A 56,399-nucleotide genomic window follows, 5' to 3' on the forward strand; every position below is an offset into this window, starting at 1 on the left:
GTCAGCGTCAGGGTCTGGCCGGAGGCGGTGGCCGACGCCACGTTGTCCGGGAAGTACTTGGCGCCGATCGCCGGGTTCGGCGGGGTGTAGTAGCCGCTGTTGGAGGTCTCGGCCTTGGCCATGTTGATCCAGAACAGCACGTCCTGGGCGGTGACGTCCTCGCCGTTGGACCACTTCCACGGCTTGACCTGGATGGTGACGGTCGTCCCGTCCGGGCTCCAGGTGGGCATCTCCCCGACGGAGACGTCCTGGTCCAGGGCGACCTTGTCGTTCAGGCCCCAGTAGTACAGCGGGCGGTAGAACAGGTCCTGGAACTGGCTGGTGTTCACCGTGGTGACCTGGGCCGCGGTGTCGAACGGCCAGATGGCGTCCGGGAAGGTGGAGGGCGGCTCCGCGACCCGCACCACCCCGCCCTGGACCGGCGCTCCGGTCGGGCCGGGGCTGCTGCCGTTCGTGCCGCCCCCGCTGCTTCCGCCGCTGCAGGCCGTGGCGGCCGCCAGCAGCGTGACCAGTGCCACGGGCCGGGCGAGTCTGCGTGCTCTTACGGGCTTCGTCATCCTGGGCATGCCCCTCTCACCTCACGCGAGTACCAGTGAGTACGTTCCTTGCGCGATCCGACGGTTCACCGAAAGCGGGCACGGTGGTGCCGCGTTCGGGCATGGGGTGGCTCTCCCGACGTGGGAAGGCGCCGGTGTGTCCGGGCCTCGGCCGCGCGTTGCCGGCCGGGCCCCGTCGGGTGCTAACAGTTACACCGATTTCTCGGGCGGAGAGAAGAGTACGGTCGCTCACGGTTCGTCAAGTTTTTTTCAAGGAACGGATCTTGAGGCGGCTGAAGGCTCCTGACCTCGGACGGGGCCGAAGGGGCGGAGCGGGTGTGAGGAAACCCCCATCCTGTTCTCAGCCCGTTCAAAGCCGCGTTCCCTAGCGTCGGTGGACATGACGAAGCGAAGCGTCCTCCGGACGGGGCTGCTGGCACCCGTCGGCGTCCTCGCGGCCGCGGGGATCATCACCGGGGTGCTGCACGGGCATTCCGGCGCGGCTCCGAGCCGGCCGCGGATGGCCGTCGTGGCCGCCGCCGTCCCGGCGCCGGGGCCCGCCGTGCCGACACCGACGGCGTCCACCGCGGCTCCTGTGCCGACACCGACTCCCACGCCCACGCCGACTCCTACGCCCACGCCGACTCCCACGCCCGCCCCCGCCCCCGTCGCCGACGAGGCGCTGCGCACGGCGGCCGCCCGGGCGGGCGGCGCCCTCTCGGTGTCGGTCACCGACCTGACGACCGGGCAGTCGCTCGACTACGGCGCGCCCGGCCACGCGTTCGCCACCGCCAGCATCGTCAAGGTCGACATCCTGGCCACCCTGCTGCTCCAGTCCCAGGACAGCGGCAGCGCGCTGACCGCCGCGCAGCAGGACCTCGCCACCGCCATGATCGAGAACAGCGACAACGACTCGGCGACGGCCCTGTGGAACGCGATCGGCCAGGACGGCGGTCTGAACGCCGCGGACCGGCGCTTCGGACTGACCGCCACCACGGGCGGCACGGACGGCTACTGGGGCCTGACCACCACGACCGCCGCCGACCAGGCGCAGCTGCTGCGCCAGGTGTTCACCGGCGACTCGATCCTCTCCCCGGCCTCGCGCGGCTACCTCCAGCAGTTGCTGGACCAGGTGGAGAGCGACCAGCGCTGGGGGGTGAGCGCGGCGGCGACCGGCGGCACGTCCGCGGTCAAGGACGGCTGGCTGCCGCGCGACGCGGACGGCCTGTGGGTGATCAACAGCATCGGGACGGTCGAGCACGACGGGCACCAGCTGCTGATCGCGGTGGTCTCGGACGGCAACGCCGACGAGTCCGACGGCATCGCCCTGGTGCAGTCGGTGGCCCAGGCGGCCGCCGGCTCGCTGAACGGGGGGTGATCGTTCCTTCGTCCCCCGTCCCTCCGTCCCCCTGGCCGACCGGCCGCCGGGGGCCGCCCGCACCCCTGTGGCGGGCGGACCCCGGCGGCCGGTCGGTCAGCGGCCGGTCGGTCAGGCGAGGGTCCGGCACATGTTCTCCACCCGGTGCTGGGCCAGCACCTCGACCTGCTGGTCCGGGTGCACCAGCAGGACCGCGCCGCCGCTGAACACGTAGTCCCCGACCGGGTGGTAGGGGTTGCCGGGGTGGATCTTCGCGGAGATGTGCGAGGACTTCGGGACGTCCCACAGCGTGCTGCCGTCCGTCAGCCGGTACTCGGTGGCCCGGCCGCTCTGGTCGCGGTCGACCTGGGCACCGGTGTCCAGATTGGTGTAGCGCAGGGTCAGCGGCCCGCGCCAGAGGACGGTCGCGGGCGAGCCGTCGGGGTGCCGGGCGACCGTCTTGGTCTCCTCCTGGTCGAGCAGGTCGGTGATGTACAGGTGGAACGGGCAGACCGTGCCGGCGGGTGCGTCGTAGTCCTGGCCGTGGTACGGCTGCCAGCCGTCGTCGTCGGCGTGTGCGGCAGGGGCGGCCGGCAGCAGGACGGCCGCGGCCAGGACCGCGACGAGGGCGGCGGAACGGGCGAGGACGGTGGAACGGACGAGGGGCGACGGCATGCGCATGGAGGCCTCCTGGGCGTCGGGGCGGGACCGGACGGCCGACCGGTGGCCCACTGCCGCCGCGGCCGCGCACCGGTTATCGTCGGACCGCGGCGGCACCGGCGCGACGTTTTCGGTCTGGGCCGAAAGCCCGGGAGCGCCGGGAGGTGCGGAGCGTGGTGCTGCGGATCCACTTCACGGCCGAGGACCTGCTCGGCACCCGGTTCGCGGACGGTCCGGCGCCGCTGCTGGAGGTCGAACTGGCCGTCGCCATGCTGCAACGGCCCGGCGCGGACCCGGCGTTCGCCCGGCGGCAGCGGCTGCTCGGGGCGATGGCCGCGCGGTCCGTCGCGCCGCTGACCGAGCTGGTCCCGGCGACCGGCGCGGGCCCGTTCTTCCTCGATCCGCTCAGCGCCGACCTGGAGCACGGGCTGGAGCTGGTGCGCTCGTCGGCGGACACCCTGGTACGCAGCGAGCTCGGTCGGATCTGCCGCAACGGGCTGCCCGTCACCCCGTTGATGCGCGGCCTGGCCAATCAGGACCGGCAGGCCTGGCAGTACCTGGAGGCCAGCCTGCGCGCCTCCCACGCGGCGCTGATCGACGCGGTCTGGCCGCGGCTGCGCACCGGCTTCGACACCGACCTCGCCTGGCGCGGACAGGTGCAGCGCGAGCAGGGGCTGCGCGGGATGCTGGCCGGCCTCCACCCGGGCAGCCGATGGCGCGGCAGCACCCTGGAGATCGCGGTGGAACGGGAGTTGGACTTCCGGCTGGAGGGCGGCGGCGTCCTGCTGCTGCCCTCCGCGCAGTGGACCGGGGAGCCGCTGTGCGCCCCGTTGCCGGACGGATCGCTGCTGCTGGTCTACCCGGCGCTCACCCCGCTGCCCCACCTCTTCGAGGAGGCGCCCGCGCCGGGGGCGGACCCGGACGAGCCGGTGGCCGCCCTGCTCGGGCGGACCCGCTCGGCGGTCCTGCGGCTGACCCTGCGCGAACCGACCACCAGCCAACTCGCCCGGGAGCTCGGCATCTCGGCGGCCAGCGCCTCCGAGCACGCCCGGGCGCTGCGGCGGGCCGGGCTGGTCAGCACCGTGCGGGCCGGCCGGGCGGTGCGGCACAGTTGTACCCCGCTCGGGCACCGGCTGCTCGCCACCGCGGCACGCACCTCCGCGCCGCGCACCTCCGAGCCGCGCACCTCCGCGGCGCGCACCTCCGCGCCGCGTCCGGGGCGCGTCCTCGGGGCGAGGAACCCGGTCGGAAACTGATGGTTCGTCAGAAGGGTCGCGCCGGTACTGATAGAAAGGAGGCCTCGCGGCAAGCGGTCGACACAGGGGCGGAGCCGGGGAGTTGACGGAGCACGAGCCCGGCCACGGGGCCACCCACATCCGTAACGTGGTCACCGACAGCACGGTCCACTACCTGGTGCAGATCGGTGTGCTCAACGGCGACCTGCACCTCACCGTGCCGCCCCGGACGGAGGCGACGGACACGCCGCTCGGCCGCGCCGAGGAGCGGCTCGCCCGCAGCCTGCTGCACCAGTGGCGGGCCGAGGCCGACGCCTGGGAGATGGCCGACCCCGAACCGCTGGCCGTCCGCTGGGTGCACAGCCGCACCGCGCTCGCGCCGGGGACCGAGCTGCGCGGGCGCGGCGACCGGGTCGACACGATGGCCGGGGCCCTGCTGGGGCTCGACCACCGCCGACTGCTGATCCTCGGCGGGGCCGGCGCGGGCAAGACGACCCTCGCCGTGCTGCTCACCCTGGAGCTGCTCGCCCGTCGACTCACCCGGGGCGAGGACGTCCCGGTGCCCGTGCTGCTGTCGCTGGAGTCCTGGGACGCCGAGCGGGTCAACTTCCATGACTGGCTGATCGGCCGGGTCACCGAGGAGCACCCCGGTCTGCCACGGGTGGACGGGCTCCACCCGGCCCGCCGACTGGTGAGCGAGCGCCGGCTGCTGCCCGTCCTGGACAGCCTCGACGAACTGCCCGAACACCGCCGGATCGCCGTGCTCCGCGCGCTCGGCCACCAGCTGGGCGGCGAGGGCGGGGTGGTGCTGATCTGCCGGACCGAGCCCTACCGCGCACTGGTGACCACCCAGCAGGACGTGCTCCGGGTGGACTCGGCGATCGAGGCGCTGCCGCTCGACCCCACCGACGTCGCCTCCTACCTGCGCCGCGCCCGGCAGCCCTCGCGCGCCGCGCAGTGGGCGCCGTTGCTGGAGGAACTCCGCTCCGCGCCGGACAGCCCGGTGAGCCGGGCGCTGTCGACACCGCTGATGGTGTGGCTGCTGCGGCGCGGGTACGAGCGGGCGCCGGCGGAGCCGGGGGAACTGCTGGACCGCGGGCGCTTCGCGAACGCCTGGCAGGTGGAACAGCACCTGCTCGACCGGATCGTGCCCGCCTCCTTCCCGCCGCTGCCACCCTCGCCCGACCGGCTGCACCCGCCCCGGCAGTGGGAACCGCGGCGGGCACGGGTCTGGCTGTCCTTCGTCGCCCGGCTGATGAACCGCCAGCAGACCGCCGAGCTGGCCTGGTGGCGGCTGTTCGGCGCGCCGCTGCCGCGGGCGCTGACGGGGCCCGCGCTGATCGCGGTGGGGATCGTCCTGTCGGTGCTGTTCGACCAGGTGCTGGGAGCCGTCGAGGGCTCCAGGAACCCGTTCGGCTACGGCAGCTCCCTGGGCCTCGGCGTGGCCCTCGCCGGGGTGTCCCGGACGGCCGGGCAGGTGTGGTTCGGGGACGACGCCACGGCGACGCCCCGGCGGCGGGTCGATCCGCTGCGCTTCGCCGGGGCGCTCCGCTCGGCCGGCCGCAACGGGCGGCTGGGCCGGGCCTGGCGACTCACCGTGGTGATCGGCGGGCCGCCGGTGGTCCTCGCCCTGGGACTGTGGCAGCTGCTGGAACCGGGGACGGAGGGCATCGCCCTGATGGCGGCGGTGCTGCTGTCCGGCTATCTGACGATCGTGCTGGCGGCCCCCTCGGACACCGTGGACGCCGCCACCCCCGACGCGCTGCTGCGCTCGGAGCGGACCTCGGTCCTGGTCACGCTGCTCGTCCTCGCGCCGCTGCTCGCCGTGGGCGTCGGGCTGGTCGACTGGTCGGTGGCCCAGCGCTACGGCTCCCACCAGGTGGACTGGATCCACGCGGCGGCGACCTGGTGCGGGGCCGCCGCGACCTTCCTGCTGCTCAGCCCGTGGAGCCGGTGGCTGCTGGCGCGGTGCTCGCTGGCGCTGGCCGGCCGGCTGCCCTGGCCGCTGATGACCTTCCTGCGGGACGCCCACCGGGCCGGGCTGCTGCAGCGGACGGCCGGGACGTACCGCTTCCGCAACCTGCGGCTGCAGCAGCACCTGGCCGGCCGGGCCGCCGCCGGTCCGGGCGGTGTCGTCGCCCCAGGGGGCCCGGTGGTTCCGGGGGTCCCGGGGGCCCCGGTGGTCCCCGCTCCTCGGGCGACACCGAACGGTCCGGCGGTCGTGCCCGGTCCGGCGGCGGTCGCGACCGGTCCGCTCGTCGGCGTCTCCCTGCGCCCGGCCTCGGCCTGGCGCGGAATCACCGTGCGTCGGGAGCCGGGCTCGTACCTGCTCAGCGGCCGGATCCGGACGGTCATGCTCGCGCACTGGGCCCCGATCGGCGCCCTGCTCGGCCTGCACCTGGTCCGGATCACGGTGAGCGGCGCCTGGGACCAGGCGGACTCCTGGAAACCGCTGCTCGGGCTGCCCGCCCTCGGCCTGCTGGTGATGCTGATCAGCCTGCTGCGCCGGCGGCGCCTCGAACTGCACATCACCGACACCTTCATCGCCGCCGGGCAGGGCCGGTTCCGCTGCCGCTACGAGTGGGCCGACGTGGCCGAGGCGGCCCTCCGTCCGGTGCACCTGCGCGGTCGGGACACCCGGGCCCACGGCATCCACGTCCGGTTGCGGCCGGGGGCACCCGTCCCGCCGGAGCGCTTCCGGGGGCGGGACGGGTGGTACCTGGTGCAGCCGATGACCGTCTTCCGCGCTCTGCCCCCGGACCTCGTGGAGGCGCTGGAGCAGCTCTCCGGCGGGCGCTGGCGGCCGCCCGGTCCGTGACCCCGTCAGTCCTTGAGGTGCTCCGCGAGGTACCCGAGCACCGGGGACCACTCCTCGATCCGGACCCCGCCGAGCACCCTGGCCTCGTGGTACGGATCGCGGTCGAGGAGCCGCCGCAACTCGGCCTCGTCGTCCGCCCGGAAGACCAGCAGTCCTCCGGTGTCGCTGGTGAACGGCCCGGAGAGGACCAGGCTGCCCGCCAGCTGGAGCTCCGTCAGGAACGCGCGGTGCGCCGCCCGCACGGGCAGGTGGCGCTTGTCGGGGGTGAAGACGTACTCGACCGCGTAGTAGGCCATGGTGTCCGCCGTGCTCCTCGTTCGGTGGTCGATCGGGGGAGTGGATCGCCCCTCCACTCTGCCAGGCTCAGGCCCCGGGCGGTGCTGGGTCGGGTCGGCGGCTCAGGAGGTGGTCCGCGCGGTGCGGGTGCCGAGTCGGTCGCCGGGCTGGATGGCGTCGTCGCCGCGGGCGCGGGTGCGGAAGCCCGTCGGGGTCTCGCCGGTGCGGTGCCGGAAGAAGCGGGTGAACACCGGCGCGGAGCCGAAGCCGAGGCGGTCGCCGACCGCGTGCGCGGTCAGGTCGGTGTGCAGCAGCAGCCGCTTGGCCTCGGTGACCAGCCGGTCGTCGATGACGGCCTTGGCGCTGCGCCCGACGGCCGCGTTGGCGGCCCGGGTCAGGGTGCGCACGCTGTAGCCGAGCCGGGCCGCGTACTGCTCGACCCGGTGGGTGTGGCCGAAGTCCCGTTCCACCGCGTGCCGGAAGCGGTGGAAGGTCTCGTCGCCGGCGGTGCTGCGCCGGTCCCCGCCGGGGAGGTGGGACAGGCGCAGCACCAGGACGGCGAGGAGGTGGCGCACCACCTCGACGTGCACCTCCAGCGGCAGTCCGCGCAGCCGGTGGTACTCGTCCGCCAGCAGGGCCAGGGTCCGGGTGATCGGCGGCTCGGTCTCCGGGCCGGGGGCGAGCGGCAGCCGCCAGGCCCGGCGGTCCAGGTGCGCGGCGGTGACGGTGTCCCGGTCCAGGAAGCCGGGTTGGAACAGGATGGCGGTGCCGCGCGCTCCCGTTTCGTGGGGTTCGCGGAGCTGGAGGATCTGGCCGGGGCGGACCCAGAGCCACTGCCCGGCGTCGACCGTGCACTCCGTCAGGTCCACGGCGCACGGCAGTCGCCCCTCGACCACCGTGACCAGCAGGTGGAAGGCCGGTCGGACCGACGCGTCGCGGGCGATGCCGAGGGCGCGGAGGCGGTCGGCCCACCCCGGGAGGTCCGTGACCTCCACGCCCGGCGGCCCGCCCGGGGTGGTCGGGAAGGGGAGATCGGCCACGTCCACAGCTTGTCCGTTTCTGTACAGAGGGCGACCGATTTTATCCATGGTGCGGCCGAGTTCCGCCCCTAGCGTGAGCGCTCCGACCCTTCGTCCCCTCGATCCCTGGTCCCCTCGATCCCTCGATCCCTCCTTCCCGACGGCAGCAAGGACGCGACGCCATGCCCCGGTACGAGTACCCGACCACCGCCCCCGCCCTCGACTTCCGCGCCTTCCTCGGCGAACTCCTCGCCGCAGGCGACGCGGTGGCGATAGAGCGCACCGTCGACCCGCACCTCGAAGTCGGCGCGGTCACCCGCCGGGTGTACGAAACCCACGCCCCCGCACCGCTGTTCGGCTCGCTGACCGGCGCCGCCCCCGGCTTCCGGATCCTCGGTGCCCCCGCCGGACTCAGCGCCCTGCCCGGGCAGCGGTACGGCCGGATCGCCGCCCACTTCGGCCTGCCGCGCACCGCGAGCCCGCGGGACCTCCTGGAGCACCTGATCCGCGCCATGCACGCGGAGCCCGTCCCCCCGGTGGTGGTGCCGACCGGCCCGTGCCGGCAGAACGTCGCGACCGGCGAGGCCGTCGACCTGGAGCGCCTCCCCGTCCCCCTGCTGCACCAGGAGGACGGCGGACGCTACCTGGGCACGTACGGCTTCCACGTCGTCCGGAGCCCGGACGGGGAGTGGACCAGCTGGTCGGTGGCCCGGACCATGCTGCGGGACCGCACCACCCTGGTCGGACCGGCGATGCCGCAGCAGCACATCGGCATGATCCACCGAATGTGGCGGGAGCGCGGCGAGCACACCCCCTGGGCCATGGTCCTCGGTGCTCCGCCCGCCGCGCTGGCCGCGGCGGCGATGCCGCTGCCGGACGGGGTGAGCGAGGACGGCTACGTCGGCGCCCTCACCGGCCGGCCGGTCGAGGTGGTCCGCGCCCTGGCCAACGGTCTGCACGTGCCCGCGCACGCCGAGATCGTGCTGGAGGGGTACCTCAGCCGCGACGAGACCGCCCCCGAGGGCCCGATGGGGGAGTACCACGGCTACGCGTTCCCCGAGGGCAGGCCGCAGCCGGTCTTCCACGTCGAGGCGGTCAGCTGGCGCGACGACCCGGTCCTGCCGGTCTGTGTGGCCGGGCTGCCCCCGGAGGAGAACCACACCGTCTGGGGCACGATGATCTCCGCCTCGGCCCTCGACCTGCTGCGCACCGCCGGCCTGCCGGTCGACCTCGCGTGGTGCTCCTACGAGGCGGCCACCTGCTGGATGGTCCTGGCGATCGACCGGTCCCGGCGCGGCGTGCCCGGCTGGACGGACCGCCGACTGGTCGACGCCGTCGCCGAGGTGCTGTTCCCCTCCCACGTCGGCTGGCTGGTGCCCAAGGTGATCCTGGTCGACGACGACATCGACATCACCGACATCCGCCAGGTGGTCTGGGCCCTCGCCACCCGCTGCCGCCCCGGCACCGGCGAGCACGTCTTCCCGGACGCGCCCGGCATCCCGATGGTCCCCTACCTCACCCCGGAGGAGGCCCGGACCGGCACCGGCGGCAAGTCGATCACCAACTGCCTCCTCCCGGAGGGGTTCCGGGGCACGACCGCGTCCTTCCGCGGCTCCTACCCGGAGGAGCTCCAGCGGCACGTGCTGGCGAACTGGTCCCGCTACGGCTACTGAACGGCCCGGCTGCACGGTGGCCCGGCGGCACGGTGACTCGGCTACACGGTGACCTCCTGCCGCTCGGGGTCGTTCACCGCCGATGCCGGGACCCCGAAGACCCGGTCGAAGGCCCAGTTGTAGGCGTAGGTGTAGAAGGGGACGTAGATGATGAACGTCAGGTCGAGCAGGAACGCCCGGACCAGGGTGACCTCCAGCCACCACGCGATCAGCGGGACGAGGAAGCAGACCAGGGTCGCCTGGAATCCCACCGCGTGCAGGATCCGGCGCCGCACCGTGCGAGTGCGGTCGTGCCGGCGGGCCTCCCACGCCTCGAAGAGGTGGTTGTACGCCAGGTTCCAGAGAGTCGCCCCGACGCTGATCATGATCGCCAGCGGCCCGGTGGAGGAGAGCGAGTCGCCGGTCAGCAGCGTCATCACCGACGTGCCCACCGCCAGCCCGAGGGCCTCGTAGCCCCCGACGTAGACCAGCTTCCGCCGTATGCCTTGCACGGTGATTTCTCCTCTTTCCGTTGCTTTCGTCTGCCTGCGGAAGAGGACGCTAGTTCAGGTAGTCTGGCGGAAAAAGCAAGATTCTTTCAGGAAAACTGATAGATGTGGGGCAGGTGCGCATGGCGCTCTCCAGCGACGACCTCACGCTGATCCTGGCCGTGGTGGACCACGGCTCCTTCTCCGGCGCGGCCCGCGCACTGCGCCGGGTCCCGTCCGCGGTCAGCATGGGCGTCGCCAACATCGAGGCCGAGCTGGGATATCCGCTGTTCGACCGGTCCCACCGCGAGGCGGTGCCCACCGCCCAGGCCCTGGCCCTGGTGCCCCAGGCCCGCACCATCGCCAGCAGCCTGCGGCTGCTCCAGGTCCACGCCGCGCAGCTGTCCCAGGACCTGGAGAGCACGCTCACCGTCGCCGTGGCCACCGGCATCCGGGACCGGGAACTGCTGGACGCGCTGACCCGCGTCGGTGCCCGCTACCCCCTGCTGCGCGTCAACCTGCTCCACGTCCCCCAGGACCAGGTGCACACGCTGCTGCACCAGGAGCGCATCGACCTGGCGCTGATGGCCGCCCCCTCCCGCGCGGACCGCGAGGAGTCCCGGGCCGCCGTCGGCGAGGAGACCTTCGTCGCGGTGGCGTCGGCCACCGTCGACACGCCAGGCCTGCCCGCCGGCCTGCGACGGCTGGAGGACCTGAGCACCTGCCGCCAGATCGTGCTGGCCGGCCCCGACGACCCCGTCGTCGAGACCCGGCTGCTCATCTCCGACGACTGGTGGCACGTGGACACGGTGGACGCCGCACTCGACCTGGTGCGCCGCGGCGCGGGCTGGGCCAACCTGCCCGAGAGCGCGATCCGGGCGGCGGTCGCCGCAGGCGGACTGCGGGTGCTGGAGTTCGACAACATCCGCAACGGCGTCCCCCTGCCCGTGCACCTGACATGGCTGCGCAGAAGGCCGCTGCGCCGGGCCGCCGGAGAGGTCGTCGAGCTGATGCGCCGCGGCCACCGCTGAGCGTGTCGGTCTCCCCGAGTGTGTCAGTGCCCCGGACTAGCGTGTTCCGCAAGGCTGGTGACGGAGGGAGAGGGGTCATGGGAGCGAGCGGGTGGACGTACGTCACGCCGTACCGGGGGAGCGTGGAGGCGACGCTGGCGGCGCTGCACCAGGAGGTGTTCCAGGAACGGTACGGCGACGGCCGGTTGTTCGCCTCCCCGGCGGAGCTCTACGCGGACGAGGAGTTCATGGGGGAGGAGGGCACCCACTCGATCCTGGACATCCGGTACGTCGTGAGCAGTGCCGAGCCGCCCGTGACGGACGGCGACTACTTCACCCTGCGGCCGGTGCGCCCCGAGCGGGTGGTGAACCACCTGGGCACCGCCCGCCCGACGGTCGAACAGTTCCGGGCGGAGGAGGCCAGGTACCGGGAGTCGCTCAGCACCCGGCGGTTCGGGGAGCGGGAGCCGGACACGCTGTTCGACGAACCACGCCGACGCTGGAACGGCCTCCATGTCCTCCTCCACACGGACGGTGAGGTCAGCCACCTCGGGATCTTCGGCTCGTCGGGGGACTGACGGCCGCGCTGCGCCGAGGGGCGGAGCTCAGCGGTCGGGGTCGGGGTCGGGGTCGGGGTCGGGCCGACGACGGCGGGCGAGCGCGAGCAGTAGGGCGATGGCGGCCGTGGCGGCGAGCAGCAGCAGCCAGTTGCGCAGGTACGGCGAGGGCAGCAGGGTCGGGTTGCCGGTGTCCCGGCCGGACAGGGCGACGGCGGGCAGGCCGACGGCGGTCAGCGTGGCCGCGACGATCAGCCAGCCGCGCAGCACCGGTCGTCGGGCCGGACCGGCGGCGGCGAGCAGCGCACCGGTCAGGCACACCGCGGGCAGCCAGAGGCCGTCGTGCAGCACGAGTGCGCCGACCGCCCACCGGAGCACTCCGGCGGGCTCGGTGATGAACGCGTCGGAGAGCAGGCCGTACAGGCCGAAACCGGTCGTTGCCAGTCCGGCGGTCAGCGCGGCGGCGCGGAGAACGCGTGCCATCAGAGCACCTCGATCCGGGTGACCCATTTGGTCTGCAGCACCCCGGGCCGGTTCGGCGCGATGATCCGCGCCGGGAAGCCGTGGTCCGCCGTGAGCTCCCTGCCGTCCACCCGCAGGGCCAGCAGGGTGAGCGGGTCCTCCGCGTACGGGGCGGGCATCTCCATCACCCGGTACGGGCCCGCGGCTTCGAGCGAGGTGACCCGTACGGCGGAGCCGGCGGGGGCGCCGGCCCGGGCCAGCAGGTCGACCATCCGCACCCCGGCCCACCGGGCGCTCACGCTCCAGCCCTCCACGCAGGAGATCGGCAACTCCGCCTCGTGCTGCGGGAGTCGGCGTAGCTCGGCGAGGCTCAGGCGGTACGGCCGGGGGCCGTCGACCAGCAGCTGCCAGTCCGGGGGGACGGTGACCGTTCCGGCCTGGGCGGCCGTGCGGTTGACCGGAAGTCCGTCCGGACCGTCGCCGGGGCGGCGCGGAGCGAGGAGGTTCAGCGGCTGCAACCACGGCACGCTCTGCCCGGCGGTGGCGAGGGTGACCACGCCGACGGCCGCGCCCACCGAGAGCAGGAAGCCCCGCCGGCCCGCCAGTTGGGCCTGTCGTCGGCCGCGCCAGTGCCGGGCGATCAGCGGGGCCTTGACGGCCAGATGGATCAGCAGGCCGCCGACCGCCAGCCAGGCCAGCCAGAAGTGGGTCTGGCGGAAGGGGAAGGGCCAGGGGTACCACTGGAGGGTGTTGAGGAGGCCGGTGGTCAGTTCCAGCACGACGGCGGCCACCAGGACGGCGATGCCGAGGCGTTCGAGGGCGTGCAGGACGCTGCGGGCGGGCGGCCATTCGAACAGCCGGGGGTAGACCGTCCACAACTTCGCCCCGGCCAGCGGGATCGCGGCGATCCCGCTGATCACGTGGAGACCCTGGGTGACCCGGTAGCCGTTCACCGGGCGGGAGGGTAGCCACTCGGTCAGCCAGTGCGGCGGGTCCTGGAGCAGATGGCTGGTCAGGCCGGTGACGAAGCAGAGCACCAGCGCGGCGCCGAGCCACCGTCCGAGCACGACGGCGGTGCGCGGTTCGTGCAGGGCGGAGGTGAATGCGCGCTCGCGGAACGGGCCGCGCCGCAGGAACGCGGGTGGGGCGGGGAGCGGGCGGTCGAGGCGGCGGTCGAGGCGGCGCGGCGCGCCGGGGGGCTTGGAATCCACCCGTCCATCGAAGCGCCCGGGGGGCGTCGGGAGGTGCTGCGGCGTCCTTACGGATTGCGAACGGCGGGGCCGGCGGGGCCGATCGTGACCCCGTGAGGTGTGGGAAGTCGGCCCGTCCGACCTCCCAACCCTCACGTCGGTGCGCCGACACCTGAGCGCACCCGGTACACCCGACCGCCGATACTTGATCCCGGGCCGCTGCCCCCCGCAGCGGCCCGGGAGGGAGAGCGTTGTCGACGGTGCTGTTCAGCGGCGGCGAGGTACGGGACCTGCACGACGCGGTGTCCGCCGAGTTCGCCCCGCACAGGCTGCGGGTGCGTGAGGCCCCCGGACCCGGCGACGGCGGCCGGTTCGTGCGGCGCTGGCGCGGTGAGGTGTCGGTGTACGAGCTGGGCTACGGCGCGGACGTCGACGTCGTCCCCGGCGAACTGGCCGACTTCTACAGCGTGCAGATCCCGCTCACCGGATCGGGCGTGGTCACGGTGGACGGCCGTCCGCTGGCCACGCCGTTCAGCATCGCCGGGCCCGGCCAGCGCCTCGCGATGTCCTGGGACCGGGCCAGCGTGAACCAGGTCCTGCTGATCACCCGCCAGGCGGTGGACCGGGCGGTGACCGTCCGCCGGGGCGAACCCGGCCGCGAGGCCGTCCGCTTCGACCCGGCCCTGGACGGGGACCGCGCCGCCGTGGCCGAGTGGCTGGAGCTCGCCCGCTGCTACGCGCGCACCGCCGGCGGTGAGCTGTTCGCTCGCTCGCCGCTCGCCCGGCAGCACCACGAACAGCTGCTGCTGCACGGCCTGTTGGACATCCAGCAGCACAGCCTGGGCCGCGTCCCGGCCCTGGTCGCCGCCCCGGCCGCGGTACGCCGTGCGGTCACCTTCTGCGCCGAGCACGCCCACGAGCCGATCTCGGTCGCGGACCTCGCCCGGGCCGCCCGGGTCAGCCTGCCCAGCCTGCGCCGGGGCTTCCGCACCCACCTGGGCACCACGCCCCTCGCCCACCTGCGCCGGGTCCGGCTGGACCTCGCCCACCACGACCTGCTCGCCGCCGCCGGCAGCGGGCACGCCACGACCGTCACCCAGGTGGCACTGCGCTGGGGCTTCGGCCACCTCGGCCGCTTCTCCCAGGAGTACCGGGAGGCCTACGGGCGGCTGCCGTCCGAGGTCCTGGACCGCGGCCGTCCACAAAGCGCCGCCGGAAGCACCGGAACCGGATAGTCCCACCCGCCGCACCGCCGCCACACTTGGCGGTGCCACGGGCGGCCACGGGGGAGCCGCCCGACCCCGCGCCACGCCCCTGCCCGGTGCGCGCGGACGGGCACCCGGGGCGGGGCAGCCGGATCGCACCGGATGCCCCGTCCCGCTCACGTGCAGTCGCCTGTTCGCGACCGGAACGCTCAGGAGCGTTCTGCCACGCCGTGGTCGCGGAGCGGCCCGACCTGCCAGCCGTGGGCGGCGCAGTGGTCGAGGAGGTGGGGGAGGGCGCCGAGGGCGGACCGCCAGGCGGCGGGGAAGGACGTGCAGTCGGAGTCGTGCAGCAGCACGGTGCCGCCGCCGTACAGGTCGGCGGTGACGGTGCGGTGGACCGAGTCGGGGGTGGCGCGGCTGGTCCAGTCCTCGCCCCAGCTGGTCCACAGCACCGGGGTGAGGCCGAGCCGGCGGGCGGACAGGTGGGCGGCGGTGCTCATCACGCCGTACGGGGGCCGGAACCAGCGGGGTGCGGTGCCGGTCAGGTCGCCGACGGTGTCGCGGGCGCGGCGCAGGTCCTGGTGGGTGGCGCGGGGGCCGCGCAGCAGCAGCGGGCGGTGCGCCCAGCCGTGGACGGCGATCTCGTGCCCGGCGTCGGCGATCTCCCGGACCAGGGCGGGGGACCTGGCGGCCATCGAGCCGAGCAGGAAGAAGGTGGCGCGCACGTCGTGCGCGTCCAGCAGGGCGAGGAAGTTCGGCGTGGAGAACGGGTCCGGGCCGTCGTCGAAGGTGAGGGCGACGTGGTCCGGGCGGCCGGTCCCGGCGAGGCGGGGCAGCAGGCGGTTGCGCAGCGGCCCGTAGGTGGACAGCACGGGGGCGGCGTGGGCGGCGGTGACGGCGGCCGCGGCGGCGGCGCCGACGTTCAGCAGGGTGCGGGGCTTCATGGCAGGTGGCCTCAGGACAGGGTGGTGAGCGCGCCGAGGCGCGGCAGCGGGCGGGGGGCGAGCAGGCCGCGCAGGGCGGCGGTGAGGTCGGCGGCGCGGGCGCTGCCGCACTCGACCAGGACGACCTGGCCGGGCTTGACCTGCGGAGCGGTGCCGGCGGCGCAGTTGATCCGGGCGTCGGGGACCACCAGGTGCTCGTGGTGGTAGGCGGCCAGGCCGAGATCGAGGGCGTCCACGTCGCGGCTGGAGAGGTAGTACCCGGGGGTCGAGCCGGTGGCCGTGCGCAGGGCGGCGGCCCCGGCGTCCAGGGAGCCCCGGCGGGTGACCAGCCCGGTCCCGTACGGCGGGCCGTAACCGGCGTTGACCAGGGTGAGTCCGGCGGCCGCGAGGCGGCGGACCTCGCCCGGGTCGGCGCTGGCCTGGGCCGCGTCGATCGAGACGGCGGCCTTGGCGGCCCGCAGGATGCGCAGGGTGGCGTCGTCCAGGCGTTCGCCGCTCGGCGGGTGCACCACGAGGTACGTCCGGTCGGTGCGGCTGGCGTCGACGGCGTCCAGTCCGCCGTAGGCGACGGCGAGTTGGGTGCCGCCGGTGGTCAGCCAGGCGGTCGCGGTCAGCGCCGCGGCGGCGATGCCGAGTCTTCGGACCGGGCGGCGGACCGGGCGACGGACCGGGCGGCGGACCGGGCGGCGGACCGGGCGACGGACCGGGCGACGGGCGGGGTGGCCGACCGGGTGGTGCGGCGCCGGGGCGGCCGGTGTCCGGTCCTCCTCGGCGGGGTGGCGTCGTTGGGTCGGGATGAGCGGCCGCGGGGCGTCGGCGGTCCGGGTGGCGACGGCCGCGATGGCGTTCGCCGGGCCGGCCGCGTCGCGGTGCAGCGCCAGTCCGGCCGCGCGGTGACGGCGTCCGGCGGGGCCGTCGACCATGGCGGCGAGCACGGTCCCGAGTTCGGCCGGGTCCCGGATCCAGGGGGCGAGCCCGGCCTCGTCGAGGGCGGCGGCGTTGGTCAGGCCGTGCCCGGGTATGCAGCGGTAGCTGACGGCGGGCAGGCCGCAGGCGAAGGCCTCCAGCGAGGTCAGCCCGCCGGCGTTCTGCACCAGGACGTCGCAGGCGTGCATCAGTCCGGGCATGTCGTCGACCCAGCCGAAGGCGTGCTCGACGCCCTCCGCCCGCAACCGCTCCGCCAGCGCCCGGTTCCGCCCGCACACCACGACCGGCACGGCCGCCCCGGTGTCCCGCACCTCGGCGGCCACCGTCGCCACCTCGCCGACTCCCCAGGAGCCCGCCACCAGCAGTGCCAGCGGCACGTCCGGCGGCAGGCCGAACCGGGCCCGGGCCGCCCGGCGCCGGTCCGCGGTGACCGGGGTGCACCGCGGGTCGACCACCGGGCCGGTCACCTCCACCCGCTCGGCGCCGAGTCCGCGGGCCTGTTCGGCCGGGACCGGATGGGCGGCCAGGTGCAGGTCGGCGCCGGGGGCCACCCAGAGCGGGTGGACGGAGAAGTCGGTCAGGTAGACCGCGGCGGGCGTGGCGAGACGCCCCAGTCGGCGCAGCCGGCCGAGGACCTGTCCGGCGAGCGGATAGGTGGCCACCACCGCCCGGGTGTCCGCCGGGAGCGCACGCAACAGCCGCCGGTGGCTGCTGCGTTGGAGCAGTCGGATGAAGACGCCGGGACGCCCGGCGTGCTCGGTGCTGGAGTAGATCCGCTGGTAGGCGGCGGGGGCGACGGTCAGCAGCAGCCGGTAGCTGCGCGAGACCAGCTGCCCGAGCCCGGCGGGGACCAGGTCCAGGAAGTCGTGGCGGTCCACCTCGAATCCCAAACCGGCGAGGCGCAGCGCGAGTTGGGCCGCGGCTCCGTCGTGTCCGGCGCCCACGCTCGCGGAGACGATGACGACCCGCCCGGCGGCGGGTCCGGGCGGGCACGGCGGTGCCGTGCTCCGTGGTGCGGGATCGATGAGCTCGGTCACGGCACTGGTTCCGATCCTCGGCGGGGCCCGGGTGGTCCCCGGGCGGCAAGGTCAGAATGGCAGGGCCTTGCTGAAGATCGGCTTAAGTTGAAAGATGCTTGGTAATTCCGCTTCGACGACCTGCGAGGAGCCGCAACGCCCCTGGGGCGACCTGCGACGACCGGCATCCGATCACTCGACCCGCGGCCGAACGTCTGACCGGGCGTCGATCACCTGTCGACCACCCGGCGACCACGTGCCGAGCACTTGTCGATCATTGTTCGAGCGCCCTTCGACCCGCGGTCGATCAGTCCTCCAGCCGCGCGAGGCGCGCCCGGACGGCGTCGGCGTCCCGGTGCTGGAGGTCCTCCAGGATGGCGAGGCCGCGCACCCAGTCGGCCCGGGCGGCCTCCGGGTCGCCGAGGGCGAGGTGGGTGTCACCGAGGTGGGTGTGGATGTCGGCCTGGAGGAAGTAGTCGCCGATCGCCCGCCGCAGCCGCAGCGACTCCCGGTACGCGGGGAGCGCCTCCCGGTACTCGCCGAGGTGGTGGTGGATGAACCCGATGCTGTCCCAGATCGACGACTGGCCGGGCAGGTTTCCGGCCTCCCGGGCCAGGTCGAGGGCGAGCCGGCACTGCGGCAGCGCCTCCCGCAACTCGCCCTGCTGCGCCAGGTACCAGCCGATGCTGTTGAGCGCGAGCGCCTGCCCGGAGGGGTCGCCGAGGGCCCGGAACAGCTCCAGCGCCCGACGGGACTCGGCCACCGCCTCGGCGTCGGCGCGCACCTCGCCGTGCGCGATGGCCAGGTCGAGCCGGGTCCGGCCCTCCCGCGGCCGGTCGCCGAGCGCCTCGAACAGCTCCAGGGCCAGCCGCAGTTCGCGCTGGGCCGGCGGCTGGCGGTCCTGGGAGCGGTGCACCTGGCCGAGCCAGCGGTGCGCGTGCGCCTGCCGGCCGAGGTCCCCGAGGCGCTCGGCGGCGGCCAGCGCCGTCCCGCTCGCCCGCTCCCACTGCTGCCACAGCCCGGACTTGAGCAGGTACGGCACCTGCGCGCCGACCAGCTGCCAGGCGTGCACATCGGCCTCCGCCCGGAGCGCGGCGTCGACGACCCGCTCCAGCACCGGCTGCTCCTCCCGGTACCAGGCGAGCGCCTGCTGCCGGTCGGCGAGCTCCTCGGGCGCAGCCCCGGCGGTGGGCGGCGCCAGGTCGAAGGACTGCCAGGAGACGTCGTCGGCGTAGGCCAGGCAGGCCGCCCGGTGCGCGGTGTGCAGGTAGTGGTCGAGCATCCGCAGCGTGGCCGCGTCCTGCTCCGGCCGGGGTTCGAGGGCGGCCGCCTGCTCGGCGGCGTAGGCACGCAGCAGGTCGTGGAAGGTGTAGCGGCCGTGCTCCGGCGAGGTGATCAGGTGGGCGCGGTGCAGGTCCTCCAGCAGGGCGCGGGTCTCGGCGAGCGGCAGCCCGGCGAGGCTCGCGGCCGCCGCCGCGCTGAGGTGCGGGCCCGGGTGCAGGCCGAGCAGCCGGAACAGCCGGGCGGCCCGCGGGGCCAGCGCGCGGTAGGACCAGGAGAGGACGACCCGGACGTCGGCGTGGCTGTCCCCGGCCGACAGCAGGTCCAACCGGACCCGGGAGTCGCGCAGTTCGGCCGCCCAGACGGCGAGCGGGGTGCAGGGCCGGTCGGCGGCCCGGGCGGCGGCGATGTTCAGGGCGAGCGGCAGCCGGGCGCAGAGGTCGATCAACTCGTCGGCCGCGTCCTGCTGGGCGGCGACCAGGTCGGCGCCGAGGCGCCGGGCGAACAGTTCGCGCGCCTCGGCCGGGGAGAGCACGTCCAGCGGCAGCGGGACGGCGCCGTCCAGGGCGATCAGCGCGGGCAGCCGGTTGCGACTGGTGACCAGGACGAGGCAGCTGTCCGAACCCGGCAGCAGCGGCCGGACCTGCTCCGCCTCCCGGACGTTGTCGAGCACGATCAGTGTCCGGGTCCCCGCCAACCGGCTGCGTAGCAGCGCCAGTTGACCGTCCGGGTCGGCGGGCACCCGCAGCGCGGGGACGCCCAGCGCGTCCAGGAAGGCGCGGGCCACGTCGGCGGCGGCCACCGGGGCCCGGGCCGGGTCGAAGCCGCGCAGGTCGGCGAAGAGCTGTCCGTCGGGGAAGTGCTCGGCGACCCGGTGGGCGAAGTGCACGGCCAGGGTGGTCTTGCCGACGCCCGCGGTCCCGGCGATCGCCGAGATGACCACGGCGCCGCAGCCGGGGGCGCCGCCGGGCAGTAGCTCCGCCAGGGCCCGCAGCTCCCGGGTGCGCCCGGTGAAGTGCCGGATGGCCAGGGGGAGTTGCTTGGGCGGGGTGGAGGTCCGGGGCGGGCCGGCCGGGCGGTCGGGGGCGCCGCCGGGGGCCGCGGTCGGGCCGTCCGGCGCCTCGCCGGGCTGGAACTCCGGTTCCCGGGCGGCGGTCAGCCAGCGGGCGCGGGTGTCCGGATCGACGCCGAGCGCCTCGGCGAGCCGGAGTACGGAGGACATCCGCGGTCGGCGCCCGCCCTTCTCCAATGCGCTGATCGATCGGGCCGACACCCCCGAGCGGTCGGCCAGTTCGTCCTGGCTCCACCCCGCGGCCAGTCGGCACTCCCGCAGCAGCGCGGCGAAAGCAGCAGGTCCCACCCGTTCTCCCCGGATCCCTGGGAACCGTGCCGTCGCCCCGCCCGTCCGACCCGGATCGCGGATGAGCGTAGCGCCACGCGGCCCAAGTGTCAGGTCAACGTCGGGTCAACGTCATGGTCATCATCACCGTGGCGCCAGGAGGATGAACGACCGACGGACCGGCGGCGAGGCGCGGCTACGGGGGTGCCGCGGCTCGTCCGCCCCGGCCCGGCGGGGCCCGTCCGGGGCCGCCTGCCGGGTGGGTGTCCCGGGGTGGCGAAACCGATTCCGCCGCTGGTCGAACGGTGTCATGCTGAGGCCATGACAGATCACATCGAGCCCGCCCCCGCCCGTACCGGGGCTCGCTCCGGGCCGTACGAGGGGGGCCGGCGACGGGAGTTGGCGGCGGCGACGGTGGGGTCGGTGGTCGAGTCCTTCGACTGGAACATCTACGCCGTGCTCGCGCCCTACTTCGCCGCCGACCTGTTCGGCCACGGCAAGGGCGGGGTCAGCGGCGTGCTCGCCGCCTACGCCACCTTCGCGGTCGGCTTCGTGGCCCGCCCGGTCGGCTCCTACCTGATCGGCCGGCTCAGCGACACCCGGGGACGCCGCTTCGCGCTCAGCCTCGGGATGGCCGTGATCGCCGTCGCGAGCCTGGGCCTCGCCGCGCTGCCGGGGCAGCGCTCGATCGGCGTCTGGGCGGCGGTGCTGGCCGTGCTGGTGCGGGTGGTGCAGGGGCTGGCCTTCGGCGGGGAGGCGCCGAGCGTGGCCGCGTACGTGACCGAGACGGCGCCGCCGCGGCACCGCTTCGCGTTCAGCTCGGTCTCCTACGGCGGGATCATCCTCGGCTCGCTGCTCTCCTTCGGGGTGCTCACCACGCTGATCCACACCCTCGGCAAGTCCGGCCTGGAGAACGGCGGTTGGCGCTGGGGCTTCCTGGTGGCGGCGCTGCTCGGGCTGGGCGCGGTCTGGGTGCGGCGGGCCGCGCCGGAGAGCGAGGAGTTCCACCGGGCCCGGGCCGGGATGCGGCCGGGCGGGCGCCCGCCGTTCCTGCGCACGCTGCGCGAGCACCGCTGGGCGGTGCTCACCGTCTTCCTCAACACCCTGGGCGGCACGGTCGGTTACTACTTCGCGCTGACCTACCTGCCGCAGTACGCCGCCGCCTACCACGTCATCGACAAGGAGCGGGCGTCCTCCTTCATGACGATCGTGCTCGCCGTGGTGCTGGTCACCATGCTGCTCACCGGCGCGGCCGCGGACCGCTTCGGCCTGCTGCCGGTGGCCCGGATCGGCTTCGGGCTGCCGATCCCGCTGGTCGGGTTCCTGCTGGTCGGGCTGCGCGGGGGCTGGCTGCCGTTCCAGCTGGTGGCCGTGCTGCTGGGGATGATGGTGGCGACGGTGCTGGGCACGCTCAACGTCTTCACCGGGCTGCTGTTCCCGACCGAGGTGCGGGCGGTGGGCCTCGGGGTGGTCAACGCGGCCACCATCGCGGCGTTCGGCGGCACCTTCCCGCTGCTGGCCGAATGGCTGGGCGACCACAACGGCCTGGGGCTGATCCCGTTCTACGTCACGCTCTGCACGGCGGGGCCGGCGGTGGGCCTGCTGACGGCGATGCGGGTGCCCTCCTTCGTGGCCGCCGTCCGGCAGGCGGAACCCGGGATTCAGCGGACACCGGGATCCGCCTGACGAACAGTCATATGGTGTGCTTGAGTGGTCCGGACCAAAGGCCGTACGGGGAGGAGCGACACGTGGACGGCACCGGACCGGACAGTTGGCTGTTCGAGGCGGACTTCGAGGAGCCGCCGCAGGTCGACCTGCGGACCGACCGCGCGCACTCCGCGCGGGTCTACGACTACCTGCTCGGCGGCAAGACCAACTTCCCGGCCGACCGCGAGGTCGGCGACCGGGTGCTCGCCGACCTGCCCGCCGCCCGCGACGGCGCCGCGGCCGCCCGGGCCGTGATGCACCGGATGGTCCGCCGGCTGGCGGGCCGGCACGGCATCCGCCAGTTCCTGGACGTCGGCACCGGCATCCCCACCGCCCCGAACCTGCACGAGATCGTCCAGGAGGTCGACCCGGCCTGCCGGGTGGTCTACGTCGACAACGACCCGATCGTGCTGGCCCATTCGCGCGCGCTGCTCAGCAGCACCCCCGAGGGGCGCACCGCCTACGTCGAGGGCGATCTGCGCGACCCGGGGAAGTTCCTCGCCGACCCGGCGCTGGCCGCCACCCTGGACCTGTCCCGGCCGGTCGCGCTGACGCTGATCAACATCGTGCACTTCCTCTCCGACGAGGCCGCGCACCCGCCGGTCCGCGAGCTGCTGGACGCCCTGCCTCCGGGCAGCTTTCTGGCGCTGACCGCGGGCACCGCGGACAACGCGCCCGAGGCGGCCAGGATCGGTGCGCAGCGCTACCAGGAGGCCGGGATCGAGGTGCACACGCGCTCGCTCGCCGAGGTCGAACGGTTCTTCGCCGGGCTGGAGTTGGACGACCCGGGGGTGGTGCTGATCAACCGGTGGCACCCGGAGCTCGGCGAGCCGACGGTCCAGGCCGAGGCGCAGGTGTCGGTGTACGGCGGGCTGGCGCGCAAGCCGTAGCCCCTTGCCGGAGCCGTGGGCGCAGCGCTGTCGGCGGGCATTCATCCCGGAGAAAGTGACCATGAGTCACCTCTTGTACACGGTCCGCTCGGTGTGCTGACATATCCACGTCAACTCGCGCTCCTGCAGAAGGGCAAGCCCATGCTGGTTCGCACCGTGGCCGTCGCGGCCGCCGTCACCACCGCACTGGTCGGCTCGTCCACCCTCGGCGGCGACTCGCTGCCGACCCCGCCGGACCGGATCGTCATCGACGTCGCGACCGTCAACGGCTCCGGTTGTCCGGCCGGGACCGCCGCCGTGGCCGTCTCGCCCGACAACACCGCCTTCACCGTCACGTACAGCAGCTACCTCGCCCAGGTCGGCGTGGGCTCGAAGCCGACCGACTTCCGGAAGAACTGTCAGCTCGACCTGCGGGTGCACGTCCCCCAGGGCTTCACCTACGCGATCGCCTCCGCCGACTACCGCGGCTTCGCCCACCTGGAGAACGGCGCCAGCGGCACCGAGCGCGCCAACTACTACTTCCAGGGCGACCCGGGGACCGTCTACCAGAGCCACCACTACGACGGCCCGACCGACGACAACTGGCAGGCGACCGACACCGTCGACGTCGCCGCCCTGGTCTTCGCCCCCTGCGGGGAGGAGCGCAACTTCAACATCAACACCGAACTGCGGGTCAGCGGCGGCAGCTCGGACCAGGCCCACACCACCAGCTTCATGACGATGGACTCCACCGACGGGAGCATCAACACCACCTACCACCTCGCCTGGAAGCAGTGCCCCTGACCCCCGCACGGACAGGGCCCGTCCCGGCCCCGGCGGAGCCCCGGCCGCCGGGGCCGGGACGGGCCCGCTTCAGCGCCGGGCGCGGGCGCGGGCAGGGGCGACGAGGCGGTCGTCGACGAGGCGGTCGTCGACCAGCCGGGTGCCGGCCTGCTTGACGTGCCGGAGCACGGGGGACACCTCCAGGCCCTGCAGCCCGGCCAGCGAGCCGACGCGCTCCGAGGTGAACTCGAACAGTTCGTCGAGGTCCCGGCAGTGGGCGACGGCGTGCAGGTTCCAGGGTCCGGAGACCGCCGCGACGAAGGCGATCCCCGGTTCCTCCGCGAGGGCGCGGCCCACGCTCTTCACTGCCGACGGGTGCACCCGCAGCCAGAGGTTCGCGCGGGCGTGATAGCCCAGGGCCGCCGCGGCGATCTCCACGTCGAGGCGAAGGGCGCGCTGCCGGAGCAGGGCGTCGAGGCGGCGCGAGACCCGGCCCGGAGTGAGCCCGGCGGCCGCGGCGAGATCGACCAGACCGGCGCGACCGTCCCGGCCGAGCGCGGCGAACAGCTTCTCGTCCTCAGGCGTGAGGTGCAGCGGCTCGCGGCTGACCACCGGGGACTCGATGAAGGGGGGCCCGTCGCTCCCCAGCGCGGCTTCCTCCGCCTCGGTCAGCGTGCCGCGCAGCGCGGCCCAGTAGTGGCCGCGGCCCCCGAGGAACTGGCGCAGGACGGCGAAGGCGTTGATGTCGATCACCGCGGCCGTCCGGGGAAGCCGGCGCTCCAGCAGGTCCTCGCGCTGCTCCCGGCTCCGGGACTGGGTCGCGCAGGTGATCTCGCAGCCCGCCGCGCCCAGGGCCACCCAGTTGACGTCCTCCCGCTCGGCGAGCGCGTCGGCGATCGCCGCGACGCTGCCCGGGCGGCAGCGCAGCCGCACCAGCCACCGGCTCTGCCCCAGGGCGCCGGGCTCGACCATGCCGACCACCCGGATCACACCCTCGGCGCGCAGCCGGCGGTAGCGGCGGTTGACGGCCCCCTCGGCCAGGCCCAGGGCGGTCGCGATCGCGGCGAACGAAGCCCTCGGCGCGATCTGCAGGGCGCGGATGATTCGCACGTCGTCGGGGTGCAAGGCAGCGGATTCCGTCATCAGGACCCTTCCCACGGCGGCGATCCTACAGAACGGGGCCGACCGCTGGCCCACGGCGCGACCCGGGGCAACACTCGGGGCATCACCCGGGGCACGACGCCCGAGGAACGGAGAACGACACCCGATGGACCCCACCGGCACCGCACCGCACCCACCCACCGCACTGATCGTCGGGGCCTCGCGCGGCCTCGGCCACGCCCTGGCCGCGGAGTTCCTCGGCCGGGGCTGGAACGTCGTCGGCACGGTCCGCGACACCACCGCCCGGACACCGCTGCACGAGCTCGCCGAGCGGGCCGACGGGCGGGTGACCATCGAACAGCTCGACCTGAACGAGCCCGACCGCCTGCCGTCCCTGCACCAACGGCTGGCGCACCGCCGGCTCGACCTGCTCTTCGTCAACGCGGGCACCACCAGCCACGAGCGGACGCCGATCGGCGCGATCCCGACGGCCGACTTCATCGAAGTGATGGTCACCAACGCGCTCGGCCCGATGCGCGTCATCGAAGCCCTGGAGGACCTGGTGTCCCCGGCGGGGCTGATCGGGGCGATGTCCTCCGGGCAGGGCAGCCTCACCGACAACACGACCGGCGGCCGCGAGGTCTACCGGGGGAGCAAGGCGGCGCTGAACATGTTCCTGCGGAGCTTCGCGGCCCGGCAGAGCGGGACGCGGCGCGCCTTCGTGCTGCTGGCGCCCGGCTGGATCCGCACCGCGCTGGGCGGCCCGGACGCACCGTTCACCATCGAGGAGACCGTCCCGCTGTTGGTGGACGTGCTGCTCTCCCGGCTGGGCACACCCGGCCTGGCGTACCTGGACCGCTTCGGGCGGACCGTCCCCTGGTAGCGGCCGGCGGGCGGGCGCCGCCCCGCCCGGTCCGGGGACCCGGCGGGGCGGCCGGGCGTCATCACGCCCCGTGGACGTCCCCCTCCCACGGGAACGCGGCGGCCTGCGCCCGGGTCGCCCCGCCGCTCGGCGCCGGCCGGACGGCGGCGTCGTTGGCGTCGCCCTTCCAGCCGTCCGCGGAAGCCCCCGTACCCGGAGGGGCCGACGGGACGGACGGCCCGTCGGCGGCGAACGCCGCACCGGTGCCGAGGCCGAACAGGGCGGCCGCGGCCGCGCCGACGATGACACGCTTGATCACGATGGTCCTCCGGAGAGCTCGGTTGGATCGGTGCCCGCAGTAGACCGGCCGCGAGCAGACGATCGGTCAACGCGCCGACCCCGAGCGGGACTTCAGCGCCGGAACAGCCCGGTCAGGGCGTCCCACCAGCTGCGCCGCTGCGCCGGGACGGCGGCCGTCGGGGCCGGTTCGGGGGTCGCCGCCGCGCGCTGGGCGGCCTCCAGGGCCCGGACGGCGAGCTCGCGTTCCTCCTTCGCCCGCTCCGCCTCCGCGACCGACTCCGGGTCCGGCTCGATCTCCTGCGGGGTGAACTCCACCGGCAGCGCGGTCAGATGGCGCGAGATCCAGGCCGAGCTCCAGGTCAACTCCTCCTCCGGGACGGCCAGTCGGACGTCCGGCAGCAGGGTGAGCAGGATGTCGATGCCGGCCTCGGCGACGTGTCGGCCGATGTCCTGCCCGGGGCACTCGTGCGGCCCGGCCCCGAAGGACAGGTGGGAGCGGTTGCCGTACAGCGGGGTGGCCAGGTCGGGCCGGACCACCGGGTCGACGTTGCCGGCGGCGAGGCCGAGCAGCAGGAGGTCCCCGGCCCGGATCTGCTGGCCGCCCAGTTCGGTGTCGGTGGTCGCCCAGCGCCCGGCCACCAGGGACATCGGCGGGGAGTCCCAGAGCACCTGGTCCAGCGCCTCGCCCAGGGTCATCTGGCCGCCGGACAGGTGGGCGCGGAAGCGCGGGTCGGTGAGCACCATCTTCAGCGAGTCGGCGATCAGGTTGACGGTCGACTCGTTGGCGGCCAGCAGCACCACCCGCAGGTGCTCCATCACCTCGTCGTCGGTGAGCTTGGCCGGGTGGGCGAGCAGCCGGCTGGTCAGGTCGTCGCCGGGGACGTCGTGCTTGATCGCGATGGTCCGGCGCAGGCTGGTCACCACGTACTCGTTGCTGGCGATCGCCGTCTCGGTGCCCTTCATCAGGTCCCGTGCGGCGTCGACGAGTTGGGGTCCGTACTCGTCCGGCATGCCGATCAGCTTGGTCATCACCAGCATCGGCAGGTGCTCGGCGAACTGGGTGATCAGCTCGGCCTTGCCGGTCGGCCCGACCACCTGGACCAGGTCGGTGGTGAAGCGGCGGACGTGCCGGCGGATGCCGCGCCGGTCGAAGCCGTTGAGGCCGTCCAGTACGGCGTTGCGCAGCCGGCGGTGCTCCTCGCCGTCGGCGAACACGCAGATCGGCTGCCAGGCGACCACCGGCAGCAGCGGGGAGTCGGCCGGCACCTCGTCGTTGCGGAAGGCGCTCCACAGCCGGGAGTCGCGGGAGAACAGCGAGGGGGTGCGCATCGCGGTGATGTTGGCGGCGTGGCCGAGGATCAGCCAGGCCCGCTGGTCGCCGTGCAGCAGCACCGGGGCGACGTCGCCGTGTTCGGCGCGCAGCTTCTCGTACAGGCCCGCCGGGTCGGCCTCGGCCTCCGGGCCGTACAGCCGGCGCAGCCCGCCGGGGCCGGTCGGCTCGATCACGCGCCCGTGCGCGGGGCAGCCGGGCGGCGGGACGGGCGCGGCGTCGTCGGGGAACGGGGTGGTCACAGGATCTCCGGTCACGAGAGTCGGGGGAGTCGAGGGAGTCGGGGCGACGGGGACGGGGCGGGACGGCAAGGGGCGGTGCGGGGTCAGCCGGCCGAGGGCGCGGCCAGCTCGTACAGGTAGCGCATCAGGGTCATCAGGGTGTCCCGGCTGGACTCCCGGCTGCGGGCGTCGCAGGCGACGATCGGCACCTCGGGCGGCAGGTCCAGGGCCTGGCGCAGCTCGTCCAGCGGGAAACTGGGCGCCTCGGGGAAGCCGTTGACGGCCACCACGAAGGGGACGCCGCGGTCCTCCAGCCGGCCGATCACCTCGAAGCTGACCTCCAGCCGACGGGTGTCCACCAGGACCACGGCGCCGAGCGCGCCCTCGAACAGGCCGTTCCAGAGGAACCAGAACCGCTCCTGGCCGGGGGTGCCGAAGACGTACAGCACCAGCTTGTCGCTGATGCTGATCCGGCCGAAGTCCATGGCCACGGTGGTCGAGGTCTTGCGTTCGACGCCCGTCGGGTCGTCCACGCCGACCCCGGCCTGGGTCATGGTCTCCTCGGTGGTCAGCGGGCGGATCTCGCTGACCGCGCCGACCAGGGTGGTCTTGCCGACCCCGAAGCCGCCGACGATGACCACCTTGACCGCCGTGGTGACGGAGTCGGGCAGCAGGTCCGCGCTCGCCGGGCCGACGACCGTGTCAGAGCCGCTGAAGTCCATGGATCACCGCCTCCAACAGGGCACGGTCGGGGAGTTCGGCCGCCGGGATCGCGGCGCGGGCCTCGATCCGCCCGTCGTCGAGCAGGTCCGCCAGCAGGACGGTGACCACGCTCGTGGGCAGTTCGAGGTAGGCGGAGACCTCCGCCACCGAGAGCGGCGAGCGGCACAGCCGCAGGATCGCCGCGTGCTCGGGCTGCATGGCGGGGGTCGGTTCGGCGAGGGAGACGATCAGCGTGACCAGGTCGAAGACGCCCGGCCCGGAGGGGCCGCTGCGGCCGCGGGTGATCACGTACAGGCGATCGGGCTCGGGTCCGTCCCAGCCGCCCTGCTCGGCGGTCATGTCATCGCCTCACTGTGCTCGTTCATGTGCCCGCCCGGGCACCGGGTGTGCTCTCGGGCCGGTTCACGCGACCGTCTCCGGGTTGCGCGGCGGGGTGGAGAGGTGCTCGCCGATCCGGTCCACCAGGTCGCGCATCTGGTGGCTGACCAGTCCGGCGTCCACCCCCTCGTCGGCGAGCACCGCGAGGTAGGCGCGGTCGCCGGCCGACATCAGGTAGAAGTAGCCGCCGTCGACCTCGATCACGACCAGCTTCATCGCGCCGTTGCCGTGCGGGAACTCGTGCCCGACGGCGGCGGCCAGGCTCTGCAGTCCGGCGCAGGCGGCGGCCAGCCGGTCCGCGGTGTCCGGGTCGGCGCCGTACTGGGCGATCCGCAGGCCGTCGGCGGAGAGCACGATGACGTGGCGCACGTACGGGACGCTGTGTGCGAGGTCGTTGAGGATCCAGTCCATGTTGCTGCGGTGCGGAATCACTGCTCGCCTTTCCCTGCCGTCTCTTCACTACTGGTCTGTCCGGCGCTGTTCGGTGCGGTGCTGCTCGTTCCGGTGCTGCTGATAGCGGTGTTGCTCGTGCCTGTGCTGGTCGTGCCTGTGTTGCTCGTGCCTGTGCCGGCTGTTCCGGTGCTGGTCGTTCCGGTGCCGTCGCCACCGGTGGTCCCGGCCTTGCCGGTGCCCTTGTAGCCCTCCATGAAGGCCTCCAGCCACAGGCCGGGCTGCGTCTTGGGGCGGGAGGCCTGGGCGGCCGGGCCCGCCGCCGGCCCGGCCGTGGGGCCGCTGGGCCGGTCGGGGCCGCCGGGTTGGGCGGTGCCGCGCGGGGGCGTGGCGAAGGCGGCCCGGCCGGTGGGGCGGCTGCGGCGGCGCTGCGGGAGGCCGTTCGCGGTGCGCTCGGTGACGACCACCTCGTCGTCCCCGGGCCCGTACCCGTTCGCGGGGCCGGGGACGGGCGCGGCGGCGGTCGGCCCCCACGGGTTGGTGGAGCCGTAGGACGGTCCGACCCCGGCGGACTGCCCGAGCCCGGCCGTCGAGCCGGTGCCGAGCGGGCCGCCGGCCGGGGCGGTGCGGGAGCCCCAGGGCCGGGCGGGGGCCGCGTGCCGGGCGCTGTTGGCCGGGAGCGGGCGCGGGCCGGAGAAGGCGCCGATGCCGTGCGCCCGCCCGGTCGGCGGCGCGGTGGTCAGCAGCTCCTGGGGGACCACCAGCACCGCGCGCACCCCGCCGTACGCGGAGCGGCGCAGCGACACCTGGAAGCCGTACGCCTGGCAGAGCCGGCCGAGGATGGCGAAGCCCAGTCGGGGGGACTCGGTGAGGTCGTCGAAGTCCTTGGAGACCATGGCCTCGCGCATAGAGCGCTCGGCCCGGATGCGGGCCTCGTCGGTGAGGCCGAGGCCGCCGTCCTCGACCTCGATCGCTATCCCGCTCTGCACCTCGGAGGCGCTGAGGTGGACGTGGGTGTGCGGCGGGGAGTAGCGGGTGGCGTTGTCGAGGAGCTCGGCGACGGCGTGGATCAGCGGTTCGACGGCCGGGCCGGTGACCGAGATCTGGGCGACCGGGTGGAGGTCGACCCGCTGGTACTCCAGGATCCGGGACATCCCGCCGCGCAGCACGCTGTAGAGCGCGATCGGCCGGGTCCACTGGCGGCCCGGCCGGGAACCCGAGAGCACGGCGATGGAGTCGGCGAGGCGGCCGACCAGGGCGTTGCCGTGGTCGAGGCGGAGCAGGTCGTCGAAGACCGCCGGGTCGTTGCCGTGCCGGTCCTCCATCTCCCGCAGGTCCTTGGCCTGGCGGTGGATGATCGCCTGCACCCGGCGGGCGAGGTTGACGAAGGCGCGCTCGGCGGAGTCGCGCCGGCTGACCTCGTCGTCGACGGCCTGGGCGATGCCGCAGACCACCTTCTCCAGCGAGCCGCGGAACTTCCGGGACAGCAGCGGGTTCGGGCGCTGGAAGGGCTGGAGCAGCACGTCGATGGACGAGCCGTACCGGGCGCCGCCGACCAGCCGGCGCAGCTCACCGGCGGCCATCCGCTCGATCTCGTCCTCCTGCCCGGCGAGCTTGCGGTTCAACACGTCGACCTGGCGGGTGTGTTCGTCGCGCAGTTCGGCGAGGGCCCGGCCGCGCCGGGCGGATTCGGCGGCCACCACGGCGACCAGCACGGTGGCCGTCGCCCCGCACCACAGCACCTGGGTCCGGGCTCCGGCGGACACCACCGCCGCGGCGACCGCCACCGCCGCCGCCGTCACGGCGGTGGGCAGCAGCCAGCCGAGCAGGGGCGCGGGGCGCCGTCTGGCGGATGACGATCCAGCTCGAAGCATTCGGCAATCCTCAAACGATCGGAACAGAACGGGGACGGGCGACGGCCGGCTCCGGAGGCGTGGTGCTGCAGCATAGCCAAGTTCAGGACAATCCTGACCGAAACTCAAAAATACTGTCCGTCAACCGACTTGTGGCGATGTACCGGATATTCCAGACATCTCGTACACCTGTCGCAGCACGGTCGGCCGCCGCCCGGGCACCAGGCTTCTCGCCCGCTCGCCCGCGCACCGGCAACCCGGGCAGGATTCGCCCATGTGAAGGGTTTCCGGCCCAAGTCGCCGCGAACGGTGGCGAGTTCGTGCTAAGTGCGGTCCGCTTCACTCGTGTGGGGGGCATCGCGGCGTGGCGCAACATCTGTTGCTCTCCTGGGCAATGGCTGTTGACGACCCGGGCGTCCGCTCCCTACAGTGCGGGGCCATGGACGACAACGAACCCGGTCGACGGGTGGCGCGGGACGTGGCCGGAACGGGCGGGCTGGACGGCCTGCAGCGGCTCTCGGCGGCGATCGAGGCGCTGGAGGAACGGCGCACCGAGCTGGTGGAGGAGCTGCGGCGCGGCCGACAGGCGACCTGGGAGGAGATCGGCCGGGCCTGCGGGCTGACCCGGCAGGGCGCGACCCGGCGCTGGGCCGACCGGCTGCGGGCCCGCTCCTTCGGCCTGGCCGTCGACTCCTACCAGCACGGCCGTCCCGGCTACCCACAGGCGCTGATCGGCTCGGCGGTCCCGCGCGAGGCCCGCCGGGTGCTCGAACTGGGCGCGGGGACGGGCAAGTTGACCCGGATGCTGGTCGACGCCGGGCTGGACGTGGTCGCGGTCGAACCCGACCCGGGCATGCGCGACCGGCTCGCCGCCGCGGTGCCGAAGGCCGCGGTCCGGGCCGGCACGGCCGAACGCATCCCGCTGCCCGACGAGAGCGTGGACGCCGTGGTGGTGGCGCAGGCCTGGCACTGGTTCGACCAGGCCGCGGCCGTCCCGGAGATCGCCCGGGTGCTCGCCCCCGGCGGGACCCTCGCGCTGGTGTGGAACGTCCGGGACGAGACCGAGCCCTGGGCCGCCGAACTCGGCGCCCTGATGCACCGGTCGGCCCGGCAGCGGATCGACACCGCCCCGGTGCCGCCCGCCCCCTTCGGCCCGCCCGAGCGGCTGGAGATCCGCTGGGAACACCCCACCACCCCGGCCGGCATCGTCGACCTGGTCGCCTCGCGCAGCTACGTCATCGCGCTGCCCGAGGCCGAACGCGCCCGGCTGCTGGCCGAGGTCGAGCAACTGCTCACCACCCACCCGGCGTTGGCCGGCCGGGACGGGATCGCCATGCCCTACCTGACCAGGTGCACCCGGGTCCGCCTCGGCTGAACCGGGCGCCGCCCGTCGCCGCCCGTCGCCGTCCGTCGTCCTGGCTCGCGCGGCCACCGGGCACGTCGTCCTCCAGGGGGTGCGTCGGACCGTCATATGGCGGATCTGGTCTATACTTCGACCATGTCGAGCATGCTGGACCTTGCCATCCTCGGGTTCCTGCACGAGGAGCCGATGCACGGCTACGACCTGCGGGTCCGGATCGCCCGGCTTTCGGGCCACGTCAAGGCGGTCAGCCACGGCACGCTGTACCCGGCCATCAAACGGCTGGAGACGGCCGCACTGCTGACCCGCGAGGCGCAGCCCGGGGCGGCCGCCGCCCCCAAACACGTGCTCAGCCTCACCGAGGCCGGCCGGGCCGAACTGCAGCGCAACCTGCGGGAGCCCGCCGAGCCGTTCATCACCGACGAGAACCGCTGGTTCGTCCTCCTCGCCTTCCTGCGCCACCTGCCCGACCCCGAAGCCCAGGCGGCGGTACTGCGCCGGCGCCTCGCGTTCCTCGGCGAACCCAGCAGCTACTTCTACGACGGTGACAGCCCGCTCAGGGCCGACGATGTCGACGACCCCTTCCGCAAAGGGGTCCTGCTGATCGCCCGGGCCACCTCACGGGCCGAACTCGAGTGGCTCGGGACCACGCTCGACGAACTGACGGCGGCCGCCGAGGCCGACCGCGGAGAGGAGCTCACCCATGCGATCCATGACTGACGGCGAATGGCGCGCGTTCGCGCTGACCGGCACCCGGACCGGCAAGCTGGCCACTCACCGCAAGAACGGCCGGCCGCACGTCACGCCGGTGTGGTTCCTGCTGGACGACGCCCCGGGCGGGGTCGAGGTGGTCTTCACCACCTGGCACGACTCGCTCAAGTACCGTGCGCTGCGCCGTGATCCGCACTTCGCCCTGTGCGTCGACGTCCAGCAGCCGCCCTACGCCTACGTGATGCTGGAATGCACGGCCGCCTTCACGGACGACGCCCAGGAGTTGCGCACCTGGGCCACCCGCATCGGTGCCCGGTACATGGGCGCCGAGCGGGCCGCGGAGTACGGCGAGCGCAACTCCGTGCCGGGCGAGTACCTGGTCCGCGCCGTGGTCGACCGGGTGACGGCCTACCACGGCATCGCGGACTGACCGGATCCGGTACCGGTCCCCGGCGGGAACGACCCGAAGAGAACGACGGCAGGCCGTCGCACGGGGGTGGGAAGAGGCCGTCAGCTCCGCTCGCCGAACCGGGCCAGGCCCGGACCGTTCATGACGAAGGAACCCATCCCGGCCTGCCGGTCCGCCGTCGCGAACAGTCCGGCGAACAGCGCCTGTTCGATCTCCAGGCCGGCCGCCAGATCGGTCCGCGCGCCGCGCTCCACCGCCGACTTGGCGGCACGCAGGGCATGTCGGGGGCCCTGTGCGAAGGACCGGGCGACCGCCATGGCCTCGGACAGCACCCGGCCGGGCGCCACCACCCGGTCGACCAGGCCGATCCGCAGCGCCTCCTGGGCGTCGACCGCCCGCCCGGTGAGGATCAGCTCCTTGGCCCGGGCCAGCCCGATCAGGCGGGGAAGCCGCTGGGTGCCGCCCGCTCCGGGGATGACCCCGAGCGCGATCTCGGGCAGCCCGATCCGGGTGTTCTCGTCGCAGATGCGGATGTCGGCCGTCAGTGCCAGCTCGCAGCCGCCGCCCAGCGCCGAGCCGTTGATGGCCGCCACCACCGGCTGTGGGATGTCGGCCACCGCGTTGAAGGCGGCCTGCAGCCGGGCTGCGTGGTACATCATGTCGCTGTGGTCCATGGCGGACATCTCCTTGATGTCGCCGCCCGCCGAGAAGATCCGCTCACTGCCGACCAGCACCACCACCCGGACGTCCTGGCACGCGGCGGCCTGGTGCGCCACGCTCTCCAATTCCGCCTGTGCGAGCCGGTCCAGGGCGTTCACCGGAGGCCGGTCCAGGCGGATCCAGCCGATCCCGTCCGAGACCTCCAGGCGCACCGCCCCCCGCCGCTGCCCGGCGGGAACGGGCGAGGAGCCGGCGGGCTCCACGGTTGTGTCCGCTACTACGCCCACAGCAGGCCTCCGTTGACCTCAAGGATGTGTCCGTTCACGTACGACGCCTCCTCGGAGGCGAGGAAGACCGCGGCATCGGCGACCTCATCGGGCCGCCCGGGCCGGCCCAGTGCGAAGCGGCGCCGGTAGGCCTCCCAGACCCGGGTGTTGGAGGTGAGGTCGCGGCCCATGCCCTCGTCGATGATGCCCGGCGCCAGCGCGTTGACCAGGATGCCCTTGGCGGCCAGCTCCATCGCCGAGACCCGGGTGAACATCTCCACCGCGGCCTTGGTGGAGCAGTAGCCCGCCGCGCCGATCGCCACCCGGCTGGCCATGCTGGACGAGACGTTGATGATCCGGCCGCTGCCGCGGTGCTCCATGTGCGGGAGCACCGCGTGGGTGCACAGGTAGACGCCGTTGAGGTTGGTGGCGACCATCTCGTGCCACGCCTCGGGCGACAGCCGTCCCACCTTGCCGTCCCTGCTCACGCCCGCGTTGGCGACCAGGACGTCGATCCGGTCGAAGGCGTCGACCGCGTCGTGCATCAGCTTGTCCACGGAGTCGGGGTCGGTGACGTCCACGTAGCAGTACCGGGCTCGGCCGTCGGCACGCTCGACCAGCTCGTCGATGTCGTACGGATTGCGCGCGGCGCAGACCACCGAGGCGCCTTCGTCGACGAAGCGCTCCGCGATCACCCGCCCGAGGCCCCTGGTGCCCCCGGTGACGACCGCAGTCAGTCCCCGGAGCCTCATCGATCCTCCGTCACCCGATGTCATCGGCTGTCCCCAGTTCGTCGAAGGCCGAGCCGCAGGCCCGGCAGTGGAAAGGCGTCTTGCAGACACTGCCGCCGAAGCGGCCGGTGCTCTCGACCCGCCCGGATCCGCAGTACGGGCAGCGCCTGATCCCCAGTACGACCCCGTGCCCGGTGACGCCGTAGCCGCAGCCGCGGAGGGTGTCCAGGCCCTGCTCCGACACCAGGTCGGCCCGCCAGCCACCAGGGCGCCAGTCGATGACGACCTCGGCATCCGGCAGCACCGCGGCCACCGCCCGGCGTATGCCGTCCGCCATCGCGGTGCGGCCCGGGCAGGCCGTCCGGGTGGGCGCCAGTACCACCCGGACCGCCTCCTCGGTCACCTCGATCTCCTGCAGCACGCCCAGGTCGACCAGGGTCACGTCGATTTCGGGGTCGCGGACCTCGAATACGGCGGCCCGGACCCGGTCCTGGAGGCCGTCCTGCCGAACCGCCGTCCTGCCGGTCACCGGAACGCCCCGTCCGGGTAACCGGCCCGCACGGCACGGAGCTGTTCCAGTGCCGTGCGCAGGCCGACCTGTTCGGCCGCCGGGAGCCGGTCGCCCGGACGACGGGCCGGTGCGGGGCGGGGCAGCACGGGCGCCGGGCCGGGCTCGGCCACGACCTCCTGCCACAGGCGGTCGAAGCGGTCGGTGCAGGCCGCCGCGGACACCTCGGGCAGCATCGCGGCGGCGGGGTCGGGCAGCCGGACCGGCAGCGCAGGCCCGAAGAGGTCCTGGGCCGCCGCGGTCGCCGCCGACATGGCCTCGGCCATCGCCCGGTGGTGCGAGGTGTGTCGGTAGTGGCGGACCCGGGCCGCCCAGTGCTTCAGGTGGAGCCGCTGCTCGTCGGCCATGGCCCGCAGCGCAGAACGCAGGGCCGCGTCGGACGAGCCGGGTGCGGCGCCGCCCGGGGCGCCCAGGGCGGACAGCAGGAGCGCGCTGGTCCCAGCGGCCATCAGCAGTCCGCGGGCCACCGACCAGGGGCGGTCGTCGCGTGGGCAGGCGGTGAGTGCGGTGGGCTGCCAGCGTTCGAGCGACCGGTCGAAGAAGTGCGCGTCGGCCGCTGCGTCGTCGCAGCCGAGCAGGCCCATGATGGTCCGGGCGTGTGCCAGGTCCTCCTGAGCGATCGAGCCGACCGCCAAGGCCTCCTCCAACTCCGTGTAGTCAACCGTGAGTTCGGCAAGGTGATGGGAGTGCAGGAACAGGTCGTCGGCAATCGACGCCCACCGTGCGGTCGCCGCGGTGCGGTCATCCGTCGGCGTCGTCGCACCGGCCAGGACGGACGCGGTCGCCCGGTGGAGCTCGGTGGTGCGCAGGCCGGAGCGTCGTCGTCGCCGCTCCTGCGGGAAGGCCGGCAGGCGGTACGGCATCCGGGACTTGGCGTCCAGCAGTCGGCGGCCGTCCGCCTCGGTGTGGACGTGGTCGCGCCGAACCACCCACAGCCGGACGGCGTCGTCGCGCCTGCCGTAGGCCTCACGGGCCAGCCGCCAGGCCTGCGCGCGGTCCGTGGCCAGCAGTGAACCGACGTGCGAGAGCGGGGTCGTACTGCCGGTCTGGAGGAACACCTCGAAGACCTCGCGCTCCGGGGCACCGGCCTGTTCGTCGGTGGTGTCGGGCTGCGTCATCAGGCCGCCACCACCCTGCTGATCCGGTCCGCCGCGTTGCGCTCGAGCACGCCGCGGATCCAGGCCAGCCGCTGCTCGGAGGCCGGTCCGCCGCCGGCGATCACCCGTTTCACGTCCGTCCAGTCGGGCATGTCGAACTCCCAGTGGCCGGGGGAGGCTTCGCGGACGAGGTCCGGGTCGACGTGCATCCCCAGCCCGCGGCAGACCGGGACGATCCGCCCCAGCCACTGTTGGCGCAACTCGTCGTTGCCGTGCGGCTTGAGGCCGGCGACGTGCATGGGGTTGGTGGCCAGGGTGTCGGTGTCGGGCGGCCCGAAGTACGCCAGCACCCGCCGCATCCAGACCTCGAAGGCGTCCTGGGCGCGGCGGCGCTGTGCGGTGTCACCGGAGTGCAGTACCTCGTGGGTCATGTCGAGCGCGTGCTGGTAGTGGAAGGACTCCTCGCGCTCGATCTTGCGCAGGGCCCGGGCGTACGGCAGGTAGACGCCCCGTCCGAGCGACTGGAACTGTACGATCGCGGCCGAGTTCATCAACAGCAGCCCCGGCCCGAACTCCTCCCAGCTCTCGAAGTCGTAGTGGAAGATGTTGTGCACCTTGGCACGTCCTTCCACGTAGTCGCGGAGGATCGACTCCCAGCCGGCGCCCAGGTCCTGGGCGACCCGGGCCGCCACATGACCGTGGCCGACCTCGTCCTGGATCTTGGCCATCAGCATCTGCTTGCGCGACAGACTGGGGGCCCGGTTGAGCCAGGCGGCGAACGGCAGCACGCCGACGAGTTCGTTGAGCGCCTGGACGGAGGCGAACCGGCGGGCGCCCGCGCGGACCTCGCTCGGCATCGGGTCGTTCAGTTCGTAGGAGCGTCGCGGCGCGCCCTGATCGGTGATCGGTGCTGGCATCGTGTGGGCTTCCTGTTCGGCTTCTGCGGAAGTGGTCGGAGCTAGGCCCTGTCCGGCCCTAGTACCAGGTGAGGACGGCCGCGCCCGCGGTCATTCCGCCGCCCACGCCCGCGAGCACCAGGTGCTCGCCGCGCCGGAACGGGCGGCGCTTGTGCTCGTGGTGCAGGGTGAGCGGAATCGAGGCGGCCGCGGTGTTTCCCAGGACGGGTGCGACCAGCGGTACCCGCGCCGGGTCGACTCCCAGTTCGGCCGTGCAGGCCTCGACGAGGCGGGTGTTGGCCTGGTGCAGGATGAAGCGGCCCACGTCGTGCAGGCCGAGGCCGGCCTGGTCCAGGGCGAGGGAGACCAGCTTGGGCAGCGTGCGCAGGGCGTAGTCGCGCACCGGTCGGCCCTGCATCCGGAACAGGTGCTCGCGGGCTTCCCGGGCCGCGGTGTCGGCGGGCTTGCGGGTGCCGCCCGCGACGACCTCGACCAGGTCGCGGTACTCGCTGTGGGCCTGCAGTTCGATCCCGCGCAGCCCGTAGCCGTCCGGCACCGGGCCCAGCAGGACGGCGCCCGCCCCGTCGCCGAACAGGCTGACGGTGCGTCGGTCGGTGCGGTCCATGAGTGTGGAGTAGAGGTCGGCGCCGACCACCAGGCCGTGGCGGCCGGGCATGCGGTGGCCGAGCAGCGACTCGGTGACGGCCAGTCCGTACAGGAACCCGCTGCACACCGCGTTGACGTCGAAGGCGGGGACGGTGGTCAGTCCGAGCGCGTGCTGCACGAAGACGGCGGTGGACGGCTGGGGCTGGTCGGGGGTGGAGGTGGCGACCACCAGGACTCCGAGGTCGGCCGTGGCCGCCTCCTGTCCGTGCAGTGCCTGCTCCGCCGCGCGGTGGGCGAGTTGGGAGGTCCGGGTCCCGGGGGCCGCGTAGCGCCGCTCGCGGATCCCGGTGCGTTCCAGGACCCAGGCCGGGTCGGCTCCGCTCCAGGCCGCGACCTGGTCGTTGTCGACCACATGCGGCGGGATGTAGGAGCCCAGACTGAGGATTCCGATCGATTGCGGCTTGTCCATGGCGGTTCAGCCCTTCGCCTCGAGGTCGGCTGGGCCCGAGAAAACTACATCCCGAACGGCTTGTCAATATTGTCATTGACAGCTGATCGCCGATTCGTTGACGATAGCCAGCGCGTGTCAAGGCTGTTCTGGGCTCCCGGCACAGGCGCGGGGGCCGGTCACTGACGGAGGTGTCGATGCAGACCAGTCCCCAGGCGGGGGTTCCCGCCCAACCGCCGTGCCCGCTGCCATCGGACGGCGGTGAGGCGCGGTTCCAGGCCTTCCGCGCGGCCCGGGACGCGATCCTCGAGCACCCGGTCGGTGGCCTGCCGCCGATCGTCGACCTGTCCGCGCTGGGCCGGATGCCCGACTTCAACTGGGCGTTGGACTGGTTCGACGTGATCGCGCGCGAGAACCACACGGTGGCCGTCCGCGTCGTCGATGCCGCGAAGGGCGCACGGACGCATACCCAGCTGACCTACGACCAGCTCTCCCGGCGCTCCGGCCGGCTGGCCGCCGCGCTGGCCGACCGTGGTGTCGCCCAGGGCGACCGGCTGCTGCTGATGACCGGCAACCGGTTGGAGCTGTGGGAGACCATGCTCGCGGCGTTCAAGATCGGCGCGGTCGTGGTCCCGGTCAGTACCCACCTGGGCCGCGAGGACCTGCGGGACCGGATGGAGCGCGCCGGTGTCCGGCACGTGGTCGCCGAATCCGTGTACGCCGGGCGGTTCCCGGAGTCGGCCGCCGTGCAGAACCGTTTCGCACTGGACGGCGCCGTGCCCGGCTGGACCGGCTTCGCCGAGCTCGCGGCCCGGCCGGCGCCCCCCGCCGCCCGGCCGGCGGTGACCCCCGAGACCCCGCTGCTGCTCTATTTCACCTCGGGCACCACCTCGCTGCCGAAGATCGTGCAGCACACCCACGCCAGCTACCCGGTCGGCCATCTGTCGACCATGTACTGGCTGGGCGTGCGCCCGGGTGACGTCCACGTCAACGTCTCCTCGCCCGGTTGGGCCAAGCACGCCTGGAGCTCGGTCTTCGCCCCGTGGAACGCGGGAGCGACCGTGGTCGCGGTCAACCAGCGCCGGTTCGATGCCGGCACGCTGCTCTCGGTGCTGTGCGAGCAGCGGGCCACCACGCTGTGCGCACCGCCCACGGTCTGGCGGATGATCCTGCTGGCCGAGCCGGAGAAGTTTCCGGTGCGGCTCCGCGAGGCGGTCAGCGCCGGCGAGCCGCTGGACCCGGACACCGTCCACCGGGTGCGCGGCGTCTGGGGGGTGACGGTCCGGGACGGTTACGGGCAGACCGAGACCACCGCCCAGCTCGGTCATCCGCCCGGCCATCCCGGCCGTGTCGGCTCGATGGGCGTCCAACTGCCGGGCTACCGAGTCCTGTTGGTGGATCCGGCCACCGGTGTGCGGCTGCCCGCGGGCCGGGCGGAGGGGGAGATCTGCCTCGACCCGGCGGACGGCGCCCCCGGGCTGATGGCCGGGTACGCCGACGCGTCCGGCCGGGCCGTGCTGCCCGGCGGCGACGGGCTGTACCACACGGGTGACCTCGCGCTCCGGGACGAGGACGGCTGGTTCAGCTACGTCGGCCGCGCCGACGACGTGTTCAAGTCCTCCGACTACCGGATCTCCCCGTTCGAGTTGGAGAGCGTCCTGCTCGAACATCCGGCGGTCGCCGGGGTCGCGGTGGTGCCGAGTCCCGATCCGGTGCGGATGGCCGTGCCGAAGGCCTACGTCGAACTGGCCCCCGGTCGGCAGCCGGACGGCGACACCGCCCGGGAACTGCTGGCCCACGCCCGCCGTCGGATCGCCGCCTACAAGCGCATCAGGCGCCTGGAGTTCCGTTCCGCACTGCCTTTGACGGAGTCCGGCAAGGTGCGCCGCGCTGCTCTGCGCGCCGAGGAGGCGGCGGCCACCGGTGACACCCCGGCCACCTGGCGGGAGGAGCAGTTCCCCGAGCTGCGGAACTGAACGGAGGTCTCAGTTCGCGTGCCTGGCAGGGCGGCGGCGCACGTGTTCGGCCACCGCCCGCTGGGCCGCGATGACGAACCTGCCCGACAGGGGGTGCGCGCCCTGTCGGGGTACCACCAGCTGGACCGTGGTCGGCGGGGCGCCGGTGAGCGGGATGAACACCACGGTGGGGTGCATGTGGGAGGAGGCGATCGAGGAGGGCACCACACCTGCGCCGCGACCGGCGGCGACGGCCTCCAGCCACTCGTCGAAGTTGGAGCAGATGGCGCTGGCGACCGGCCTGCGCTCGGCCGGCCACTCGGTGAGCTGGGTGGTGCCGCTGACCGTGTTGATCACCAGTGGCAGCTCCGGCAGGTCGGACCAGGCCACGCTGCGCCGCACGGTCAGCGGGTGGTCGGCCGCCACCGCCATGATCCGGGGCTCCTCGGTCAACGGGATCACCCGGGCGGTCCTGGTGTCGACGCGCCCACGCACGATGGCCACGTCGGCGTCGCCGTGGTCGAGGCCGGCCAACCGTTCGTCGCGGCGGACCGGATCGACCCGCACGCCGGTCGCCTGCTCGAACTCGCTCATCGCGGCGTGTGCCCAGGTGGCCGGGAAGCCCCAGGTGAAGCCGAGGCGCAGTACCTCGCCGGACCGGTCCGGCTGCAGCGCCTTCTCCAGCCGGGGCAGCAGGTCGGCCAGCTGTTCGTAGAGGCGTTGCCCCGCCGGGGCGAGTTCCACGTGACGCGTGGTGCGGGCCAGCAGGCGGACCCCCAACTGCTCCTCGAGCCTTCTGATGTTGCGGCTCAGGCTCGGCTGTGACAGGCCCAAGCGGTCCGCGGCGCGAGTGAAATGGCACTCCTCGGCAAGTATCAGGAAGCCTCGCAGGTGATGCAGCTCTATCCCCATGTCGAGGATCCTACCGAGGGTGGCGAGGACCGGAGTCTGCGTTTTCGGCATCCGGCAGGGCGGAATGTCTCGGGCGGTGTCGTCGAACTCCGGCTCGGGCACGCTCAGAACTTTCTCTCCTGTGGCTGGACGGTCCCGGGGAAGTCGACTGCGGGCTCCGCGCCTCCCGTTCGTCCGGCATGGGGTGCGCCCATCGAAGGGCGACACCACGCTAGCCATGACGGAATGCAGTGAGAAATAACGCTATGTAGCGACTCATTTGATCGAAACATAAGTGCAGCTGATGGGGCCGACAGGTGCCGCCGGATATACCCGACGGTATTGATGCGCGAAGGCTATGAGTACGGCAGAGCTGATATTTCCCTCGGGTGAACTCGGCTCCGTAGCATCCGAAGAATTCGATCTGGTCATGACGTCGCTGGCGTGAGGCGAGGACGTCGCAGGCGAAAGGGATGAGGTTATGGGGGAGCGGTGCGCCTCGTCGCAGGCTTCGGAGGAGGAGGTGCAGTTCATCGGCCACGGCCCGCTGCCCAGCGCGCTGGGGGCTGCCAGAAGGGCTCTGCAGGGCCGGCGTGCGAGCGGGCCGCTGGGCGCGGACCTGGTCGAGGGGATCGCCGAGGTCGCCGGGGTGACCGAGGACGGTGTGGTGCTCGGCGCCAGTGCGCTCGGTCTGACGTTCGCGCTGCTGCGGGCCCTCGCCGCCGAGAGTCCGGCCGTCCGGCTGCGGGTGTCGGTCGGTGGTTTCGAGGCCTGCGCCGACCTGGCGCGCAGGCTCGCCGTCGCCTGTGTGCGGGTCCCGCTCGATGCCCGTGGCGGCCAGGACCTCGATGCCCTGGCCGTCGACCACGATTGCGGCCCACTGGTCGTGGCCCTGGCCAATCCGCACGATCCCACCGGGTCCGTACTGTCGGGCGACCGGCTGCAGCGCTTCCTGAGCCGGGTGCCACCGCAGGCCGTGGTGGTCCTGGACGAGAGCGGCTGGGAGTTCGTCCGCGACCCCGACTTCGTGTCCGCGGCAGCTCTGACCGCGAGCCGGCCGCGACTGGTGGTCGTCCGCAGTCTGTCCGCCGTCCATGGACTCGGTGGCCTGGACCTGGCCTATGCGGCCTGCGCACCGGAGCTCGCCGACCTGATCCAGCGCCAGATCCTGCCGGGGGACCTCAGTGGTGTGGCCCAACGGGCGGCGCTCGCCTCGCTGCGCGCGCCGGAGCAGGTGCGGGCCCGTGTCGACGCGGTGGTGCGGGAGAGGGAGCGGCTGCGCGAGGAACTCCAACTGCGCGGCTTCCGGGTCGCCCCCAGTCAGGCCGACCGGATCTGGCTGCCGCTGGGTGACGACAGCGTGCGCTTCGCGCTGGCCGCCCGCCGCGTCGGCGCCGACCTGCGACTCTGTCTGGGGGAGGGGGTCGACTGCACGGTGGGGGCGCCCGCACTCGGCGACCGACTACTGGCCGCAGCGGAACTCTTCGTTACCGAACGAACCGCTGAGCGCCGGTCCGCCCACGAGGGATGTTCCGTGGACGACCTGCGATGACAGCCATCTTCACCGTCAAGGCCGTGTTCAAGCGGTAGCATGGCGGACGCCCTTGCCGAGTTGTTGACTATCTTGACAAGACCTTGGAAGGGGCTGTGACAACCGGGAAGAGGTGCGGCGTTGAGCGAGACCCCCTTCGGCCGTCGGCTGCGCGCACTGCGGCGGCAGCAGGCCCTCAGCCAGAGCGAGCTCGGTGGCAGGGAGATCTCGGCGAGCTACATCAGCCTCCTGGAGAGCGGCAGGCGCCTGCCGACCGAGGAGGCCGTGGTCAAGCTGGCGGCCAGGCTCGGCATCTCGGCCGAGGAGCTGGTCGGCGACACCGGAGCGGCTGTGCCACGCCCCGCGTCCACCCAGCCCCTGGAGTCGGAGCTGCTGCTCAACCGGGCTCGCCTCGCGCTGGCGACCGGTCGGCCGGAGGCCGCCGCGGAGCTCTTCGCCCAGCTGGTCACCGGAAGCGAGGCGGCCCCGGGCCGCCGGGCCGACGCCCAGCGCGGCCGGGCGCGGGCGCTGGAGCTGGCCGGCCGGCTGGTGGAGGCGGCGGCTCTCTACCAGTCGTGGCTGGACGCCTTCGCCGAGCTGGGCGACGACCCGGTGCTCAGGCTGGAGACGGTGAGCTCGCTGGCGCGCTGCCTGCGCGAGGTGGGCGAGCTGCGACTCGGCGCCCGGCAGGCCGAACAGGCCCTGGCGGCGGCCCGCGAGCTGGAACTCGGAGCCACTCCGGTCGGCCTCGACCTGGCCGGCCTGGTCGCCGAGTTCCGCTGGGACCTGGGACAGGAGGAGGCGCTCGAGGAGCTGGTCGCCGAGTTCGGCGGCGATTGGGGCGCGGAACTCTCGCGCACCGCGGCGGCCTTGGCGTACTCCGAGGCCGCCGAGGCCGCCGGCCAGGCCGGTCGGCTACCCCAGGCGGTGGCGCTCGCAGGCCGGGCCGTCCAGGTCTGCGACCGCGGTGACGCGCTGTGCCCGACCGCCCGGCTGAGGCTGTCCGCACCGATGGTGACGGCGGACCAGGCCGGTTCCTCGATTGATGCCCTCGCGCCCTACGTGGAGGAACTGCTCGCCTGGGGCACCCCGGCCGACGCCGCCGCGGCCAGAACCGCCCAAGCCCGGGTGCTGCTGGCCGACGGGCAGCCGGAGGCCGCCCGGGAGACCGCGCTGGCGGCGCTGGAACGGGTCGGTCCGGCGTGGCAGCGCACCAGGGCCCGGGCGCTGCTGGTGCTGGCGGACGCCGAGTGGCGTCTCGGCGACCGGGGCAGTGCCTCGGGGCACTTCGAGGAGGCGGCGGAGTTGCTGACGCTGGTGGGTGCGGAGCGCCAGGGCGCGGCGGCCTACCTGGAGTTGGCCGCGCTGCTGGAGGCCGACGGTGACGTCCGGAGGGCGCTGGCCTGCTACCGGCGAGCTTCCGAGGTCGCAGGGCTGCTCCCCGCCGGTGCGGCGCACGACGAGCGCCCCGCCCGTTCCTGAGACCGGCCCCGCTGGCCGCGGCACGAGCGCTCCTGCGCCGTCGGATTCATTCCCAGGGGCTATAGGTCCAGCCCAAGAGCTATTTTTATCCGCGTCGACTGTTGGGCAGGATGCATACGTTCTGACCGGCCGTGCGGCCGGCCCACCGATCCGGTGCGGCCGTGCGTCGTCGCCGGTCGAAGGCGCGCTTACGGGGGTCAGCGTGATGGAGTGGACGATCCACGGCTGGGCAGCGGCGGGTTCAGTGCTCGTCGGCACCGGTGCTCCCGCCACCCGGGGTGGCGCTCGACCGGTCGGTCGTAGCAGCCTCCCGAGCCCCGCGCACCGCACTTCCTGACTCCCCGCGTCGGCTGCGCCGCGCCCGGGCTCCTCCCGGTGTGCGCGGCCTGCCGTCCTGCCCACTCACACCTCAGGAGACCTGTGACCAGGACCGTGAACTTATGCATCGTCGGCGTCGGACCGAGGGGGCTGTCCTGCCTGGAGAGATTGGTGGCACGCGCCAGGAGCGGTGTCCGGAGGGTCCAGGTCGTGGTCCACCTGGTCGATCCGTACCCCGCCGGCGCCGGCGCGGTGTGGCGTACGGACCAGGCGGACTGCCTCCTGATGAACACCGTCGCCTCGCAGGTCACCGTGTTCGCCGACCGCACCGCCGGCCCCGCCGTTCCGCTGCTGTACGGCCCGAGCCTCTACGAGTGGGCACGTCAGGACCCGCACGAGCGGGCCGATGCACCCGGGCCGGACGACTACCCGTCCCGCGCACGGTACGGCAGGTACCTGCGCTGGGCGCTGGAGCGGGTGCTGTGTCAGCTCCCGGACGGGATGACGGTGCGGATCCACCGCGACCGCGCGGTGGGGCTGACCGAGGACGATGCCGGGCAGGTGGTGCGGCTGGCCGGCGGCACGGTGCTGGGTGGACTCGACGCGGTGGTGCTCAGCCAGGGGCACCTGCCCGGGCTGCCGACGCCGCAGGAGGCCGGACTCGAGGTCTTCGCCGAGCGCCACGGCCTGCGCTACGTCGCGCCCGCCAACCCGGCCGACACGGACCTGTCGGGCGTGGCCCCGGGCGCCCGGGTGCTGTTGCGCGGCCTCGGCCTGTGCTTCTTCGACCATCTGGCACTGCTCACCACCGGGCGCGGAGGGTCCTTCCGGCGCGGCCCGGACGGGCGGCTCGGCTACCTCCCCTCGGGGCGCGAGCCCGTCCTGTTCGCGGGCTCCCGACGGGGATTGCCGTACCAGGCCCGGGGCGCCAACGAGAAGGGCCCGTCCGGTGTGCACGAGCCGGCGGTGCTGACCCCGGAGGTGGTCGAGGTGCTGCGCAAGCGCGGGGCGCGCGGTGGCGGTCTGTCCCTGTGCCGGGACATCTGGCCGTACGTCGCCAAGGAGGTGGAGACCGTCTACTACACCCTGCTGGCCGGCCGCAGCGGGCGGGGCGGTACCGCGGACGCGGCGCTGCGGCAGCGACTGCTGGCCGCGCCATGGGGCAGTGCGGCCGAGGCGGCGGTGCTGGACGCCGCCGGCATCGGCCCGGCGGACCGCTGGGTCTGGCAGCGGCTCGCCAGGCCGGCCGCCGGTCGCGCCTTCACCGGATCGGCGCACTACAACCGTTGGGCCGCCGAGCACCTGCGGGAGGACGTGGCGCGGGCCGCTCGCGGCAACCTGTCCGATCCGGTGAAGGCGGCCCTGGACGTGCTGCGCGACCTGCGCAACCAGATCCGCGAGCTGGTCGACCACGCGGGCCTGACCGGTGCCTCCTACCGGGACGAACTGCGCGGCTGGTACACGCCGTTGAACGCCTTCCTGTCCATCGGCCCACCGCGCGGCCGGATCGAGGAGGCGGTGGCCCTGATGGAGGCGGGGATCCTGCGCCTGGTCGGCCCCGACCTCAGGATCGAGCCCGACCCGGCGGGCCCGGGCTTCACCGCCTGGTCACCGGCGGTCGCCGGGAAAGCGGTGCGGGCCGAGGTGCTGATCGAGGCCCGCCTGCCCGAGCCCGGACTCAGCCGCACGGCCGACCCCCTGCTGCGCGCCCTGCTGGCCAGGGGCGAGGCCGCCTCCTACGTGGTGCCCGACCCCGACGGCCCCGGCTACGACACCGGGGCGCTCGCGGTCACCGGGTCGCCCTCCAGACTGGTCGACCGGCGCGGGCACGCGCATCCCCGACGGTTCGCGATCGGTGTGCCCACGGAGGGCGTGCACTGGGTGACCGCGGTCGGCATTCGCCCGGCGGTGGGATCGGTGACGGTGCAGGAGACCGACGCCGTCGCCCGCGCACTGCTCGATGCCGCGCTGCCGGCTCGGCACGAGGTGGCCGCGTGAGGAACCGGGTCCGGCCGGGCGGGCCGCCGGAGGCGGAGCCGCTCGCGCCGCCCGACGACGAGGGGAGCGGCCGCCGCGAACCGCGGGGTCTGGCCACCGCCTGGCACGTGGCGGCGACCACCACGCTCACCTCGACACCGGTGTTCCTGCCCGGCGCCGCCTCCCCTCTGATCGACCGGGACTTGGGCTGGAGCGCCGGCGGGCTCGGCGCGGTGCTGTCCGTCTTCTGGCTGGGCTCGCTGATCGGGGCCTGGCTCAGTCGACGGATCCGGGTGCCACTCGCGGCGGAGCGGGTGCTGGCCGCGGCGATGCTGGTCACGGCGGTGGCCCTGGCCGCGGTGGCCGTGCTGCCGGCGGCCGGGTTGTGGGCCGGGGGAGCGCTCGGCGGCGGTGCGTACGGCTTCAGCCAGCCGTACGGAAATCAGGCGTTGCTGCGGCGCTGCGCCCCCGGGGTGCGGGGGCGCGCGTTCGGGCTGAAGCAGGCGGCGGTGCCGGCGGCGACCCTGCTGTGCAGTGTGGTGATGCCGGTGGCGGCCGTACCGCTCGGCTGGCGTGCGGTGTTCGGCGGCGGGGCGGTGGTCTGCCTGGGGTACGCGGCCGTGCTGGCGCTGCGAGGGCCCGGGGAGCCGTGGCGGGGACCGGTGTCCGGAGGGCTGGGCTGGGACCGCCGGCTGGCGGCTCTGGCGGGGGTGGGTCTGCTGGGCGCGGCGATCGGCAACAGTCTCGGTGCATTCCTGATCCTCACCCTGGTCGGGGACGGGTTCGACCTCACCGGGGCGGGCCTCCTCGCGGCGGCGGCCGCCGCGCTCTCGGTACTGGTCCGGATCGGTGCGGGGTGGGTCACCGACCGATCCCAGGGCCGGGGTTGGCGGGATCTGACGGCCATGTTCGCGATCGGGGCGGTCGGCACGGCGCTGCTGGCCGCCGGCTCCAGGCCGCTGGGGGCAGCGGGTGCGTTCCTGGGGTACGCCGGTGGCTGGGGCTGGGCGGGTTTGCTGCACTACCTGGCCGGGGCGGCCTATCCGGGCCGGGAGAGGGCGGCCACCGCGCTGACCCAGATGGGTGTCTCGCTGGGCGCGGCGGTGGGTCCGTTCGGCTTCGGGCAGCTGTACGAGCTCGGGGCCGGGCGGGCCTGGTGGCTGATGGCGGCAGCGGCCGTCGCCGGGACGGCCGGTGCGGTGACCGCGGCGAGAATCCGGTCGGCGTGATGTGAGCCGGATGCTTTCATGACTGACCTCCATTTATGTCAATGACAATATTGACAGCCCCCGAGGTTGGTGCTTGCATACTGTCAATGGCGTCCCCGGAGGGAAGCGGTATGAGGTTCGGAAACGACGTGCGGATCCGAGCGGTCGGCGTGTGGCTGCCCGAAACGCTGGACACCACCGAGCGGGCGGTGGCCGAAGGGCGTCTCGCTCCCGAGGTGGCCGAGCGGATGGGCATCACGGGCCTGCCGGTCGCAACCGACGTCTCGGCGCCGGACATGGCGGTCAGGGCGGCCCGGATCGCCATGGACCGGGCCGGCTGGCAGGGCGGCGACCTCGACGTCCTGGTACACACCTGGATCTACCACCAGGGCCACGACATGTGGTCGCCGCCGCACTACGTCGCCAAGCAGCTCGGGGCCGGGCCCCACTGCCTGCCGCTCGCCCTGCATCAGGGGTGCGACGGCGGGGGCCTGGCGCTCCAGGACGCCGCCCTGCGGCTCCGCGCCGACCCCGGCGCCCGCAGGGCCCTGGTCTCCACATCCGACCGGTTCGTGCTGCCCGGCATCGACCGCTGGAACTTCCAGCCCTCCATGCCGCTCGGCGACTCCGGTACCGCGGTCCTGTTGGAGCGCGGCCCGTCTCCCGACGCCCCGTTCGCACTGCTCGCCGTCAACACCTACGCGGCACCGGAGTTGGAGGTGCTGGTCCGCGGCGACCGACCCTTCGCCGACATGCCGATGCAGGTGGAGCTGCCGTTCAGTGTGCTGGACTCGGCCCGGAACGGCTCGGAACGGCTCCGGGAGGTTTCCTACGGGCAGATCACCGGCCTGGTCCGCGCGACCCTGCGGGACGCCGGAGTGGACGCCCACGACAGCCGGCTGCGCCACGTGGTGCTGCCGCGCATCGGTACCAGCGGCCTGACGGCGCTGTACCTGCCGGCGCTTCGGGACGTGCTGAAGGCGGACATCCTGCGCTTCGACGACCTCACCGGCCATCTGGGCTGTGGCGACTGGGCCGCAGATCTGAACGAACTCTACGAGGGTGAGACGCTCGCGCCCGGTGAGATGGCGATGCTCATCGGCGCCGGGGCCGGTCTGACCTGGGTCTGTGCGCTGGTGCAGGCCACCGAAGCAAGCGAAGGAGGAAGGTGACGCATGCTCACCCAACGGCAGGAACCCGGTTTCGACTCCGGAGCAGCGCAGCAGACGCCCGTCACGATCGCCCACGGCTACGTGCCGATCATCGACCTCTCCGCGGCCCGGGGCGGGGACTGGGAGCGCAGGCTCAGCGTCGCCCGGGCCGTCGGAGAGGTCTGCGAGACCAGCGGTTTCATGGCGGTCAGCGGTCACGGCGTGCCCGACTCCCTGATCCAGGGCGTCTACCGCGCCACGAAGGAGTTCTTCGCGCTCCCCCCGGAGACCAAGCGCCGACTGCTGGCGGACCCCGCCGACCCCTTGATGCGCGGCTTCGGAGTGGAGGGCAACCTCGCCGCCGCCAACGAGGGTGTCGACGCCGTGACGGCCCGTCGGCTGGCCGACCTCTCCGAGACCTACACCTACAACCGGCTCGGCGACATCGGGGCCACCGGGATCCCCGACGGCGCCCGGGTGGGCCTGGCCAAGCTCAACAAGTGGCCCGGGCTGCCCGGTTTCCGAGAGTCCTACCTCGCCTACTACCGGGCGATGGAGGGGCTGGCCAGGGAGCTGACCCGGCTGATGGCGCTGGCGCTCGGCCTGAACGAGGACTGGTTCCTCGACAAGATCGACCACCACATCTCCAACATGACGGCCAACTACTACCCGGCGCAGGATGATCCGCCGGAGCCCGGCCAACTGCGCAAGGGGGTGCACAGCGACTGGGGTCTGCTGACCGTGCTGTACCAGGACGGTGCGCCGGGCGGACTGCAGGTACGGGACAAGTCGGGCGGCTGGCTGGACGTGCCGGCCGTCGAGGGCACCTTCGTGGTCAACATCGGCGACCTGATGGCGGTCTGGACCAACGACCGCTGGGTCAGCACCGTCCACCGGGTGGTCAACCCGCCGCGCGAGGCCGCCCACCGGGAGCGGTACTCCATCCCGTTCTTCCTGCAGCCCAACTACACCGCGCGGATCGAGTGCATTCCCACCTGCGCCGGCCCGGACAACCCGCCCCGGCACCAGCCCACCACCTCGGGCGCCTACCTGGTCGGCAAGCTCAGCGCCGCCTACGGGATATGACCGACCTGGTACGCGGGGGCGCGCGGATCGCCGCCCTGAGCGCGGCCTTCCTCGCCGGGGCGGTGCTCTCGCTCCAGGCCTGGGTCAACGGCCGGCTGGGCACCGAGGTCCACGACGGCGTCGCGGCAGCCGCCCTGTCGGACGGCGTGGGCCTGCTGGTGCTGCTGCTGGTGTGCCCGCTCCTGCCCTCCTTCCGGGCCGGCGTGGTGCGGCTGGCGGGGGCGTTGCGCACCGGAGCGGGGCGGGAACGGCTGCGCCCGCACCAGTTCCTCGGTGGACTGGTCGGCGGTGTGGTGGTGCTCTCCCAAGGCGTCAGCACCTCCGTGCTCGGCGCCGCCACCTACACGGTCGCGCTGGTCGGCGGTCAGACCCTGAGCGGGCTGTGGGTCGACCACTTCGGCCTCGGGCCGTCGGGTGTCAGCCGGATCACCGGCCGGCGGGTGTTCGGCGCGGTACTGGCGGCCGCGGCCGTAGCCGTGCCCCTGCTGGGCTCGATCGGCAGTCGTTCGGTCTGGCTCGCGATGCTGCCGCTGCTGGGCGGCATCGGGCTGTCCTGGCAGATGGCCGTCAACGGGCGCCTCAATGTCTCGGCCCGCACGCCCTGGCCGGCCGTCACCCTCAACTTCCTGCTGGCGGCGGTCGTGCTGGGCGTCGCCCTCGTGGTCGCCGGCGTCCGGCACGGCCTGCCGCACCACTGGCCGGACCGGGTCGGGCTGTACTCCGGCGGACTCCTGGGCCTGCTCTTCGTCCTCGCCTCCGTCCTGCTGGTACGCCGCATCGGTGTCCTGGTCACCGGGCTCGCCATGGTGGCCGGCCAGACCCTGGGGGCGCTGGTCGTCGACGCCCTCGCGCCGGGCGGCGCGTCCGACGGAACGGCGGCCGTCCTGACCTCGCTGACGGTGCTGCTCGCGGCCGCGCTGGCCGCCCAGGCGCCCACCGCCACCGCGCGGTTCACGTCCGATCGGAACCTTCACCCTGAAACGGAGCCTTCGGCTCCCTGAACAGAACGAGGTGGCAGAACATGACCTCCATGATCGAGCCGGCGGTGTCCGCCGCAGAGCTTGAGCTGGACTCCGAGATCGTGCTGTGCAGCAAGATCACTGTCGAGCTGGTGGACCACCGGGCCGACGACATCGGGGTGGTGCGCGCCGCCCGGGTGTCCACCGCGGGTGAACGGGCCCATCGTGAGGAGCGCGGCGACGGCTACGCCGCCGGGCTCATCGACTACCTGATGCGCAGCCGGCACGGCAGCCCCTTCGAGCACAACTACCTGACCTTCCTGGTGCACGCACCGATCTTCACGGTGCGCCATCTGATGCGGCACCGGATCTGGTCGTTCAACGAGGAGAGTGCCCGCTACCGCGAGATGAACCCGGTCTTCTACGTGCCCGACACCGACCGGCTGCTGCGCCAGGAGGGCAAGCCCGGGCACTACGACTACGTGGCCGGAGCCCCGGGCGACCTGGAGAGCGTGCAGAGCTCCGCGAAGCTGGTGTACGGGGCGGCGTACCGCGAGTACACCCGGATGCTGGACGGCGGCATCGCCCGGGAGATCGCCCGCATGGTGCTGCCGGTCGCCACCTACTCCGCCGTCTACGCCACCTGCAACGCACGGGCGTTGATGCACTTCCTCGGGTTGCGTACCAAGCGCGCCGACGCCGCCTACCCCTCCTCGCCGCAGCGTGAGATCGAGCTGGTCGCGGAGGGGATGGAGGCGGAGTTCGCCCGTCTGATGCCGCTCACCCATGCGGCGTTCGAGAAGTTCGGCCGGGTCAGTCCGTAACGAACCCGTGGCTCCGCCCCGCCGGGGTGCGAACCCCGGCGGGGCCCTCATCGAGAGGTCCAGACATGCGTGTCACCGTTTACGCCGGGTCCTCGGCCGGGAACCGGCCCGTGTTCGCCGAGGAGGCCGGCCGGTTCGCGGCCCGGCTGGCCCAGAGGGGCTGTGACATCGTCTACGGCGGTGGCAGCGTGGGCCTGATGGGTGTGGTCGCCGACGCGGCACTCGCGCACGGCGGCAAGGTGATCGGTGTCATTCCGCGCTCGCTCGCGGACGCCGAGGTCGCCCACGGCTCGCTCACCGAATGCCACGTGGTGGAGTCGATGCGGGAGCGCAAGGCGATGATGGAAGAACTGGGCGACTGCTTCGTCGCCCTGCCCGGCAGCGTCGGCACCCTGGAGGAGCTGTTCGAGGTCTGGGCGTCGCTGGTGCTCGGGCATCACGGCAAGCCGGTCATGCTGCTCAACACCGAGGACTACTGGAACCGGCTGCTGTCGCTGGTGCGGAAGAGCGCCAACTACGGCTTCATGAGCGACGCGGAGAGCCGCTCGCTGATCCCCGTCCGGTCCGCCGACGAGGTGTTCGCCGTGGTCGCGCAGTGGACGCCGCCGGCTCCCCGGTGGGGCTCCGGCGGCCCGAACCGGGTTGCCACGCAGCCTTCCTGAGTCGATGGCAGTCGATCGGGCCAGGCCGACCGATCGTCAGTTCCCCTTGAATCGCCGGGCGGGATGCTTCTACGATTCAGTGTGTCGAAACGACATAGGATGAACTCGACCTAGACGAGGAGCTGGACCTCGGCCGATCACGGCCCTCCGGCCCCGGGGTCGGTCGTCCGCACCCACCACGTACTCGGCCCAACGGCTAGGAGGCCACGTTTTGTCCGCCCCCACGAATCCGCAGTCCGCGGCACCGGCGTCGATCGAGGCGCCCGAGCCGGCACCCGTGGCAGACGGGCCGGACAGTGCCCGTCCGGCCGAACGGTTCTCGGTGATCCCGCTGATGGCCCTCGGGCTCTCCGTCTTCGCGCTCTGCTCGGCGGAGTTCGCGTTGATCGGGCTGCTGCTCGACGTGTCGTCTGACCTGCACGTCACGGTCGCCAAGGCGGGTCAGCTGCTGAGCGCCTACGCGCTGGCGGTGGCCGTCGGCGGTCCGGTGGTCACCGTGCTCACAGCGCGGTTCGCGCCCCGGCCGCTGGCCCTGACGCTGCTGGGCGTCTTCGCCGTGGCCAACGTCGCCGGTGCCCTGGCGCCCGGCTTCACCATGCTGATGGGCGCCCGCACCGTCGCGGCGCTCACCCACAGCACCTTCGCGGCGGCCTGCATCATGCTGGCACTGCGGCTCTCGCCGCCCAACCGGCAGGCCTCCGCCATCGCCTGGGTGGCGGGCGGCCTGGGCCTGGCCACCGTGCTCGGCGGCCCGATCGGCACCGTGATCGGCGAGCAGTGGGGCTGGCGGGCCACCTTCTGGACGGTGGCCGGCGCCGCGGTCCTCGGCCTGGTGGCCATCGTGCTGCTGGTGCCCGGCGGCCTCGGCGGCGGCCAGCAGGTTTCGGTGGCCACCGAGTTGAGGGTGCTCGGCCGGCCCCAGGTGCTGTGGGCGATGGGTATCACCGCCGTCTCGCAGACCGGCTGGTTCCTGTTGTACAGCTACATCACCCCGCTGCTGCGCGACCTCACCGGCTTCGGAGAATCCGCGGCGGCGGGCCTGCTGTTCGTCTTCGGCTTCGGCGGGTTCGTCGGCAACGCGCTGGGCGGTCGGCTGGCCGACCGGTCGTTGCGCGGCACGATCGCCGGGATGCTGGCCGTCCTGGCGGTGATGCTCCTGGTGATCGGTGCGAGTGCCCGGCACGCCTGGCCGACCGGTCTCGCGGTGCTGCTGATCGGCGCGGCCTCGGGGGCGCTGGTGCCGCCCCTGCAGGCATGGGCGCTGGGCGCGGCCGGCGGCGGGTCGACCCTCGTGCTGGCCGCCAACGCCTCGGCGTTCAACCTGGGCAACGCGGCCGGTTCCTGGGCCGGTTCGCGGCTGCTGGACGGCGGCACCGCCGTGAACGTGCTGGGATACGTCGGCGCGGCGATCGTGCTGCTGTCCCTGCTCGGCGCGCTCGTGGCACTGCGGAAGCGGCGGACCGGTGCCGAGGAAGCCGCAGGCGCAGCCACCGCATGACGGAACCCACCCGCCCGATGGACACGACGAGGAGACGCCATCGTGAGTGCAGACCAGTACGACGAGATCGGTGCCGCCTACGAGGGATTCAAGTCCCTGCCGATGATCCGGTACTCCGAAGTCCCGAGCTTCCTCGGCATGTTGGACGGGGTCGGCGGCAGGTCGGTGCTCGACCTGGCCTGCGGCACCGGTTACTACACACGGCGGATCAAGGCGCTCGGGGCCGGCCGGGTGACCGGGGTCGACATCTCCCCGGCCATGATCCAAGCGGCCAGGCTGCTGGAGGAGAAGCGGCCGTTCGGCGTCGACTACGAGGTCGGAGACGTGGCCGAACTGGCCCTGCCGGGTGACCCGTTCGAGCTGGCGACGGCAGCCTACCTGCTCAACTACGCCGAGAGTCCCACCGCCATGAAGCGGATGTGCGTGGGCATCCGCCGCGCGCTGGTCACCGGCGGTGAGTTCCTGACCCTCACCCAGAACCCCGGCTACCGGTTCGACGGACCGGGCACCCGCGCCTACGGGTTCCTGCACGAGTACGACGGGGAGGCCGAGTCCGGCCCCCGAGTACGGATCACCGCGCTGCTGGATCCGCCGATCACCATCAACGCGCACATGCCGCGCCGGACCGTCTACGAGGACGCGCTGCGGGCGGCCGGGTTCACCGACCTCACCTGGGAGCCCGTCCAGGTGAGCGACGAGGGCGTCCGGGCCCACGGCGAGGCCTACTGGCAGGACTGGCGGGCCAACCCCACGCTGGCGCTGCTGCGCTGCCGGGCGGCTTGACGGACGGCCGCTCCCCGAGACCGGGCCGGGCGTCCCGCATCAACCCCCGGATGCGGGACGCCCGGCCCACCACCAGCGGCGGCGTGCGGGCGCTGCCGGGAACACCGAACGAGGGAGGTCCTCTCAGCGGAACGAGGGGGCCTCCCCCCGTCGTCCGGGGCTCGCGGGACTCTCCGGGCCCACCGTCGCGCCCGGTGCATCGGCCGGCCGGGCGGGGCCGACCACTGCGGCGCGGGGCTGACAATTGTCATGGTGCGGGGGTGTGGCAGCACACTGCCGACCGGCCCCGGACGGCGGCCACGATGAGGGCATGACCTCCACCGATCTGCACCACCCCGACACCCGGCGGGCCTTCCGCACCGTTCGGAACTGCGTCCTCGTCTACCTCGGCCTCAGTGCGCTCACGCTGGTGGCCGCGTACGCCCTCCGCTCCCACACCGACCTGATCACCCCGGCGGTGTGGGTGCGCGGCACCCTCGTCCTGGTCGGTGCCGCCGTCACCCTGCTGCTCACCGTCCGGGCGGCTCGCGGCTCGCGCGGTGCCTTCCGGCGGCTGCGGATCGTCTCCGGGGTGATGCTGGTCGCGATCGCCGTGATCATCGCCGTGCCGGGGATGTTCCCGCTCTGGATGAAGATCGAGCAGGGCTGCTGCGGCCTCGCCCTGCTGGGCGTCGCGCTGGTGATCAACGGACGGCAGCTGCGTACGCTGTTCGACCGACCCTGAGACGTTCGATGGGTCCTGGGACCAGAGGAAGGAACGCGAGGGTGAGCGACCTCGACCACGAGAACGCGCCGGCCCCCGCCCGGCACTGGGCGGGGGGCGTACGGCGGACCGTGCTGGGCACCGGGATGCTGGTCTTCCCGGCCCTGACCGCGGTGGCGATGAGCGGCAACGTCGGCGGGACGGCGGCGGTGGCCGGCTACGCCGTGGTCGCCGCGTTCTGCCTCTGCTTCGTGCTGCTCGCGATCGTCTCCGGGCTCACCGGGGGCGACCACCGCGCGCGCTGGATCAAGGGACTGCTGGCGGCGATGACCGCCCTGTTCCTGGCCGCGCTGCCGGCCGCCCACGCGGACGCCTTCTTCCTCGCCACCGTGATCGTCTCGGTGGCCGGGATCCTGTGGCGCGAGCACCTGGTCAAGCTGGCGGCCGCCGGGACGCTCGCCGCCCTGCTGGTGCCCTGGGCGGTGCCCGCCTGGCACACCGGGCCCGGCGGGTTCCAGGCGCTGGCCCTGCTGTTCACCACGCTCACCTGCGGCGCCTTCGCCGAGATCGCCGCCACCAACGAGGCCCTGGTCGCCGCCCGGGCCGAGGTCGCCCGGCTGGCCTCCGAGGCCGAGCGCAACCGGATCGCCCGCGACCTGCACGACCTGCTCGGCCACTCGCTCACCGCGATCACCGTCAAGTCCCGCCTCGCCCAACGGCTGGCGGCCAAGGACCTGGACCAGGCGGTGGCCGAGATGACGGCCGTGGAGTCGTTGTCCCGCCAGGCGCTGGCCGACGTGCGGGCCGCCGTCACCGGCTACCGCGAGGTCACGGTGGCCGGCGAACTCGCCCGCGGCCGCGAACTGCTGCGCGCCGCAGGGGTGGTGGCCGACCTGCCGTCGGCGGCCGACGCGGTCGGACCGGAGCACCGCGAGCTCTTCGGCTGGGTGGTGCGCGAGGGCCTCACCAACGTCGTCCGGCACGCCCGGGCCGACCGCTGCTCGGTGCTGCTGACCGCCACCTCGGTGGAGATCCGCGACGACGGCCCCGGCAGCGGCCCCGGCGGCGGACTGATCGGCAGCGGAAAGGGACTGACCGGGCTGCGGGAACGGGTCGCGGCGGCGGGCGGT

Annotated in this window: 52 protein-coding genes (2 of these 52 cut by a window edge); 28 read left to right on the top strand and 24 right to left on the bottom strand. The window is 73.6% G+C overall.

Annotation, left to right across the window (positions count from 1 at the left end; genetic code table 11):
• Positions 1–518, bottom strand: the beginning of a protein-coding gene (locus ACIP4P_RS03340; RefSeq protein ID WP_400914215.1) for an ABC transporter substrate-binding protein. It extends 1,354 nt beyond the left edge of the window; the window shows 518 of its 1,872 coding nt (coding positions 1–518); it begins with the start codon at positions 516–518; its stop codon lies beyond the left edge, outside the window.
• Between the two features lie 418 nt (positions 519–936).
• Between ACIP4P_RS03340 and ACIP4P_RS03345 the strand changes: the two genes are divergently transcribed.
• On the top strand, positions 937–1,914 hold the full coding sequence (locus tag ACIP4P_RS03345; RefSeq protein WP_400914217.1) for a serine hydrolase: 978 nt from the start codon (positions 937–939) through the stop codon (positions 1,912–1,914).
• Between the two features lie 111 nt (positions 1,915–2,025).
• Here the strand turns inward: ACIP4P_RS03345 and ACIP4P_RS03350 are convergent, their stop codons facing one another.
• Positions 2,026–2,574: a hypothetical protein gene (locus tag ACIP4P_RS03350; RefSeq protein WP_400914219.1), complete on the bottom strand. Its 549-nt coding sequence runs from the start codon at positions 2,572–2,574 to the stop codon at positions 2,026–2,028.
• Between the two features lie 152 nt (positions 2,575–2,726).
• Here ACIP4P_RS03350 and ACIP4P_RS03355 point away from each other — a divergent pair, with 152 nt between their 5' ends.
• Positions 2,727–3,809 carry a helix-turn-helix domain-containing protein gene (locus tag ACIP4P_RS03355; protein WP_400914221.1) on the top strand — a complete coding sequence of 361 codons (1,083 nt, stop codon included), beginning with the start codon at positions 2,727–2,729 and terminating at the stop codon, positions 3,807–3,809.
• Positions 3,810–3,891: 82 nt separating this feature from the next.
• Positions 3,892–6,606, top strand: a complete 2,715-nt coding sequence (locus ACIP4P_RS03360) for an NACHT domain-containing protein (RefSeq protein ID WP_400914223.1) — start codon at positions 3,892–3,894, stop codon at positions 6,604–6,606.
• Between the two features lie 5 nt (positions 6,607–6,611).
• Here the strand turns inward: ACIP4P_RS03360 and ACIP4P_RS03365 are convergent, their stop codons facing one another.
• Positions 6,612–6,902 (bottom strand): YciI family protein, encoded by a 291-nt coding sequence (locus ACIP4P_RS03365; protein ID WP_400914226.1) that lies wholly within the window; start codon positions 6,900–6,902, stop codon positions 6,612–6,614.
• Positions 6,903–7,004: 102 nt separating this feature from the next.
• Positions 7,005–7,922, bottom strand: coding sequence for a helix-turn-helix transcriptional regulator (locus ACIP4P_RS03370; protein WP_400914227.1), 918 nt, complete (start codon positions 7,920–7,922; stop codon positions 7,005–7,007).
• A 161-nt stretch (positions 7,923–8,083) separates the two neighbouring features.
• Between ACIP4P_RS03370 and ACIP4P_RS03375 the strand changes: the two genes are divergently transcribed.
• Entirely contained in the window at positions 8,084–9,574 is a 1,491-nt protein-coding gene (locus ACIP4P_RS03375) for a UbiD family decarboxylase (protein ID WP_400914229.1), read from the top strand.
• A gap of 41 nt (positions 9,575–9,615) precedes the next feature.
• On the opposite strand, the gene ACIP4P_RS03380 is transcribed toward ACIP4P_RS03375, so the two are convergent.
• Positions 9,616–10,065, bottom strand: a complete 450-nt coding sequence (locus ACIP4P_RS03380; protein ID WP_400914231.1) for a PACE efflux transporter — start codon at positions 10,063–10,065, stop codon at positions 9,616–9,618.
• A gap of 104 nt (positions 10,066–10,169) precedes the next feature.
• Between ACIP4P_RS03380 and ACIP4P_RS03385 the strand changes: the two genes are divergently transcribed.
• The gene (locus tag ACIP4P_RS03385) at positions 10,170–11,072 is read left to right on the top strand and encodes a LysR family transcriptional regulator (protein ID WP_400914234.1); all 903 of its coding nucleotides are present in this window, start codon (positions 10,170–10,172) and stop codon (positions 11,070–11,072) included.
• Between the two features lie 77 nt (positions 11,073–11,149).
• Positions 11,150–11,629: a hypothetical protein gene (locus tag ACIP4P_RS03390; protein WP_400914236.1), complete on the top strand. Its 480-nt coding sequence runs from the start codon at positions 11,150–11,152 to the stop codon at positions 11,627–11,629.
• A 27-nt stretch (positions 11,630–11,656) separates the two neighbouring features.
• On the opposite strand, the gene ACIP4P_RS03395 is transcribed toward ACIP4P_RS03390, so the two are convergent.
• Positions 11,657–12,091 carry a hypothetical protein gene (locus ACIP4P_RS03395; RefSeq protein WP_400914238.1) on the bottom strand — a complete coding sequence of 145 codons (435 nt, stop codon included), beginning with the start codon at positions 12,089–12,091 and terminating at the stop codon, positions 11,657–11,659.
• On the bottom strand, positions 12,091–13,203 hold the full coding sequence (locus ACIP4P_RS03400; protein ID WP_400914428.1) for a molybdopterin-dependent oxidoreductase: 1,113 nt from the start codon (positions 13,201–13,203) through the stop codon (positions 12,091–12,093). The genes ACIP4P_RS03395 and ACIP4P_RS03400 overlap by 1 nt, the downstream gene beginning before the upstream one ends.
• Positions 13,204–13,520: 317 nt before the next feature.
• On the opposite strand from ACIP4P_RS03400, the gene ACIP4P_RS03405 reads away from it, so the two are divergent.
• On the top strand, positions 13,521–14,495 hold the full coding sequence (locus ACIP4P_RS03405; RefSeq protein WP_400914430.1) for an AraC family transcriptional regulator: 975 nt from the start codon (positions 13,521–13,523) through the stop codon (positions 14,493–14,495).
• Positions 14,496–14,674: 179 nt separating this feature from the next.
• Here ACIP4P_RS03405 and ACIP4P_RS03410 read toward each other — a convergent pair whose 3' ends face one another.
• From ACIP4P_RS03410 to ACIP4P_RS03420, 3 genes are all read right to left on the bottom strand, one after another.
• Entirely contained in the window at positions 14,675–15,409 is a 735-nt protein-coding gene (locus tag ACIP4P_RS03410; protein ID WP_350510702.1) for a polysaccharide deacetylase family protein, read from the bottom strand.
• Between the two features lie 11 nt (positions 15,410–15,420).
• Positions 15,421–17,373 (bottom strand): glycosyltransferase, encoded by a 1,953-nt coding sequence (locus ACIP4P_RS03415; RefSeq protein WP_400914241.1) that lies wholly within the window; start codon positions 17,371–17,373, stop codon positions 15,421–15,423.
• A 286-nt stretch (positions 17,374–17,659) separates the two neighbouring features.
• Positions 17,660–19,993: an ATP-binding protein gene (locus ACIP4P_RS03420; protein ID WP_400914243.1), complete on the bottom strand. Its 2,334-nt coding sequence runs from the start codon at positions 19,991–19,993 to the stop codon at positions 17,660–17,662.
• Positions 19,994–20,293: 300 nt separating this feature from the next.
• Here ACIP4P_RS03420 and ACIP4P_RS03425 point away from each other — a divergent pair, with 300 nt between their 5' ends.
• The 3 genes from ACIP4P_RS03425 to ACIP4P_RS03435 all read left to right on the top strand — a co-directional run bounded on the left by ACIP4P_RS03425 (position 20,294) and on the right by ACIP4P_RS03435 (position 23,352).
• On the top strand, positions 20,294–21,658 hold the full coding sequence (locus ACIP4P_RS03425) for an MFS transporter (RefSeq protein ID WP_400914245.1): 1,365 nt from the start codon (positions 20,294–20,296) through the stop codon (positions 21,656–21,658).
• A gap of 62 nt (positions 21,659–21,720) precedes the next feature.
• On the top strand, positions 21,721–22,569 hold the full coding sequence (locus ACIP4P_RS03430; RefSeq protein WP_400914247.1) for an SAM-dependent methyltransferase: 849 nt from the start codon (positions 21,721–21,723) through the stop codon (positions 22,567–22,569).
• 141 nt (positions 22,570–22,710) lie between these two features.
• Positions 22,711–23,352 (top strand): DUF4360 domain-containing protein, encoded by a 642-nt coding sequence (locus tag ACIP4P_RS03435; RefSeq protein ID WP_350510697.1) that lies wholly within the window; start codon positions 22,711–22,713, stop codon positions 23,350–23,352.
• A 69-nt stretch (positions 23,353–23,421) separates the two neighbouring features.
• On the opposite strand, the gene ACIP4P_RS03440 is transcribed toward ACIP4P_RS03435, so the two are convergent.
• Positions 23,422–24,474, bottom strand: a complete 1,053-nt coding sequence (locus tag ACIP4P_RS03440) for an Lrp/AsnC family transcriptional regulator (RefSeq protein ID WP_400914250.1) — start codon at positions 24,472–24,474, stop codon at positions 23,422–23,424.
• A gap of 124 nt (positions 24,475–24,598) precedes the next feature.
• Between ACIP4P_RS03440 and ACIP4P_RS03445 the strand changes: the two genes are divergently transcribed.
• Positions 24,599–25,315, top strand: coding sequence for an SDR family NAD(P)-dependent oxidoreductase (locus tag ACIP4P_RS03445; protein WP_400914252.1), 717 nt, complete (start codon positions 24,599–24,601; stop codon positions 25,313–25,315).
• Positions 25,316–25,376: 61 nt separating this feature from the next.
• Here ACIP4P_RS03445 and ACIP4P_RS03450 read toward each other — a convergent pair whose 3' ends face one another.
• From ACIP4P_RS03450 to ACIP4P_RS03475, 6 genes are all read right to left on the bottom strand, one after another.
• The gene (locus ACIP4P_RS03450) at positions 25,377–25,613 is read right to left on the bottom strand and encodes a hypothetical protein (RefSeq protein WP_400914253.1); all 237 of its coding nucleotides are present in this window, start codon (positions 25,611–25,613) and stop codon (positions 25,377–25,379) included.
• A gap of 92 nt (positions 25,614–25,705) precedes the next feature.
• Positions 25,706–27,166 carry a cytochrome P450 gene (locus ACIP4P_RS03455; protein ID WP_400914255.1) on the bottom strand — a complete coding sequence of 487 codons (1,461 nt, stop codon included), beginning with the start codon at positions 27,164–27,166 and terminating at the stop codon, positions 25,706–25,708.
• A gap of 83 nt (positions 27,167–27,249) precedes the next feature.
• Positions 27,250–27,867, bottom strand: a complete 618-nt coding sequence (locus tag ACIP4P_RS03460) for an ATP/GTP-binding protein (RefSeq protein ID WP_350510692.1) — start codon at positions 27,865–27,867, stop codon at positions 27,250–27,252.
• The gene (locus ACIP4P_RS03465; protein WP_350510691.1) at positions 27,848–28,207 is read right to left on the bottom strand and encodes a DUF742 domain-containing protein; all 360 of its coding nucleotides are present in this window, start codon (positions 28,205–28,207) and stop codon (positions 27,848–27,850) included. The genes ACIP4P_RS03460 and ACIP4P_RS03465 overlap by 20 nt, the downstream gene beginning before the upstream one ends.
• Before the next feature lie 63 nt (positions 28,208–28,270).
• Positions 28,271–28,657, bottom strand: coding sequence for a roadblock/LC7 domain-containing protein (locus tag ACIP4P_RS03470; RefSeq protein WP_350510690.1), 387 nt, complete (start codon positions 28,655–28,657; stop codon positions 28,271–28,273).
• Positions 28,658–28,674: 17 nt separating this feature from the next.
• Positions 28,675–30,510: an ATP-binding protein gene (locus ACIP4P_RS03475; protein WP_400914257.1), complete on the bottom strand. Its 1,836-nt coding sequence runs from the start codon at positions 30,508–30,510 to the stop codon at positions 28,675–28,677.
• A 418-nt stretch (positions 30,511–30,928) separates the two neighbouring features.
• Between ACIP4P_RS03475 and ACIP4P_RS03480 the strand changes: the two genes are divergently transcribed.
• The 3 genes from ACIP4P_RS03480 to ACIP4P_RS03490 all read left to right on the top strand — a co-directional run bounded on the left by ACIP4P_RS03480 (position 30,929) and on the right by ACIP4P_RS03490 (position 32,990).
• Positions 30,929–31,864, top strand: a complete 936-nt coding sequence (locus ACIP4P_RS03480; RefSeq protein WP_400914259.1) for a class I SAM-dependent methyltransferase — start codon at positions 30,929–30,931, stop codon at positions 31,862–31,864.
• 123 nt (positions 31,865–31,987) lie between these two features.
• Positions 31,988–32,569: a helix-turn-helix transcriptional regulator gene (locus ACIP4P_RS03485; RefSeq protein ID WP_400914261.1), complete on the top strand. Its 582-nt coding sequence runs from the start codon at positions 31,988–31,990 to the stop codon at positions 32,567–32,569.
• Positions 32,562–32,990, top strand: coding sequence for a PPOX class F420-dependent oxidoreductase (locus tag ACIP4P_RS03490; protein ID WP_400914432.1), 429 nt, complete (start codon positions 32,562–32,564; stop codon positions 32,988–32,990). The genes ACIP4P_RS03485 and ACIP4P_RS03490 overlap by 8 nt, the downstream gene beginning before the upstream one ends.
• Before the next feature lie 80 nt (positions 32,991–33,070).
• Here ACIP4P_RS03490 and ACIP4P_RS03495 read toward each other — a convergent pair whose 3' ends face one another.
• The 6 genes from ACIP4P_RS03495 to ACIP4P_RS03520 are packed head-to-tail and all read right to left on the bottom strand — an operon-like array spanning position 33,071 to position 38,262.
• The gene (locus ACIP4P_RS03495; RefSeq protein ID WP_400914263.1) at positions 33,071–33,892 is read right to left on the bottom strand and encodes an enoyl-CoA hydratase/isomerase family protein; all 822 of its coding nucleotides are present in this window, start codon (positions 33,890–33,892) and stop codon (positions 33,071–33,073) included.
• 14 nt (positions 33,893–33,906) lie between these two features.
• Positions 33,907–34,647 carry an SDR family NAD(P)-dependent oxidoreductase gene (locus ACIP4P_RS03500; protein ID WP_400914264.1) on the bottom strand — a complete coding sequence of 247 codons (741 nt, stop codon included), beginning with the start codon at positions 34,645–34,647 and terminating at the stop codon, positions 33,907–33,909.
• Between the two features lie 10 nt (positions 34,648–34,657).
• The gene (locus ACIP4P_RS03505) at positions 34,658–35,155 is read right to left on the bottom strand and encodes an iron-sulfur cluster assembly protein (protein ID WP_400914266.1); all 498 of its coding nucleotides are present in this window, start codon (positions 35,153–35,155) and stop codon (positions 34,658–34,660) included.
• Positions 35,152–36,312 carry a Phenylacetic acid catabolic protein gene (locus tag ACIP4P_RS03510; RefSeq protein WP_400914269.1) on the bottom strand — a complete coding sequence of 387 codons (1,161 nt, stop codon included), beginning with the start codon at positions 36,310–36,312 and terminating at the stop codon, positions 35,152–35,154. Before ACIP4P_RS03510 ends, ACIP4P_RS03505 begins: the two co-directional genes overlap by 4 nt.
• The gene (locus tag ACIP4P_RS03515; protein ID WP_400914270.1) at positions 36,312–37,208 is read right to left on the bottom strand and encodes a Phenylacetic acid catabolic protein; all 897 of its coding nucleotides are present in this window, start codon (positions 37,206–37,208) and stop codon (positions 36,312–36,314) included. The genes ACIP4P_RS03510 and ACIP4P_RS03515 overlap by 1 nt, the downstream gene beginning before the upstream one ends.
• A 58-nt stretch (positions 37,209–37,266) precedes the next feature.
• A complete protein-coding gene (locus ACIP4P_RS03520; protein WP_400914272.1) occupies positions 37,267–38,262 on the bottom strand; it encodes a 3-oxoacyl-ACP synthase III family protein in 996 nt (331 codons plus the stop codon).
• A gap of 176 nt (positions 38,263–38,438) precedes the next feature.
• Here ACIP4P_RS03520 and ACIP4P_RS03525 point away from each other — a divergent pair, with 176 nt between their 5' ends.
• A complete protein-coding gene (locus tag ACIP4P_RS03525) occupies positions 38,439–40,217 on the top strand; it encodes an AMP-binding protein (protein ID WP_400914274.1) in 1,779 nt (592 codons plus the stop codon).
• A 9-nt stretch (positions 40,218–40,226) separates the two neighbouring features.
• Here ACIP4P_RS03525 and ACIP4P_RS03530 read toward each other — a convergent pair whose 3' ends face one another.
• Positions 40,227–41,159 (bottom strand): LysR family transcriptional regulator, encoded by a 933-nt coding sequence (locus ACIP4P_RS03530; protein WP_400914434.1) that lies wholly within the window; start codon positions 41,157–41,159, stop codon positions 40,227–40,229.
• Between the two features lie 451 nt (positions 41,160–41,610).
• On the opposite strand from ACIP4P_RS03530, the gene ACIP4P_RS03535 reads away from it, so the two are divergent.
• From ACIP4P_RS03535 to ACIP4P_RS03595, 13 genes are all read left to right on the top strand, one after another.
• A complete protein-coding gene (locus ACIP4P_RS03535) occupies positions 41,611–42,639 on the top strand; it encodes an aminotransferase class I/II-fold pyridoxal phosphate-dependent enzyme (RefSeq protein WP_400914276.1) in 1,029 nt (342 codons plus the stop codon).
• Positions 42,640–42,759: 120 nt separating this feature from the next.
• Entirely contained in the window at positions 42,760–44,100 is a 1,341-nt protein-coding gene (locus ACIP4P_RS03540; protein WP_400914278.1) for a helix-turn-helix domain-containing protein, read from the top strand.
• 432 nt (positions 44,101–44,532) lie between these two features.
• A complete protein-coding gene (locus tag ACIP4P_RS03545) occupies positions 44,533–46,416 on the top strand; it encodes an FAD/NAD(P)-binding protein (protein WP_400914281.1) in 1,884 nt (627 codons plus the stop codon).
• On the top strand, positions 46,413–47,624 hold the full coding sequence (locus ACIP4P_RS03550) for an MFS transporter (protein ID WP_400914283.1): 1,212 nt from the start codon (positions 46,413–46,415) through the stop codon (positions 47,622–47,624). Before ACIP4P_RS03545 ends, ACIP4P_RS03550 begins: the two co-directional genes overlap by 4 nt.
• Positions 47,625–47,734: 110 nt before the next feature.
• On the top strand, positions 47,735–48,775 hold the full coding sequence (locus ACIP4P_RS03555) for a ketoacyl-ACP synthase III family protein (protein ID WP_400914285.1): 1,041 nt from the start codon (positions 47,735–47,737) through the stop codon (positions 48,773–48,775).
• A 3-nt stretch (positions 48,776–48,778) separates the two neighbouring features.
• Complete coding sequence (locus ACIP4P_RS03560) at positions 48,779–49,840, top strand: isopenicillin N synthase family dioxygenase (RefSeq protein ID WP_400914288.1); 1,062 nt, start codon at positions 48,779–48,781, stop codon at positions 49,838–49,840.
• Positions 49,837–50,841, top strand: a complete 1,005-nt coding sequence (locus ACIP4P_RS03565; RefSeq protein WP_400914290.1) for a DMT family transporter — start codon at positions 49,837–49,839, stop codon at positions 50,839–50,841. The genes ACIP4P_RS03560 and ACIP4P_RS03565 overlap by 4 nt, the downstream gene beginning before the upstream one ends.
• 29 nt (positions 50,842–50,870) lie before the next feature.
• Positions 50,871–51,623, top strand: coding sequence for an FAD-dependent thymidylate synthase (thyX, locus tag ACIP4P_RS03570; RefSeq protein ID WP_400914436.1), 753 nt, complete (start codon positions 50,871–50,873; stop codon positions 51,621–51,623).
• A 65-nt stretch (positions 51,624–51,688) separates the two neighbouring features.
• Positions 51,689–52,285: a TIGR00730 family Rossman fold protein gene (locus ACIP4P_RS03575; protein ID WP_400914292.1), complete on the top strand. Its 597-nt coding sequence runs from the start codon at positions 51,689–51,691 to the stop codon at positions 52,283–52,285.
• Between the two features lie 211 nt (positions 52,286–52,496).
• Positions 52,497–53,783, top strand: coding sequence for an MFS transporter (locus ACIP4P_RS03580; RefSeq protein ID WP_400914294.1), 1,287 nt, complete (start codon positions 52,497–52,499; stop codon positions 53,781–53,783).
• Positions 53,784–53,825: 42 nt separating this feature from the next.
• On the top strand, positions 53,826–54,566 hold the full coding sequence (locus ACIP4P_RS03585) for a class I SAM-dependent methyltransferase (RefSeq protein WP_400914295.1): 741 nt from the start codon (positions 53,826–53,828) through the stop codon (positions 54,564–54,566).
• A gap of 310 nt (positions 54,567–54,876) precedes the next feature.
• On the top strand, positions 54,877–55,290 hold the full coding sequence (locus ACIP4P_RS03590) for a hypothetical protein (protein WP_400914297.1): 414 nt from the start codon (positions 54,877–54,879) through the stop codon (positions 55,288–55,290).
• A 41-nt stretch (positions 55,291–55,331) separates the two neighbouring features.
• A protein-coding gene (locus ACIP4P_RS03595) for a sensor histidine kinase (protein ID WP_400914299.1) crosses the window boundary here: on the top strand, positions 55,332–56,399 show its 5' portion. The gene runs 90 nt beyond the window's last position; 1,068 of the gene's 1,158 nt are visible here — the first part of the coding sequence; its start codon is at positions 55,332–55,334; the stop codon falls past the right edge of the window.

Source organism: Kitasatospora sp. NPDC089509 (assembly GCF_044749365.1).
GTDB lineage: Bacteria > Actinomycetota > Actinomycetes > Streptomycetales > Streptomycetaceae > Kitasatospora.

Excerpts from the sequence above, each read along its gene's own strand:
- ACIP4P_RS03345 (WP_400914217.1), top strand. The coding sequence starts at position 937 with ATGACGAAGCGAAGCGTCCTCCGGACGGGGCTGCTGGCACCCGTCGGC.
- ACIP4P_RS03350 (WP_400914219.1), bottom strand. The coding sequence starts at position 2,574 with ATGCGCATGCCGTCGCCCCTCGTCCGTTCCACCGTCCTCGCCCGTTCC.
- ACIP4P_RS03365 (WP_400914226.1), bottom strand. The coding sequence starts at position 6,902 with ATGGCCTACTACGCGGTCGAGTACGTCTTCACCCCCGACAAGCGCCAC.
- ACIP4P_RS03375 (WP_400914229.1), top strand. The coding sequence starts at position 8,084 with ATGCCCCGGTACGAGTACCCGACCACCGCCCCCGCCCTCGACTTCCGC.
- ACIP4P_RS03390 (WP_400914236.1), top strand. The coding sequence starts at position 11,150 with ATGGGAGCGAGCGGGTGGACGTACGTCACGCCGTACCGGGGGAGCGTG.
- ACIP4P_RS03395 (WP_400914238.1), bottom strand. The coding sequence starts at position 12,091 with ATGGCACGCGTTCTCCGCGCCGCCGCGCTGACCGCCGGACTGGCAACG.
- ACIP4P_RS03410 (WP_350510702.1), bottom strand. The coding sequence starts at position 15,409 with ATGAAGCCCCGCACCCTGCTGAACGTCGGCGCCGCCGCCGCGGCCGCC.
- ACIP4P_RS03425 (WP_400914245.1), top strand. The coding sequence starts at position 20,294 with ATGACAGATCACATCGAGCCCGCCCCCGCCCGTACCGGGGCTCGCTCC.
- ACIP4P_RS03435 (WP_350510697.1), top strand. The coding sequence starts at position 22,711 with ATGCTGGTTCGCACCGTGGCCGTCGCGGCCGCCGTCACCACCGCACTG.
- ACIP4P_RS03440 (WP_400914250.1), bottom strand. The coding sequence starts at position 24,474 with ATGACGGAATCCGCTGCCTTGCACCCCGACGACGTGCGAATCATCCGC.
- ACIP4P_RS03445 (WP_400914252.1), top strand. The coding sequence starts at position 24,599 with ATGGACCCCACCGGCACCGCACCGCACCCACCCACCGCACTGATCGTC.
- ACIP4P_RS03460 (WP_350510692.1), bottom strand. The coding sequence starts at position 27,867 with ATGGACTTCAGCGGCTCTGACACGGTCGTCGGCCCGGCGAGCGCGGAC.
- ACIP4P_RS03465 (WP_350510691.1), bottom strand. The coding sequence starts at position 28,207 with ATGACCGCCGAGCAGGGCGGCTGGGACGGACCCGAGCCCGATCGCCTG.
- ACIP4P_RS03470 (WP_350510690.1), bottom strand. The coding sequence starts at position 28,657 with ATGGACTGGATCCTCAACGACCTCGCACACAGCGTCCCGTACGTGCGC.
- ACIP4P_RS03475 (WP_400914257.1), bottom strand. The coding sequence starts at position 30,510 with ATGCTTCGAGCTGGATCGTCATCCGCCAGACGGCGCCCCGCGCCCCTG.
- ACIP4P_RS03480 (WP_400914259.1), top strand. The coding sequence starts at position 30,929 with ATGGACGACAACGAACCCGGTCGACGGGTGGCGCGGGACGTGGCCGGA.
- ACIP4P_RS03485 (WP_400914261.1), top strand. The coding sequence starts at position 31,988 with ATGTCGAGCATGCTGGACCTTGCCATCCTCGGGTTCCTGCACGAGGAG.
- ACIP4P_RS03490 (WP_400914432.1), top strand. The coding sequence starts at position 32,562 with ATGACTGACGGCGAATGGCGCGCGTTCGCGCTGACCGGCACCCGGACC.
- ACIP4P_RS03500 (WP_400914264.1), bottom strand. The coding sequence starts at position 34,647 with ATGAGGCTCCGGGGACTGACTGCGGTCGTCACCGGGGGCACCAGGGGC.
- ACIP4P_RS03510 (WP_400914269.1), bottom strand. The coding sequence starts at position 36,312 with ATGACGCAGCCCGACACCACCGACGAACAGGCCGGTGCCCCGGAGCGC.
- ACIP4P_RS03515 (WP_400914270.1), bottom strand. The coding sequence starts at position 37,208 with ATGCCAGCACCGATCACCGATCAGGGCGCGCCGCGACGCTCCTACGAA.
- ACIP4P_RS03520 (WP_400914272.1), bottom strand. The coding sequence starts at position 38,262 with ATGGACAAGCCGCAATCGATCGGAATCCTCAGTCTGGGCTCCTACATC.
- ACIP4P_RS03525 (WP_400914274.1), top strand. The coding sequence starts at position 38,439 with ATGCAGACCAGTCCCCAGGCGGGGGTTCCCGCCCAACCGCCGTGCCCG.
- ACIP4P_RS03530 (WP_400914434.1), bottom strand. The coding sequence starts at position 41,159 with ATGCCGAAAACGCAGACTCCGGTCCTCGCCACCCTCGGTAGGATCCTC.
- ACIP4P_RS03555 (WP_400914285.1), top strand. The coding sequence starts at position 47,735 with ATGAGGTTCGGAAACGACGTGCGGATCCGAGCGGTCGGCGTGTGGCTG.
- ACIP4P_RS03560 (WP_400914288.1), top strand. The coding sequence starts at position 48,779 with ATGCTCACCCAACGGCAGGAACCCGGTTTCGACTCCGGAGCAGCGCAG.
- ACIP4P_RS03565 (WP_400914290.1), top strand. The coding sequence starts at position 49,837 with ATGACCGACCTGGTACGCGGGGGCGCGCGGATCGCCGCCCTGAGCGCG.
- thyX (WP_400914436.1), top strand. The coding sequence starts at position 50,871 with ATGATCGAGCCGGCGGTGTCCGCCGCAGAGCTTGAGCTGGACTCCGAG.
- ACIP4P_RS03575 (WP_400914292.1), top strand. The coding sequence starts at position 51,689 with ATGCGTGTCACCGTTTACGCCGGGTCCTCGGCCGGGAACCGGCCCGTG.
- ACIP4P_RS03590 (WP_400914297.1), top strand. The coding sequence starts at position 54,877 with ATGACCTCCACCGATCTGCACCACCCCGACACCCGGCGGGCCTTCCGC.